General features: G+C 72.4%; 60 protein-coding genes and 2 pseudogenes (2 of these 62 running past the window's edge). 27 read left to right on the top strand and 35 right to left on the bottom strand.

All coding sequences use genetic code 11. From position 1 onward, the window contains the following. Both ACLF5H_RS12350 and ACLF5H_RS12355 read left to right on the top strand, forming a co-directional pair. On the top strand, positions 1-1,045 hold the 3' portion of the coding sequence (locus tag ACLF5H_RS12350) for an NlpC/P60 family protein (RefSeq protein ID WP_421676098.1). 41 nt of this gene lie to the left of the window's left edge; only the last 1,045 of its 1,086 coding nucleotides appear in the window; its start codon lies off the left edge, out of view; its stop codon occupies positions 1,043-1,045. Positions 1,046-1,381: 336 nt separating this feature from the next. After that, complete coding sequence (locus tag ACLF5H_RS12355) at positions 1,382-2,677, top strand: PP2C family protein-serine/threonine phosphatase (RefSeq protein WP_421676099.1); 1,296 nt, start codon at positions 1,382-1,384, stop codon at positions 2,675-2,677. A gap of 39 nt (positions 2,678-2,716) precedes the next feature. Here the strand turns inward: ACLF5H_RS12355 and ACLF5H_RS12360 are convergent, their stop codons facing one another. The 4 genes from ACLF5H_RS12360 to ACLF5H_RS12375 form a co-directional block, all read right to left on the bottom strand. After that, positions 2,717-3,061 (bottom strand): DUF2516 family protein, encoded by a 345-nt coding sequence (locus ACLF5H_RS12360; RefSeq protein WP_421676183.1) that lies wholly within the window; start codon positions 3,059-3,061, stop codon positions 2,717-2,719. Between the two features lie 119 nt (positions 3,062-3,180). Continuing rightward, positions 3,181-3,783: a hypothetical protein gene (locus ACLF5H_RS12365; protein ID WP_421676100.1), complete on the bottom strand. Its 603-nt coding sequence runs from the start codon at positions 3,781-3,783 to the stop codon at positions 3,181-3,183. A gap of 79 nt (positions 3,784-3,862) precedes the next feature. Further along, the gene (locus ACLF5H_RS12370) at positions 3,863-4,294 is read right to left on the bottom strand and encodes a helix-turn-helix domain-containing protein (RefSeq protein WP_421676101.1); all 432 of its coding nucleotides are present in this window, start codon (positions 4,292-4,294) and stop codon (positions 3,863-3,865) included. Positions 4,295-4,441: 147 nt separating this feature from the next. Beyond that, positions 4,442-5,065 (bottom strand): TetR/AcrR family transcriptional regulator, encoded by a 624-nt coding sequence (locus ACLF5H_RS12375; protein WP_421676102.1) that lies wholly within the window; start codon positions 5,063-5,065, stop codon positions 4,442-4,444. 70 nt (positions 5,066-5,135) lie between these two features. On the opposite strand from ACLF5H_RS12375, the gene ACLF5H_RS12380 reads away from it, so the two are divergent. Continuing rightward, a complete protein-coding gene (locus ACLF5H_RS12380; RefSeq protein WP_421676103.1) occupies positions 5,136-5,558 on the top strand; it encodes a hypothetical protein in 423 nt (140 codons plus the stop codon). Positions 5,559-5,593: 35 nt separating this feature from the next. Then, positions 5,594-6,100, top strand: coding sequence for an NUDIX hydrolase (locus tag ACLF5H_RS12385; protein ID WP_421676184.1), 507 nt, complete (start codon positions 5,594-5,596; stop codon positions 6,098-6,100). A 10-nt stretch (positions 6,101-6,110) separates the two neighbouring features. Here the strand turns inward: ACLF5H_RS12385 and ACLF5H_RS12390 are convergent, their stop codons facing one another. Continuing rightward, the gene (locus tag ACLF5H_RS12390; protein ID WP_421676104.1) at positions 6,111-7,007 is read right to left on the bottom strand and encodes an alpha/beta fold hydrolase; all 897 of its coding nucleotides are present in this window, start codon (positions 7,005-7,007) and stop codon (positions 6,111-6,113) included. Between the two features lie 96 nt (positions 7,008-7,103). Here ACLF5H_RS12390 and ACLF5H_RS12395 point away from each other — a divergent pair, with 96 nt between their 5' ends. Continuing rightward, positions 7,104-7,706, top strand: coding sequence for a CGNR zinc finger domain-containing protein (locus ACLF5H_RS12395; protein WP_421676105.1), 603 nt, complete (start codon positions 7,104-7,106; stop codon positions 7,704-7,706). A 6-nt stretch (positions 7,707-7,712) separates the two neighbouring features. Here ACLF5H_RS12395 and ACLF5H_RS12400 read toward each other — a convergent pair whose 3' ends face one another. After that, positions 7,713-8,957, bottom strand: coding sequence for an MFS transporter (locus ACLF5H_RS12400; RefSeq protein WP_421676106.1), 1,245 nt, complete (start codon positions 8,955-8,957; stop codon positions 7,713-7,715). A 95-nt stretch (positions 8,958-9,052) separates the two neighbouring features. On the opposite strand from ACLF5H_RS12400, the gene ACLF5H_RS12405 reads away from it, so the two are divergent. Then, positions 9,053-11,422, top strand: coding sequence for an ATP-binding cassette domain-containing protein (locus tag ACLF5H_RS12405; protein ID WP_421676107.1), 2,370 nt, complete (start codon positions 9,053-9,055; stop codon positions 11,420-11,422). A 3-nt stretch (positions 11,423-11,425) separates the two neighbouring features. Here ACLF5H_RS12405 and ACLF5H_RS12410 read toward each other — a convergent pair. The 7 genes and pseudogenes from ACLF5H_RS12410 to ACLF5H_RS12440 form a co-directional block, all read right to left on the bottom strand. Continuing rightward, positions 11,426-11,794, bottom strand: a pseudogene (locus tag ACLF5H_RS12410) (hypothetical protein); the annotation flags it as partial. Between the two features lie 20 nt (positions 11,795-11,814). Continuing rightward, entirely contained in the window at positions 11,815-12,459 is a 645-nt protein-coding gene (locus tag ACLF5H_RS12415; RefSeq protein ID WP_421676108.1) for an RraA family protein, read from the bottom strand. A 27-nt stretch (positions 12,460-12,486) separates the two neighbouring features. After that, positions 12,487-14,574: a HelD family protein gene (locus tag ACLF5H_RS12420; RefSeq protein WP_421676109.1), complete on the bottom strand. Its 2,088-nt coding sequence runs from the start codon at positions 14,572-14,574 to the stop codon at positions 12,487-12,489. Between the two features lie 68 nt (positions 14,575-14,642). After that, the gene (locus ACLF5H_RS12425) at positions 14,643-15,287 is read right to left on the bottom strand and encodes a TetR family transcriptional regulator (protein ID WP_421676110.1); all 645 of its coding nucleotides are present in this window, start codon (positions 15,285-15,287) and stop codon (positions 14,643-14,645) included. Between the two features lie 20 nt (positions 15,288-15,307). After that, a complete protein-coding gene (locus tag ACLF5H_RS12430) occupies positions 15,308-17,419 on the bottom strand; it encodes a phosphotransferase family protein (RefSeq protein ID WP_421676111.1) in 2,112 nt (703 codons plus the stop codon). A 277-nt stretch (positions 17,420-17,696) separates the two neighbouring features. Continuing rightward, the gene (locus tag ACLF5H_RS12435) at positions 17,697-18,434 is read right to left on the bottom strand and encodes an HAD family hydrolase (RefSeq protein ID WP_421676112.1); all 738 of its coding nucleotides are present in this window, start codon (positions 18,432-18,434) and stop codon (positions 17,697-17,699) included. Beyond that, entirely contained in the window at positions 18,434-19,315 is an 882-nt protein-coding gene (locus ACLF5H_RS12440; RefSeq protein WP_421676113.1) for a winged helix-turn-helix domain-containing protein, read from the bottom strand. Before ACLF5H_RS12440 ends, ACLF5H_RS12435 begins: the two co-directional genes overlap by 1 nt. Positions 19,316-19,504: 189 nt before the next feature. Here ACLF5H_RS12440 and ACLF5H_RS12445 point away from each other — a divergent pair, with 189 nt between their 5' ends. Next, positions 19,505-19,693, top strand: coding sequence for a hypothetical protein (locus ACLF5H_RS12445; protein WP_421676114.1), 189 nt, complete (start codon positions 19,505-19,507; stop codon positions 19,691-19,693). A gap of 15 nt (positions 19,694-19,708) precedes the next feature. Here ACLF5H_RS12445 and ACLF5H_RS12450 read toward each other — a convergent pair whose 3' ends face one another. From ACLF5H_RS12450 to ACLF5H_RS12460, 3 genes are all read right to left on the bottom strand, one after another. Then, positions 19,709-20,635 (bottom strand): winged helix-turn-helix domain-containing protein, encoded by a 927-nt coding sequence (locus ACLF5H_RS12450; RefSeq protein WP_421676115.1) that lies wholly within the window; start codon positions 20,633-20,635, stop codon positions 19,709-19,711. 317 nt (positions 20,636-20,952) lie between these two features. Further along, on the bottom strand, positions 20,953-22,188 hold the full coding sequence (locus ACLF5H_RS12455; RefSeq protein ID WP_421676116.1) for a GNAT family N-acetyltransferase: 1,236 nt from the start codon (positions 22,186-22,188) through the stop codon (positions 20,953-20,955). A gap of 75 nt (positions 22,189-22,263) precedes the next feature. Next, positions 22,264-22,866 carry an aerial mycelium formation protein gene (locus tag ACLF5H_RS12460; protein ID WP_421676117.1) on the bottom strand — a complete coding sequence of 201 codons (603 nt, stop codon included), beginning with the start codon at positions 22,864-22,866 and terminating at the stop codon, positions 22,264-22,266. 184 nt (positions 22,867-23,050) lie between these two features. On the opposite strand from ACLF5H_RS12460, the gene dtd reads away from it, so the two are divergent. After that, positions 23,051-23,476, top strand: a complete 426-nt coding sequence (gene dtd, locus ACLF5H_RS12465; protein ID WP_037653536.1) for a D-aminoacyl-tRNA deacylase — start codon at positions 23,051-23,053, stop codon at positions 23,474-23,476. A 23-nt stretch (positions 23,477-23,499) separates the two neighbouring features. Here dtd and ACLF5H_RS12470 read toward each other — a convergent pair whose 3' ends face one another. The 10 genes from ACLF5H_RS12470 to ACLF5H_RS12515 form a co-directional block, all read right to left on the bottom strand. Further along, positions 23,500-24,465, bottom strand: coding sequence for a YgfZ/GcvT domain-containing protein (locus ACLF5H_RS12470; RefSeq protein ID WP_421676118.1), 966 nt, complete (start codon positions 24,463-24,465; stop codon positions 23,500-23,502). A gap of 10 nt (positions 24,466-24,475) precedes the next feature. Next, positions 24,476-24,913: a Fur family transcriptional regulator gene (locus ACLF5H_RS12475; protein WP_159702722.1), complete on the bottom strand. Its 438-nt coding sequence runs from the start codon at positions 24,911-24,913 to the stop codon at positions 24,476-24,478. Between the two features lie 77 nt (positions 24,914-24,990). Then, complete coding sequence (locus ACLF5H_RS12480; RefSeq protein WP_421676119.1) at positions 24,991-25,566, bottom strand: FABP family protein; 576 nt, start codon at positions 25,564-25,566, stop codon at positions 24,991-24,993. Positions 25,567-25,776: 210 nt separating this feature from the next. Further along, positions 25,777-26,646 (bottom strand): hypothetical protein, encoded by an 870-nt coding sequence (locus ACLF5H_RS12485; protein ID WP_421676120.1) that lies wholly within the window; start codon positions 26,644-26,646, stop codon positions 25,777-25,779. Then, entirely contained in the window at positions 26,643-27,386 is a 744-nt protein-coding gene (locus ACLF5H_RS12490) for a hypothetical protein (RefSeq protein ID WP_421676121.1), read from the bottom strand. Before ACLF5H_RS12490 ends, ACLF5H_RS12485 begins: the two co-directional genes overlap by 4 nt. Further along, the gene (locus tag ACLF5H_RS12495; protein WP_421676122.1) at positions 27,383-28,156 is read right to left on the bottom strand and encodes a hypothetical protein; all 774 of its coding nucleotides are present in this window, start codon (positions 28,154-28,156) and stop codon (positions 27,383-27,385) included. The genes ACLF5H_RS12490 and ACLF5H_RS12495 overlap by 4 nt, the downstream gene beginning before the upstream one ends. Before the next feature lie 186 nt (positions 28,157-28,342). Then, entirely contained in the window at positions 28,343-28,630 is a 288-nt protein-coding gene (locus tag ACLF5H_RS12500; RefSeq protein WP_006348354.1) for a DUF1416 domain-containing protein, read from the bottom strand. A 30-nt stretch (positions 28,631-28,660) separates the two neighbouring features. Next, positions 28,661-29,506, bottom strand: coding sequence for a sulfurtransferase (locus tag ACLF5H_RS12505; RefSeq protein ID WP_421676123.1), 846 nt, complete (start codon positions 29,504-29,506; stop codon positions 28,661-28,663). A 125-nt stretch (positions 29,507-29,631) separates the two neighbouring features. Then, positions 29,632-29,712 (bottom strand): Ms5788A family Cys-rich leader peptide, encoded by an 81-nt coding sequence (locus ACLF5H_RS12510; protein WP_350751515.1) that lies wholly within the window; start codon positions 29,710-29,712, stop codon positions 29,632-29,634. Between the two features lie 206 nt (positions 29,713-29,918). Next, the gene (locus ACLF5H_RS12515) at positions 29,919-30,665 is read right to left on the bottom strand and encodes a DUF2993 domain-containing protein (RefSeq protein WP_421676124.1); all 747 of its coding nucleotides are present in this window, start codon (positions 30,663-30,665) and stop codon (positions 29,919-29,921) included. A 429-nt stretch (positions 30,666-31,094) separates the two neighbouring features. On the opposite strand from ACLF5H_RS12515, the gene ACLF5H_RS12520 reads away from it, so the two are divergent. Continuing rightward, entirely contained in the window at positions 31,095-31,358 is a 264-nt protein-coding gene (locus tag ACLF5H_RS12520; RefSeq protein WP_046422628.1) for a DUF3099 domain-containing protein, read from the top strand. On the opposite strand, the gene ACLF5H_RS12525 is transcribed toward ACLF5H_RS12520, so the two are convergent. The 5 genes and pseudogenes from ACLF5H_RS12525 to ACLF5H_RS12545 form a co-directional block, all read right to left on the bottom strand. Further along, a complete protein-coding gene (locus ACLF5H_RS12525) occupies positions 31,355-31,717 on the bottom strand; it encodes a DsrE family protein (protein ID WP_093682201.1) in 363 nt (120 codons plus the stop codon). The two genes, ACLF5H_RS12520 and ACLF5H_RS12525, sit on opposite strands and share 4 nt — an antisense overlap. 24 nt (positions 31,718-31,741) lie before the next feature. After that, positions 31,742-32,005 (bottom strand): annotated as a pseudogene (locus ACLF5H_RS12530) (hypothetical protein); the annotation flags it as partial. A 33-nt stretch (positions 32,006-32,038) separates the two neighbouring features. Next, positions 32,039-33,118 (bottom strand): hypothetical protein, encoded by a 1,080-nt coding sequence (locus ACLF5H_RS12535; RefSeq protein ID WP_421676125.1) that lies wholly within the window; start codon positions 33,116-33,118, stop codon positions 32,039-32,041. Between the two features lie 4 nt (positions 33,119-33,122). Continuing rightward, entirely contained in the window at positions 33,123-33,377 is a 255-nt protein-coding gene (locus ACLF5H_RS12540) for a MoaD/ThiS family protein (protein WP_037653452.1), read from the bottom strand. 51 nt (positions 33,378-33,428) lie between these two features. Then, on the bottom strand, positions 33,429-34,253 hold the full coding sequence (locus ACLF5H_RS12545) for an alpha/beta hydrolase family protein (protein ID WP_421676126.1): 825 nt from the start codon (positions 34,251-34,253) through the stop codon (positions 33,429-33,431). A gap of 179 nt (positions 34,254-34,432) precedes the next feature. Here ACLF5H_RS12545 and ACLF5H_RS12550 point away from each other — a divergent pair, with 179 nt between their 5' ends. The 14 genes from ACLF5H_RS12550 to ACLF5H_RS12615 all read left to right on the top strand — a co-directional run bounded on the left by ACLF5H_RS12550 (position 34,433) and on the right by ACLF5H_RS12615 (position 48,609). Then, on the top strand, positions 34,433-35,221 hold the full coding sequence (locus tag ACLF5H_RS12550) for a response regulator transcription factor (RefSeq protein WP_421676127.1): 789 nt from the start codon (positions 34,433-34,435) through the stop codon (positions 35,219-35,221). An 87-nt stretch (positions 35,222-35,308) separates the two neighbouring features. Continuing rightward, positions 35,309-36,334, top strand: a complete 1,026-nt coding sequence (locus tag ACLF5H_RS12555) for a LacI family DNA-binding transcriptional regulator (protein WP_421676128.1) — start codon at positions 35,309-35,311, stop codon at positions 36,332-36,334. A gap of 140 nt (positions 36,335-36,474) precedes the next feature. Continuing rightward, a complete protein-coding gene (locus ACLF5H_RS12560) occupies positions 36,475-37,563 on the top strand; it encodes a S1C family serine protease (protein ID WP_421676129.1) in 1,089 nt (362 codons plus the stop codon). Positions 37,564-37,634: 71 nt separating this feature from the next. Continuing rightward, a complete protein-coding gene (locus tag ACLF5H_RS12565) occupies positions 37,635-37,883 on the top strand; it encodes a hypothetical protein (protein WP_421676130.1) in 249 nt (82 codons plus the stop codon). 152 nt (positions 37,884-38,035) lie between these two features. Continuing rightward, positions 38,036-38,770, top strand: a complete 735-nt coding sequence (locus ACLF5H_RS12570) for a response regulator transcription factor (RefSeq protein ID WP_421676131.1) — start codon at positions 38,036-38,038, stop codon at positions 38,768-38,770. After that, the gene (locus tag ACLF5H_RS12575) at positions 38,767-40,248 is read left to right on the top strand and encodes a sensor histidine kinase (RefSeq protein ID WP_421676132.1); all 1,482 of its coding nucleotides are present in this window, start codon (positions 38,767-38,769) and stop codon (positions 40,246-40,248) included. Before ACLF5H_RS12570 ends, ACLF5H_RS12575 begins: the two co-directional genes overlap by 4 nt. Before the next feature lie 39 nt (positions 40,249-40,287). Further along, positions 40,288-41,118 carry a serine hydrolase domain-containing protein gene (locus ACLF5H_RS12580; RefSeq protein ID WP_421676133.1) on the top strand — a complete coding sequence of 277 codons (831 nt, stop codon included), beginning with the start codon at positions 40,288-40,290 and terminating at the stop codon, positions 41,116-41,118. 93 nt (positions 41,119-41,211) lie between these two features. Next, the gene (gene mshD / locus ACLF5H_RS12585; protein ID WP_421676134.1) at positions 41,212-42,138 is read left to right on the top strand and encodes a mycothiol synthase; all 927 of its coding nucleotides are present in this window, start codon (positions 41,212-41,214) and stop codon (positions 42,136-42,138) included. A 117-nt stretch (positions 42,139-42,255) separates the two neighbouring features. After that, complete coding sequence (locus ACLF5H_RS12590; protein WP_421676135.1) at positions 42,256-42,642, top strand: GntR family transcriptional regulator; 387 nt, start codon at positions 42,256-42,258, stop codon at positions 42,640-42,642. After that, positions 42,639-43,511, top strand: coding sequence for an ABC transporter ATP-binding protein (locus ACLF5H_RS12595; protein ID WP_421676136.1), 873 nt, complete (start codon positions 42,639-42,641; stop codon positions 43,509-43,511). Before ACLF5H_RS12590 ends, ACLF5H_RS12595 begins: the two co-directional genes overlap by 4 nt. Then, entirely contained in the window at positions 43,508-44,497 is a 990-nt protein-coding gene (locus ACLF5H_RS12600; RefSeq protein ID WP_421676137.1) for an ABC transporter permease, read from the top strand. The genes ACLF5H_RS12595 and ACLF5H_RS12600 overlap by 4 nt, the downstream gene beginning before the upstream one ends. A gap of 326 nt (positions 44,498-44,823) precedes the next feature. Further along, the gene (locus ACLF5H_RS12605) at positions 44,824-47,178 is read left to right on the top strand and encodes an RNA degradosome polyphosphate kinase (RefSeq protein WP_421676138.1); all 2,355 of its coding nucleotides are present in this window, start codon (positions 44,824-44,826) and stop codon (positions 47,176-47,178) included. Beyond that, positions 47,159-48,196, top strand: coding sequence for a CHAD domain-containing protein (locus ACLF5H_RS12610; protein WP_421676139.1), 1,038 nt, complete (start codon positions 47,159-47,161; stop codon positions 48,194-48,196). Before ACLF5H_RS12605 ends, ACLF5H_RS12610 begins: the two co-directional genes overlap by 20 nt. Beyond that, complete coding sequence (locus ACLF5H_RS12615; RefSeq protein ID WP_421676140.1) at positions 48,193-48,609, top strand: NUDIX hydrolase; 417 nt, start codon at positions 48,193-48,195, stop codon at positions 48,607-48,609. Before ACLF5H_RS12610 ends, ACLF5H_RS12615 begins: the two co-directional genes overlap by 4 nt. Here the strand turns inward: ACLF5H_RS12615 and ACLF5H_RS12620 are convergent. Further along, on the bottom strand, positions 48,606-48,764 hold the full coding sequence (locus ACLF5H_RS12620; protein ID WP_421676141.1) for a hypothetical protein: 159 nt from the start codon (positions 48,762-48,764) through the stop codon (positions 48,606-48,608). The genes ACLF5H_RS12615 and ACLF5H_RS12620 overlap by 4 nt on opposite strands. A 114-nt stretch (positions 48,765-48,878) precedes the next feature. Here ACLF5H_RS12620 and ACLF5H_RS12625 point away from each other — a divergent pair, with 114 nt between their 5' ends. Together ACLF5H_RS12625 and ACLF5H_RS12630 are read left to right on the top strand one after the other, a co-directional pair. After that, a complete protein-coding gene (locus ACLF5H_RS12625; RefSeq protein WP_421676142.1) occupies positions 48,879-49,745 on the top strand; it encodes a hypothetical protein in 867 nt (288 codons plus the stop codon). A 152-nt stretch (positions 49,746-49,897) separates the two neighbouring features. Then, a complete protein-coding gene (locus ACLF5H_RS12630; protein ID WP_164932561.1) occupies positions 49,898-50,059 on the top strand; it encodes a hypothetical protein in 162 nt (53 codons plus the stop codon). Between the two features lie 16 nt (positions 50,060-50,075). Here the strand turns inward: ACLF5H_RS12630 and ACLF5H_RS12635 are convergent, their stop codons facing one another. Then, complete coding sequence (locus ACLF5H_RS12635; protein ID WP_085565448.1) at positions 50,076-50,420, bottom strand: metal-sensitive transcriptional regulator; 345 nt, start codon at positions 50,418-50,420, stop codon at positions 50,076-50,078. Positions 50,421-50,653: 233 nt separating this feature from the next. On the opposite strand from ACLF5H_RS12635, the gene ACLF5H_RS12640 reads away from it, so the two are divergent. After that, the gene (locus ACLF5H_RS12640; protein WP_037653474.1) at positions 50,654-51,274 is read left to right on the top strand and encodes a DUF47 domain-containing protein; all 621 of its coding nucleotides are present in this window, start codon (positions 50,654-50,656) and stop codon (positions 51,272-51,274) included. A gap of 7 nt (positions 51,275-51,281) precedes the next feature. Beyond that, entirely contained in the window at positions 51,282-52,280 is a 999-nt protein-coding gene (locus ACLF5H_RS12645; protein ID WP_421676143.1) for an inorganic phosphate transporter, read from the top strand. Between the two features lie 100 nt (positions 52,281-52,380). On the opposite strand, the gene ACLF5H_RS12650 is transcribed toward ACLF5H_RS12645, so the two are convergent. Both ACLF5H_RS12650 and ACLF5H_RS12655 read right to left on the bottom strand, forming a co-directional pair. Continuing rightward, the gene (locus ACLF5H_RS12650; RefSeq protein WP_421676144.1) at positions 52,381-52,773 is read right to left on the bottom strand and encodes a hypothetical protein; all 393 of its coding nucleotides are present in this window, start codon (positions 52,771-52,773) and stop codon (positions 52,381-52,383) included. 40 nt (positions 52,774-52,813) lie between these two features. Beyond that, positions 52,814-53,221, bottom strand: the 3' portion of a protein-coding gene (locus ACLF5H_RS12655; protein WP_421676145.1) for a glycine-rich domain-containing protein. 33 nt of this gene lie beyond the right edge of the window; 408 of the gene's 441 nt are visible here — the last part of the coding sequence; the start codon falls outside the window, past its right edge; the stop codon is at positions 52,814-52,816.

Genomic DNA, 53,221 nt, shown 5'->3' on the forward strand with positions numbered 1-53,221 from the left:
CGTGGTCTGCGCGGTGGCCGTGCTCGCGGCGCCCGGGACGGCGCTCGCCGCGCCGGCACCCCCGCAGGACACCGGACCGGCGGCAGGCACGAGCCCGAAACCCGTGCCGGACAAGGACCTTGAGCAGGTCCGCGAGAAGCTGGACAAGCTCTACCACGACGCGGCCGTGGCCACCGACGCGTACAACGCGGCGGAGGAGAAGACGAAGAAGCAGTCCGCCGAGATCGTCTCGCTGGCCAAGAAGATCGTGGCCGGGCAGCAGAAGCTCGCGCAGCTCAAGGACCAGGCGGGCGCGGCGGCCCGGGAGCAGTACCGCACCGGAGGGGTGCCGCCCACCGCCCAGTTCCTGCTCAGCGACGACCCGGACCAGTTCCTGGACGGCGCCGGTCTGGTCCTGCAGAGCCAGCAGGCGGCCAACCACCTCATCGGCGAACGGACCGACACCCAGCAGCAGTTGCAGGACTACGCCTCCGACGCGGCCGCCCAGTGGAAGAAGCTGGACATCGACCGCAAGGCCAAGGCGAGCGCCAAGAAGAAGATCCAGCAGCAGATCGACGCCGCGAAGAAGCTGGAGTCGTCGCTGGAGGAGAAGCAGCGGGAGCGGCTCGCGCAGCTGGAGCAGAAGGCCGCGCTGAAGGCGCAGACCGCCTGGCTGGACACCGGCATCCTCGACCGGATCCACGGCAAGGCGTCCGCGGCGGGCGAGAAGGCCGTGGCGTTCGCCACCGCCCAGCTCGGCAAGCCGTATGTATGGGGCGCGGCGGGCCCGGACTCCTTCGACTGCTCGGGGCTGACCTCCCAGGCGTGGGCCGCGGCCGGCCGGCCCATCCCGCGCACCTCCCAGGAGCAGTGGAAGCAGCTCAAGCACATCGACGTCAAGGACATGCGGCCCGGCGACCTCGTCATCTACTTCGACGACGCCAGCCATGTCGCCCTGTACATAGGGGACGGCGCGATCATCCAGGCGCCGCGTCCGGGGCGCTCGGTGACGGTCGCGGGCGCGGGTTCGATGCCGATCCTGGGGGTCGTACGACCCGACGCGTGACCCTGCCGGGCCGCTCGGAGCGGGACCCCGCCCGGGGATGTGAGGCGCGTCGCGTGAGCCGCGTTATACGGCTTTTGCCCCGGTGACGCGGGTCATGTGACCCACTCCACCGCCAACCCCCGTGCAAACCGGGGCAGGACGTGAGCTTCGTCATCCCCCGGGGCCCGGCGCGCTGTCCAACTGCGGTACGGAAAGCGGCATATGACAGTGGCCTGCGCCAGAGCGACGCGGCTCACACCATTCCATCGGGGTGGCCCCACCCGCTAGGGTCACCCGTCGGTGGGTCGAGACCCTCGACACCGCCGTGCCCTCGGGGGGAGGGAAGGAACCCAGACGATGCCCGTACCCGTACCGCGGCAGAGAGCGATCCCGGCCGTGGAGAGTGGTCAGGCGCAGGCCGCCGGCGCCGTCGGCGGCCCCCTCAAGGAAGAGGCCCACCGCGACGCCGCGCCCATGAGCGGCGCCACTCTCACCCTGCTGCTGATCGAGGACGACCCGGTCGGCTCGCCGATCGTGCCCGAACTGCTGGACTCGGCCGGCAAGCCGGTCCGGGTGCGCACCGCCCGCAACCTCACCGAGGCCGAGCGGCTGCTCACCGACGACGTCCACTGCATCCTGCTGGACCTGGCGCTGCCCGCGCCGGGCGGCAGCGACACCGACGACGAGCTGGCCGTGCTGCACCACGTCCTCCAGCTCGCGCCCCGGCACGCCGTGCTGGCCCTGACCGGCTCCGGCGACGCCGAGCGCGGCGCGGAGGCGGTGCGCGTCGGCGCGCAGGACTACCTCGTCCGGGACGAGCTGGACAGCCGACTGCTCAGCCGCGCCGTCCGGTACGCGGTGGAGCGGAAGCGATCCGACACCGCGGAGCGCCGGCTCACCGAGAGCCGGCTGCGGGCGCAGGAGAACCGGCGCCTGGAGCGGGGGCTGCTGCCCACGCCGCTGCTCGACGGCTCCTCGCTGCGGTTCGCGGCCCGGTACCGTCCGGGCCGCTCGCGCGCGCTGCTCGGCGGCGACTTCTACGACGCCGTGCGCACTCCCGACGGCACCGTGCACGCCATGATCGGCGATGTCTGCGGGCACGGCCCGGACGAGGCGGCGCTCGGCGTGGAGCTGCGGATCGCCTGGCGGGCGCTCACCCTCGCGGGGCTGTGCGGCGACGAGCTGCTGGGCACCCTCCAGGAGGTGCTGGAGCACGAGCGCCCGGACGAGGAGATCTTCGCGACGCTGTGCACGGTGGACATCGCGCCCGACGGCCGCCACGCGGGCCTGTGCCTGGCCGGTCATCCGGCCCCGCTGCTGGTGCGCCCCGGCGTACCGGCGCGGCTGCTGCCGTACGACAACAACGGTCCCGCCCTCGGGATGCTGCCCGGGGCGCGCTGGTCGCGGATGCAGGTGGAGCTGGGCGCCGAGTGGAGCCTGATGCTCTACACCGACGGGCTGATCGAGGGGCGCGTCGGGGCCGGTGGGGAGCGGCTCGGTCAGGACGGCATGGTGGAGATGATCCGCCGCCAGCTCGCCGAGGGTCTGCGGGGCGAGGAGCTGCTGCGGGCCGCGGTGCAGGAGGTGCGCCGGCTCAACGAGGGCGAGCTGGCGGACGACGTGGCGGTCGTACTGCTGGACCGGACGGCGTAGGCCGGTACCGGGGGGACCGGCCCGACGGCGGCGGCGGTGCTAGCGGCCGCCGTTGTACGGCCCGTACGGACCGTCGCTGCTGCTGCCGCGGCGGCGGCCGGGGCCTCCGCCGCCCGTGACCTGCCTGAGCGCGGGGCGTACGTCCACGAGGTAGACGATGCTGGCCACGGCACCGGCGATCGGCAGGATGGCCAGGACCGAGAAGATCACGCTGGCGACCAGGGCGAGGCCCAGGATGATCAGCCAGAAGACCTTGTTCTGCTTGTCGGCCGCGCGGAAGGCGTCTTCGCGCCGCACCGCGGCGTCGACGAGCGCGAACGCGGCCAGGGCCATGAGGACGATCTTCAGGATCCCCATGAATCCCGCGAAGCCCAACATCAGCATGCTCGCCACCGCCCCTGTTCCGTCGCTCGGTCCCTACGCCTACGGCGCAACCGTACCCATAGAACGGGCGGAACGGGCCGGACACCCCAAAGATGCCCGGCCCGCCGCCGCCCGCGCGGTCACTTGGCCGGCGGGGTGGGCTTCTTCGTGGTGGCCGTCCTACGGGCGGTCGGCGACTTCCGGGCGGCGGCGGCCTTCTTCTCCGCGGCGGCCTCGGGCGTGGCGACCTTGGGCCGGGCCGCCTCGTCCTTGACCTCGACGGGCTCCGGCTTGCCCTCGACGGCGATGGCCAGGTCCTCGATGTCCTCGGCGGCCTCGCCGCGCCAGGTCTTCACGGCCGCCTCGCCGTGCTCGGCGACCTTCTCGTAGGTCTCGCGGGCCTTGACGGCGTACTCGGCGGCGACGCCCACGCCGCGCAGGGCGAGGTCCTGGGCCTGCTCGCCGAGCTTCTTCAGGTCGACGTCGAAGCCGCCGATCAGCTCGGTGACCTTGGTCTGGAAGGTCTCCTGGGCCTCCTTGGCCCGGGCGGTGGCCTTCTCCTGGACGGCCTTCGGGTCGGTGCCGCGCACCTTCTCGATCCGGGCCGGGGCCTCGGCGCGCAGCTGCTCGACCAGTGCGGGCACCTTCTTGGCCTGCTGGAGGGCGAGGTCGGCGGTACCGGCGGCGAAGTAGAGCGGAGTCGGGTCGCTGAGGGTCTTGCGCAGGTCGTCGGTGATGGCCATGGTGATCAGGTCCTCCCGGATCTCGCGTTCGGCTGAGGTGGTGTGGTTCGCGGTGGGCGTCCGGTGCCCTGGTCCGGCGTCAGCCGGCCGTCCGCCGCGAGCCGGCATCGTCGTCGTCTGTTCCCTGCTCCATGCCGTCCTCACCCGCGGGTTCGCCGACCCCGAATCCGTTCTCCTTGCGGAAGGACTCGTAGATCTGGAGCAGCACCTGCTTCTGCCGCTCGTTGAGCGAGGGATCGGCGAGGATGACGGCGCGCGTCTCCACCTCGTCCCGGTCCCGCTCGGCGTCGAGGATCCCGGCGCGGACGTACAGCGTCTCGGCGGAGATCCGCAGGGCCTTGGCGACCTGCTGCAACACCTCCGCGCTCGGCTTGCGCAGCCCGCGCTCGATCTGGCTCAGATACGGATTGGACACCCCGGCCGCCTCGGCGAGCTGCCGCAGCGACAGCTGGGCGTTCCGCCGCTGCTCGCGCAGGTACTCACCGAGATTGCCGACGTTCAGCGATGCCATGCCTCCACCATGCCCCACCCCCGCTAACAATTGCAAGCAGGCGCTTGCAATAGTGCGCCGGGAGTGGCCGGGACCGCCGGCCATCCCCAAGCCGCCGGGTTCACGAACGCGGCATCGCGCCCCTGAAGACCTCATCCTGACCGCCCGTCACGAGGCATCCCCGTCGTGACCGATGAGGGACATCCCCGACGCCAGCGCGCGGGCAGCGTCGGCGAAGTACTGCTCGTCGGCACCAGGGGCGAGACCGAGCGGGACGCCCTGGCCGAGGCCGACGAACAGTGCCCTGAGCGCAGTGGTCAGGCGTTGTGCCTGTCGCGACGTCACGACGCTTCCGTTGTGCGGCCTTCCGGTGAACAGCGCGATCAGATGGTTCTCCTGCGCCCGGACGGACGTGGCGAGCCGGGACCCCAGCTCCGGGTCATGCAGGGCCATGTCCAGCAAGGTGATCTGGAGGGACAGGCCGGACAGCGCGTCCGGGGCGTCACAGCTGCGCCGGTAGTACCGGGCGAAGGCGTCGACCGCGTCCAGCAGATCGAGTCCGGCGGGAACCGTCTGCTCGATCTCCTCGTAGTGCGGCCGCATGTAGTCGGCGACCAGGGCGACCACCAGGCCGTTCTTGCTCCCGAACAGTGAGTAGATGGCGCCGGTGGTCAGGTCGGCGCGTTCGGCGATCTCATCAAGCCTGGCCCGGTGTCCGTCCCGGGAGACGACCTGCAACGCGGCGTCCAGCAAGGCGCGGCGGTTGCGTTCCTTGGCCTCCGCTCTCGTCATTCTCATAATTTGATTATTACCGTAATCTCGTTACGGAACCAGCTCGGGACGAGCTTCGAGGAGGACGCTCATGGCCCAGGTCGTGGCATCGCGGGTGACCCGCCAGACGGTGGGGGCCATCGCAGACGGCGCCTTCAAGGTGCTGCTCGCCGCTGTCTGTATCGCCGGTGCCGCCCCGCTCGGTCGGTTACTCGGCACGCCGGCCTGGCTGATGGTCGCCTCAGGCGTGGCCCTGCTGATCGGCGGCGGGATCGAGATCAGATACACGCGCAGTCGGTCGATGCGCACCTACACGCAGCTCATGATTGCCTACGACAGCGGCTGGGTGCTGACAGCTCTGACGGGCTTCCTGATGGCGCGGCAGGGCAGCACCGTCGGGGGTGAAGTCTGGATGGGGTATCAGACAGCCGCCCCCATCGCGTTCGCCGCACTGCTGATCGCCGCCGCCCCCATGCGGAGGACCTCCGGTGCTCAGCCCGACACCTCACCGTGAGCGAGACCGGACGGTTGTCGGTGCGCTCTGTCAGGGTGTGCGTCGTGGATGAGCTGGTGGAGAGGGTCGACGGGCGGGATCGTGTGTTGGGGGTGGTCGGTCGTCGGGAGGCCGTGCGGGAGGGTTGGCTGCATCGGGTCGCCGTGACGGTGTGCCGTGATGAGCGGGGGCGGATCCTCGTCCACCGGCGGTCGGAACAGGTGTCGCGCTTCCCCGGGCTCCATGAGGTCCAGGTCGGTGGCGCCGCGAATGTCGGCGAGTCCTATGAACAGGCCGCCGCGCGGGAGTTGGCCGAGGAGCTGGGCATCCGCGCGCTGCCGCGCCTGCTGTTCACGTTCGTCAACCGCAGCGGCCTGAGCCCGCACTGGCTCGGCGTGCACGAAGCCGTGGTGCCGGACGCCGTGGTCCCCGATTCCGGCGAGGTCGCCTGGCACGGCTGGCTGACCGGACCGGAGCTGCGATCGGCCCTGCTGAAGTGGCCTTTCACCCCCGACAGCCACGAAGTCCTCAGCCGGTATGCCAAAACGCCCTGGCCGGAGTGAGCGGCGGAGCTCACCGCGCTTCCGTGGAGCGGGTGAGGAAGGTGGCGATCAGGGGGGCGATCAGGGGGAGGTGGTCCTCCAGGGCGAAGTGGCCCGTGTCGAAGAGGTGGAGGTCGGCGGCGGGCAGGTCGCGCAGGTAGGCGTGGGCGCCGGGGGTGAGGAAGAAGGGGTCGCCGGTTCCCCAGGTGATCAGGGTCGGGGGCCGGTGTGCGCGCAGCCATGCCTGCCACGCGGGGTAGGCGGCGACGTTGTTCTTGTAGTCGTAGAACAGCGCGCGCTGCGCCTCGCGGCGGCCCGGCAGGTCCAGGAAGTGCTGGTCGAGCAGCCGGCCCTCGGGGGCGATCAGCTCGGGAGCGGCGGTGCCGGTCTCGTACTGGGCGCGGACGGAATCGAGGGTGAGCAGGTCGTGCACGGCCCGTTCGGCGCCCGGGGTGTCGGGGCTGAGCGCGGTGAACGCCCGGGCCGCGTCCGACAGGCCCTCCTCGTACGCGTTGCCGTTCTGCACGACCAGCCCCGCGATCCGCTCCGGATGCCGTAGCGCCAGGCGGAAGCCGACCGGGGCGCCGAAGTCGAACAGGTACATCGCGAAGCGCGTCAGCCCCAGGCGCTCGGTGAAGCCCTCGACGATGTCGGCGAGCCGGTCGAAGGAGTAGGTGAACCCGTCCGGGACCACGGTGTGCCCGGAGCCCGGGTAGTCCGGGGCGAACAGCCGGAAGTCGCCGCCGAGGACGTCGATCAGGCGGCGGAACTGGTGCGAGGCGGAGGGGAAGCCGTGCAGGAGCAGCAGCACCGGGGCGTCGGCGCGCTCGGGCAGGGATTCCCGGTAGAAGACGTCCACCCCGTCGACCTCGACGAAGCGGTGGGCGGTCCGGGACGGGAGGGGGAGGGTACGCACGGCGTCAGTCATTTCACACGCCTCTTTCGGGGAGGGATGCATTAGGTACGTGCAGCCAGTGAAACCCCGTCGGGCTAATGTGTCAAACCGCCGAGTTAGCATTAGCCCATGTCTGAGAGCGAACCGCTGACCGGCGAGGCCCTGGCCCTGGATCTGGTCAACACCCGTCCGGGGAGCGGCGACGGCCGGGTGGATCTGCTCGGCACACCCCGGCAGCTGTCCCGGTGGCTGGAGCTGGAGGCGGACCGGCTGGCGGAGGGCCGCCCGGAGGACGGCGACGCGGGCGAGGAGCCGGGGGCCGGTGATCTGGTTCCCGTGCACGCCGTACGGGGGCACACCGAGGCCGTCGTACGGGCGCTGCTGGACGCGGCCGAGCCCCCCGCGGCCGCCCTGCGCGGGCTCACCGAGGCCCAGCGTGCCGCACCGGCCGTGCGGGAACTCGGCTGGGACGGTACGGCCGTCACGGCCGTCCCCCGCCGCACCGGCCCGCTCGGTGTCCGTGTGGCCGCGGCCCTGGCCGAGGCCGCCGTCGGGCTGCTCACCGACCCGGTGATCGGCAGGCTCAAGGAGTGCGAGGCGGACGGCTGTGTGATGGTCTTCCTGCCCTCGCACCCCCGCCGCCGCTGGTGCTCCCCCGCCCGCTGCGGCAACCGGGCCCGTGTCGCCCGCTACTACCAGCGGCACAGCGCGGCGCGCGAGCCCCGGCCGTGAGGCGGGTCAACTCCCCTGCGGGCTGCGCAGGTTCCGCACCTGGGGGGAGAGCAGCGCCGCCGCCGTCGCCAGCGTGATCAGCGCCGCGCAGCCCGCCAGCGCCCGTCCGGGGCCCACCGCCGTCGCCGCGGGGCCCGCCACCAGGAGGCCCAGCGGGGCGAAGGAGAGGGAGCCGAACCAGTCGTAGGAGCTGACCCGGGACAGGGCGTGTTCGGGGACCTCGCGGTGGATGGTCGTGGCCCACAGGACGCCGAAGACGTCGCTCGCGAGGCCCGAGGCGAACATCGCGAGGGCGATCGTCCAGAGCGGGGCCGCCAGCGCGAGCAGGGTGACCGGGACGGCGGCGGGGAAGGTGCACAGGACGGCCACGAGGAGGGGGCGGGAGACCCGGACCCGGGCGGCCAGGCCCGCGCCCGCGACGGTGCCGATCGCCTGGGCGGCCACGATGACCGACCACGAGCGCGCGCCGCCCAGGTGCCGCACGGCCATCAGCGGGCCCAGGACCCCCGCGTTGGCGTTGAGCGCGGCGACCACGAGGGCGTACTGCGCGACCACCACCCACAGCCACTGCCGGGAGGCGAACTCCCGCCAGCCCTCCCTCAGTTCGGTCCAGCCGGAGGAGCTGCCGCGCGGGCGCCGGGGCACCCGCAGCCGGGCCGTCAGGGCCGCGCTGACCACGAAGGAGACGGCGTTCAGCGCGAGCGCCCAGCCCGCGCCCACCGCCGCCACCGTCACCCCGGACAGGGACAGGCCGAGCAGCAGGGAGGTGTTGGTGCCCATCCGCAGCAGCCCGTTGGCGCGCTGGAGGCGGTCCTTGGGGACGAGGAGCGGGACCAGGCCCTCGGAGGCGGGCGCGAACAGCGCCGTCGCCGTACCGGCCAGGGCGGCGAGGACGCACATCGCGGGCAGCGGGGCCGTGCCCGTCAGCACCATCGCGGCCAGCGCGCCGTACGCCCCCGCGCCGAGCACATCCGCCAGGGCCATCAGCGCCGAACGGGACATCCGGTCCGCGATCACCCCGCCGACCAGCACGAACAGCAGCTGCGGCAGCGCTTGGCAGGCCAGTACCAGCGACAGCCGGCCGGGGCTCGCGCCGGGCAGCGCGAGCACGGCGAAGGCGAGGGCCACGCGGGCGAAGCCGTTGCCCAGCACGGAGACGACCCGTGCGCCGAGGAGGAGGGTGAAGCGGGTGTCCCGCCAGGGCGGGGCGGCGGTTTCGTCCGGGCGGGGTTTGCTCGAAGACAGCGTCACGGGCGCGCAGCCTAGGGTCGGCGGGGAGGGCGGGCACCGGAACCGGTCAGAACCGGAGAAGCGATTCTGCCGTGCCCCCGGCTACCGTGGCCCGCATGGACGCCGCCAAAGCCGCCCCCGCCGCCGACAACCATGACCTGATCCGGGTGCACGGAGCCCGCGAGAACAACCTCAAGGACGTCAGCGTCGAGATCCCCAAGCGCCGCCTGACGGTGTTCACCGGGGTGTCCGGCTCCGGCAAGAGCTCGCTGGTGTTCGACACCATCGCCGCGGAGTCGCAGCGGCTGATCAACGAGACCTACAGCGCGTTCGTGCAGGGCTTCATGCCCTCGCTCGCGCGGCCCGAGGTGGACGTCCTGGACGGGCTGACCACCGCGATCATCGTGGACCAGCAGCGGATGGGCGCCGATCCGCGCTCCACCGTGGGCACCGCCACCGACGCGGGCGCCATGCTGCGCATCCTCTTCAGCAGGCTCGGCACCCCGCACCTCGGCTCGCCCAAGGCGTTCTCCTTCAATGTGGCCTCGATCAGCGGCGCCGGCGCGGTCACCGTGGAGCGGGCCGGGCGGCAGGTCAAGGAGCGGCGCAGCTTCAGCATCACGGGCGGCATGTGCCCGCGCTGCGAGGGCCGGGGCAGCGTCACCGACCTCGACCTCACCCAGCTGTACGACGACGGCAAGTCGCTGAACGAGGGCGCGCTGACCGTGCCCGGGTACAAGGCGGGCGGCTGGAACCACCGGCTGTACGCCGAGTCCGGCCTGATGGACCCGGACAAGCCGATCCGCTCGTACACCAAGCGGGAGCTGGCCGACTTCCTGCACCGCGAGCCGACCCGGATGAAGATCGCCGGGATCAACATGACCTACGAGGGGCTGATCCCGCGCATCCAGCGGTCGATGCTGGCCAAGGACCGGGAGGGGATGCAGCCGCACATCCGGGAGTTCGTGGACCGGGCGGTCACCTTCACGGTCTGCCCGGACTGCGCCGGCACCCGGCTGACCGAGGCGGCCCGCTCCTCGAAGATCGGGGGGATCAGCATCGCGGACGCGTGCGCGATGCAGATCAGCGATCTGGCCGATTGGGTACGGGAGTTGGCCGAGCCGTCCGTCGCACCGCTGCTGGACTCGCTGCGGGGCACCCTCGACTCGTTCGTGGAGATCGGCCTCGGCTACCTCTCGCTGGACCGGCCCTCGGGCACGCTGTCGGGCGGCGAGGCGCAGCGCGTGAAGATGATCCGGCACCTCGGCTCCTCGCTCACCGATGTGACGTACGTCTTCGACGAGCCCTCCACCGGCCTGCACCCGCACGACGTGCGGCGGATGAACGGGCTGCTGCGGCGGCTGCGCGACAAGGGCAACACGGTGCTCGTGGTGGAGCACAAGCCCGAGGTGATCGCGATCGCCGACCATGTGGTGGACCTCGGGCCCGGGGCGGGCACCGCGGGCGGCACGGTCTGTTACGAGGGTGACCTCGCGGGGCTGCGGGCCGCGGGCACCCTCACCGGACGCCATCTGGACGACCGGGCCGCGCTGAAGAAGACGGTGCGCGAGCCGACCGGAGCGCTGGAGATCCGGGGTGCCACGGCGCACAATCTGCGCGGGGTCGACGTGGACATCCCGCTCGGGGTGCTGACCGTGATCACCGGGGTGGCCGGGTCGGGGAAGAGTTCGCTGGTGCACGGGTCGATCCCGGCCGGGGAGCACGTCGTGTCGGTCGACCAGGCGCCGATCCGCGGCTCGCGGCGCAGCAATCCGGCGACGTACACCGGGCTGCTGGACCCGATCCGCAAGGCGTTCGCCAAGGCCAACGGGGTCAAGCCCGCCTTGTTCAGCGCCAATTCGGAGGGCGCCTGCCCCAACTGCAACGGCGCGGGCGTCGTCTACACCGACCTGGCGATGATGGCCGGGGTGGCCACGACGTGCGAGGAGTGCGAGGGCCGGCGGTTCGAGGCGTCGGTGTTGCGGTACCGGCTCGGCGGGCGGGACATCAGCGAGGTGCTGGCGATGCCGGTGGCCGAGGCGGCGGAGTTCTTCGCCGCGGGCGAGGCGCACACCCCGGCGGCCCACCGGATCCTCGGCCGCCTCGCCGACGTCGGCCTCGGCTACCTCACCCTCGGGCAGCCGCTCACCACGCTGTCCGGCGGCGAACGGCAGCGCCTGAAGCTGGCCACGCACATGGCCGACAAGGGCGGTGTCTACGTCCTGGACGAGCCGACCACCGGCCTCCACCTGGCCGACGTCGATCAACTCCTGGCGCTGCTCGACCGGTTGGTGGACTCCGGCAAGTCGGTCATCGTGGTGGAGCACCACCAGGCGGTCATGGCCCACGCCGACTGGATCATCGACCTCGGCCCGGGCGCCGGGCACGACGGCGGCCGGATCGTCTTCGAGGGCACCCCGGCCGACCTGGTCGCGGCCCGCTCGACGCTCACCGGGGAGCATCTGGCGGAGTACGTGGGGGCGTGAGCCTCAGCGCGCCGCGAGCCACTCCCCGAGGACCCGGAAGTCGGCCTCCGTCAGGCCGTACCGGTGGTCCACCCGATGCGGGAGCGCGGGCCCGGGGTGGTGTACGGCGACCCAGGCGCGGCCGGCCTCACCGATCTCGTCGTCCACCCGGACGAAGGCCCGCCCCGCGGCCCAGTCGACCAGCGGGCGGGTCTTCCAGTGCGGCGGGCCGGGCGGTCCGTCCTCGTCCGGCCACCGCACGACGGGCAGCGCGGGCAGGACCGGCCAGGGCGCGAGCACGGCATTGGCCTCGTCCATCCAGGTGGTGGCCCACACCAGCTCGCAGCCCAGGGCGGTGAGACGGTGGCCGAGCGCCGGATCGACGCGAGTGAGCCGAAGGGCGCCCCCTCACCTCACCCCGCGAACCCCCGCGCCTTCAGGATCTCCTCGATCCGCGTCCGGTGCGCCCGCTCCCAGTCGTCCAGGGTCTGTGCCGCCTCCTTGGCGAGCTTGGCGCGGGCGGCGGTGAGGATGTCGTCGGCGCGGGCGGCCGGTACGGCGATCACGCCCTCCTCGTCGCCCACGACCACGTCCCCGGCCTCGACCCGCACACCCCCGCAGCGCACGGGAAGGCCGAAGGGGGTCACGGCCTCCTTCACGCCGGGGATGGGCACGATCCCCCGGGCGAAGACGGGGAAGCCCAGGTCACGCACCTCGGCGAGATCGCGGATCACTCCGTCGGCGACGAACCCGGCGATGCCGTGCCGCTGGGCCACGGCGCAGACGTTGCCGCCGGCCAGGGCGTAGCTCAGGTCCCCGGACTCGACCACGATCACCGAGCCGGGGGCGGCGCGGTGGACGGCGGCGTGCAGCATGAGGTTGTCGCCGGGCGGGCAGCTCACGGTGAACGCCGGCCCGGCGAGGCGGGGCCCCGGCCCCCACAGCGGCCGTATCCCGAGGTCCATGACCTGCTCCACGCCGAGCAGATCGGCGAGGGTGGTGGTGGGAATGTCCTGGAAGGCGGCGAAGTCCGGTACTTCGGCGTTGAGTTCGGTCATGTACGGCACGCTACCCACCGCGCCCGCTCAGAACGGCAGCGGCCGCCCGTGCACCACGTCCAGGCGGGACACCGCCCGGGTCAGCACCACGTACAGCCGGTGCGCGCCCCGCTCCTCCGCCTCGGTCACGGCGGCCGGTTCCACCGCGATGACATGGTCGTACTCCAGGCCCTTGGCCACGCTCGCGGGGACGAGGGTCAGCCGGGCGCCGAGGGCGTCGGGGGCGGCCGGAGCGAGACCCGCGCCGGTGAGGGCGCGGGCCACCGCGGGCACGTCCGCGTCGGCCGCGATCACCCCGACCGAGCCCTCCCGGGTCAGGGCGCGGCGGGCGGCGGTGACCGTGGTGGCGAGGACGTCCTCGGCCGGGTGCAGGGTCAGCTCCCCGTCGGCGCGCAGGGACCGGGCGGGCGGCACCGCCACCTCCAGACGAGGCAGCAGCCGGTTGGCCAGGGCCACGATCGCCGAAGGCACCCGGAACCCGGTGGTCAGCGAGATCACCGCGGTGTCCGGCCGGCCGAGGTGGCGCAGCTGCGCGGACCAGTCGCGGGCGGCCCACGGCGCGGTGCCCTGGGCGAGGTCGCCGAGGACGGTCAGCGAGCCGAAGGCGGCCCGGCGGGCGATGGCCCGGCACTCCATCGGCGAGAGGTCCTGCGCCTCGTCCACCACGATGTGCCCGTAGCTCTCGGGGTGTTCGATCAGCCCGGACAGCTCGTCCAGCAGGACCAGATCGGCGGCCGACCAGCGGGCGGACTTGAACGAGCGCGGCGGGCGCGCCCACAACAGTGCCTCCTGCTCGCCGGGTTCCAGGATCCCGCGCGCCGACCTCGCCAACGCCTCCTTGTCGGTGAGGAGTTGGGCCAGCACCTCCTCCGGGCGGACCTTCGGCCACACCAGGTCGAGCTGGGCGGTGAGCGGCCGGGCGTGCTCCATGCGCCGCACCCAGGCGGCGGGCAGCACCCCGGAGCGCCGTTCGGCGAGCGCGCGCAGCCGTCGTACCACCCGGGTGCGCACCCGCTCGCGGCCGACGGCGTACGGCGGCTCCTCCGCGCGCACCTCCCGTACGATCGCGGCGAGTTCGGCGGCGCGCACCCGCCAGCGATAGGAGCCGTCGGGCACCGCGAGGTCGCTCACGCCGTCCGTGCTGACATGCGCGTACAGCGCCCGGCGCAGCACCTCGGCCATGCGGGGGTCGTGCTTGAGGGCGGCCGCGGGCACGGGGTCGGTGCCGGTGACCGGGTGGCGGGCGATCTCGTCCAGCAGGGTGGACTGGCGCACTCCGCTCTCGCCGAGCGCGGGCAGCACCTCGGAGATATAGGCGAGGAAGGTGCGGTTGGGGCCGAGGATCAGCAGCCCGGAGCGCCGCAGCCGCTTGGGGTGGGTGTAGAGCAGATACGCGGCGCGGTGCAGCCCGACGGCGGTCTTGCCGGTGCCGGGGGCGCCCTGCACACACACCGAGTCGGCGAGGGCGGCGCGCACCAGATCGTCCTGCTCGGGCTGGATGGTGGCGGCGATGTCCCGCATGGGGCCGACGCGGGGGCGCTCCAGCTCGCGGGCGACGATGCCGCCCGGCCGGAGCACCCCGGTCCCGGCCTCGGGCCCGTCCCCGGACCCGTCCCCCGAAAGGCCGGCTTCCGGAAGACCGGCTCCCAGGCGCTCGTCCTCGAAGCCCGTGAGGTCCGCCGTCTCCCCGGTGCTGCCCGGCGCCCAGCCGAACCGCCGCCGCACCGCCACGCCCTGCGGATCACGGGCGCTCGCCTGGTAGAAGGCGCGGCAGACGGGGGCCCGCCAGTCGACCACCAGGGGCGGGGCGGCGGGACTCTCGGTGATGCGCAGCCGCCCGAGGTGGAAGGGGAGCCCGCCGTGCTCGGGGTGGTCGCGGGCGAAGTCCAGGCGGCCGAAGAAGAGGGGGCCCGGCGGGAGTTCGCGCAGCGCCTTGGCCTGGCTGCGCAAGCGGTAGCCGAGCACCTCGGCGTCGGCGCCGGAGGCGGAGACGTCCTCGCCGATGACGACCTGCTCCGCGGCGCCCTCGACCATCGCGGCGAGAGCGGTCCGGCAGTCGTCGTGATGGGCGCGCTCGGCGCGCAGGGCGTCGGTGAGGGCGGGGCGTGACGTCATGCCGTCCAGCGTACGACAACTCGTTACCGAGTTAAATTTTTAACCCCGTCTCATTAAGGGGGCATCGCTCAGCCCCTGGTCAGCGCCGCCCCCAGCCGCCCGAACGCCCGCTCCGCCGCCCGCACGGCATCCGGCGCGACGTCCGCCACCTCCTCGCCCGCCGCGATCCGCCGCCAGTTGTCCAGGGCGAGGATCCGCTGGACGGCGATGATCTGCCCGGCCGCGAGCCGCGCGTCCAGGTCGCCGCCGAGCGCCTCGGCAAGCGCCGCCTCCGAGCGTTCCTGGTGCCGGTAGGCGCGCGCGACCAGGGACGGGGTGCCGTAGAGCAGGGTGTGGAAGGCGAGCACCTGGGGGTGGTCGTTGAGCCCGGTGACCGGGTCGCGCCGCTCCAGGCCCGCGAGGAAGTGCCGGCGCAGCGCGGCCACCGGGTCCGGTTCGCCCGCGACCACCCGCGCGGCCTCGTCCTCGTGGTCCGCGATCCGGTGCAGGACCAGGTCCTCCTTGGCCGGGAAGTACCGGAAGAGGGTCGGCTTGGAGATCCCGGCGGCCGCGGCCACCTCCGCCACCGGCACCGCGTCGAAGCCCCGCTCCAGGAACAGCCGGACCGCGGTGTCCGACACCTCCTGGTACATCCGCCGCCGCTTGCGCTCCCGCAGCCCCGGCTCCGGCTCCCGCGATCCCGTCTCCCGCTCACGCGGCTCCGACTCACCCATGGGGCGAGCCTACGCAGTGCTCAGCCGAGCCCCAGCCTGGGCAGCCCCAGCCGGGGCAGTCCCCAGGGGCGTCCGGACAGCCCCAGTGAGGCCGTCGCCGCCGCGAGCGTCATGCCGTACGACGCCACGGCCCGCCGTACGTTGGGCGCGTCCAGGCTGGATCCGGTGACCAGCCGGTCGAGGTCGACGTAGGCCGAGCGGACCAGCTCGATCCAGCGGTAGACCCGCCAGTCCCGCTGCCAGTCATGGGTGTACCGCGCGTCAAGGCGGGCCGCCCAGCGGCGCAACATGCGGTCGCGGATCTCCGGCCGGGTCGGGGTGAGGTGCATGTGCCGGACCAGTTCGTACAGCGGGTCCCCGACCAGGGCCAGCTCCCAGTCGATGAGGGTGAGGGCGGGGCCGTCGTCGCGGCGCACCAGGTTCCAGGGGTTGAGGTCGCCGTGCAGCAGGGCGGGGGCGCGGTCGGCGACCCGGTGGCGGGCGAGGATCTCGCGCAGCCGGGGCGCGTCCGGCAGGCCGAGGAAGCGGGCCGTCCGCTGGGACTGCCGCGGCAGCGCCTCGACCAGCGCGACGAGCTGCTCACTGAGCCAGCCGTAGAAGCCGGGGCGGCCGCCGAGCGGGTCGATACCGGCCGGGTCCACACCGGTCAGCGCGGCCAGCTGGTCGACCAGGTGGTCCGCCTCGTGCGGGCGCAGCCCGTCGACGGGGTGCTCGGGGCGGCGGCCGAGGTCGCGGCCGCCCTCATAGGTGTGGACGGCGAAGCGGTCGCCGCGGTAGCGGTGGGCGGGGTCGGCGGCGTGGCTGGTGCCCAGGGCGAGGACGCGGGGGGCGGCGACCGGCACCCCGGACCGTTCGATGGCGGCGAGGACGGCGTGCTCGCTGAGGAAGCTGCGCTCGCGGCGCAGGACGACGGTCACCTCGCGGCGTACGACGACGGGGAAGCCGGTGCCGGGCACCCGGAGCACGGTGGTGAGGTGCGCGGCGCCCTTGAACACCCGCTCGGCCGGGGCGGCGCCCTCCAGGAACAGGGCGTCGGCGACCGCGTGGTGCGGGAAGTCGGGGTGTTCGGGGACCCGCCGGTCCGGGGTCCAGGCGAGGGCCCGGGGGCGCGGGGCGGGCCGGGCGGCGCCGCGCCGGAAGAGGATCCGCTCGATCTCGTCGTCGCCGGGCACCCGGCCGAGCCGCAGCGGCTCCGCGGCCGCGCGCAGGGCGTCGCCCACGACGGCGGTGGCCCGTTCCAGGGACTCCGGGTCGAAGGAGCGGCCCAGGGCGCGGACGGCCCGGATCACGTCGGTGTAGAGGGACTGGGCCTGTTCGAGGGCGAGGTAGTGGGGCAGGTCCTTGCCGAGTCCGGCGACGGCGGCGGGCCGGGCGCGGGACACCGCGTCGGCCCAGGCGCGCACGAGCGCCGCCCGCTCGGGCTCCGGGCGGCGCGTGCGGATGAGATGGACGGCGAGGTCGTACAACGGGTCGCCGTAGCTCGCCAGTTCCCAGCCGGTGCAGTGCAACCCCTCTTTGGTGGCGACCAGTTGGGTGCGGCGCAGATCGCCGTGGAGCAGGGCGTACGGGCGGCGGGTCAGCGCGGGCACCCGGTCGGCGAGGCGGGCGAGCGCGTCCTCGGGTACGCCGAGCGCGGTGAACAGGCCGCCGTACCTGCGCCAGTTCGCGCCCCGGACCTGCCGGTCGGCGAGCTGGGCGAGGGTGCGCAGAAAGCCCTGGGAGTCGGTGTGGTTGCGCGGCCAGTGCGGGGGCAGCGGGGGCAGTGCGGTGCCGCGCACCTGGGCGAGGGCGGCGAGCAGTCGCGCGACGCCCTCGGGGGACGGCGCCTGTCCGTCCACATGGCTGTGGATGACGTAACCGCTCCCGGCGGCCAGGCACTCCGGTGCGGTCTCCGGCAGCACCCGGTGGACCGCGCGCAGGATCTCCGCCTCGCCCTCCCAGGTGCGCACGGCCGGTGCCGCGTCCGGGCGGGGCAGCCGTACGGTCACGAGCGCGCCCGGGGCCCGGCCGAGCAGACCGGCGAGCGGTTCGGTCAGCGGCAGCACATGATCGCGATGGCGCGGGCCCTCACGGGTCGGCCGCACGGCCGCGGCGCGGGCCACGAGGGCACGGCAGGCGGCATCCGTCCGCATGGCTTCGGCGCGCTCCCCCACGACGGTAGGAGGAAGTGACGGTGCGCCCACTGGCCGCTCCGGGATCGTTCGCACAGGGGGGAGGACCTGCCGGGCGGCAGGTCCGGGGAAACGCTATTCCCCCGTGGTGGCCGGTACGGCCTCCGGACGCGGTGGAGTAGCCCAACGGGTGATCCGCCGCCCGGCTGTGCCGATCCGGCGCCCGGGGCCCGGCACTCGCCGCGCCCCGCACCCGCGTATCCGCGCCCGGACGGTGACCCGGCCGCGTGTCCGCATGCTAACCGACCCCCCGGCCTCCCCTGAGCAGGCGCAACAACGGTTCGAGCGACCGTACGACATGCTCGGCGCCGGCCGCGCGCAAAGGTTTCTCCTTCGCCTCGTTGCGGGCGTAGCCCAGGAAGGGGACCCCGGCGTCACGGGCGGCGGCGAGGTCGGAGGGGGCGTCGCCGATCATCAGGGCGGCGGCGGGGGCGGCCCCCATGGCACCGAGGGCGCGCAGCAGGCAGTGCGGGTCCGGCTTGAGGTGGTGCAGATGCTCGGTACGGCCGTACAGATGCGGGGCGAAGCAGCCGGTCAGGCCCCGGGAATCCAGGTAACTGCGGGCCACACGGGGCGAGTTGTTGGTGGTGACGGCGTGCCGGGCGCCGACGGCGGTCCAGGTGCGGATCAGCGGGTCGGCCCAGGCGGTGGGCAGCGCGGAGGCGGCGGCCCGCAGCTCCTCCTGGGTGAGGCGTTCCTCCAGGCCGGTGACCAGGTCGCTGCCGGGCCTGCGGCGGCCGACCGCGCGCAGCACCACCTGGGGATCCAGGGTGCCGCGTTCGGCGGGGGTGAGCAGGCCGTGCAGGCCCTGCCGCTCCAGCCAGGCCACCAGGTCCGCGGCGATCCGCTCGGCCTTGTGCGTGGCGAACAGCCGGCAGATGGGTCCGTCGAAGTCCCACAGCACGACCCGGGCGGAAGTGATCAGTACACGAAGCTTCTCGATCTCGCTCGCATCAGAAGTCGTATCAGAAGTCACTAGGAGAGTGTCAGGTCCGTGGAGATGGTTTCCCAGAGGGCGTCGAACCACTTCTGCGATTCCTGCACGAACGCCGCGTCCCGCTGCCCGGCGCCCCGCTCGAAGGAGAAGAGCAGGGACTCGGAGCCGACCGCGTCGTACATCTCCAGCGTCCCGCTGTCGGTGGGCTCGGCGCGGCGCGTGATCATGTAGTGCGCGAAGAGCGCCTCGGCCCCGTTGAGCAGGTACAGCTTCACCGGCGGGGTGAACGGCAGGGCCCGGAAGGTGACCTGGACGTCGATGTCATGGGTGCCGCGCAGGGCCTGGAGGTTGTACTGGAGCACCTGACCCTGGGCGTTGCGCATGGCCAGCCAGCGCTCGTGCACCGCGGTGTCCTCCGCGCTCCCGGCGTCGACCGAGACCGGGAAGGCGAGGCTGATCTCCCGCGACGGCAGCAGGACGCGGACGTCGATCCGCTCCGGGCGCAGCTTGCCCTCGTGGATCAGGCGCAACGGTTCGCCGAGGGCCGGGATCAGGCTCTGCGCGGTCAGGCAGACGGCGTCGATCCGCACCCGCGGCGCCGCGAACGCGTCGGTCAGCCGGGGCGCGAGGGCCACCATGGTCGGCTGGGGCTCCCCGGCTCCGGACCGCTGCTCGGCGACCCGCGGCGGACTGCCCTTGGTGACACCGCTGAGCAGTCCGTCCTGCTGGAGCACCCGCAGCGCCTGGCGCACGGCGCCCCGCTCGACACCGAACTCCTCGGCCAACTCGGCCTGGGTGGGCAGCCGTTCGCCCGGCCGCAGGATTCCGGCGCGCATCCGCTCGCGCAGGACGCCCGCGATCTCCTGGGGGCTGCGTCTGCCGCTGCCGTTGACTGCCATGTGCTCCTGGGTCACCACCAAACGTTACAACTTCCGTCCATCTAAGGGGAGTTGCCAAGAAGTTGTTTATGTAGTGCCACCAAGTGGGGACAACTTAAACAGAGTTGGTTGCCAACTTCTCCAAGTTGGCGGAAGTTTTGCCTCCCGTCTCCCGCCTCCCGCCTCGCACCTCCCACCGCTGCTCCACCGGCACCCGAAGGGGGATCCACCGTGCCCGCTCCCGCCCTCCTGTCCGCCACCCTCGCCCTCGGCTTCGAACAGCTCGTGCAGTGGAAGTACGGCACCGCCGGCGCGCTCGGCCTGCTCCTGTTCACCGTCGGCCACCGGGCCAAGAGCCCGGCGGTCAGCTCCGTCGGCGCGATTCTGCTCGCGGTGCTCCTGACCGGCCCCGCGATCTGAGCGCCAAGGGCTCCGCTACGTCAGCTCCAGATCGGAGCTGATCGTCTCCCACAGCGCGTCGAACCACCGCCGGGACTCCGCCACGAAGGCGGCGTCCCGCGACCCGGCGCCGCGCGTCTCGGCACCCCGCGTCCCGGCGCCCGGCCCGAAGGCGAACAGCATCGAGCGCGTGCCGTCCGCGTCGTACAGCTGGAGCGGTGCCCCGCCGGACTCCCGCTGCTCGTGGCGCCCCAGGGTGTAGTACGCGAACAGCGCCTCGGCCTCGTTGAGCAGATAGAGCTTGACCGGGGGCGTGAACGGCAGCGCGCGGAAGGTCAGCCGCACATCGATGCCGTGCGTGGTGCGCAGGGCCAGCAGGTTCTGCCGCAGCACCAGGCCCTGGGCGTTGCGCACCGCCAGCCAGCGCTCGTGCAGCAGCCCGCCGTCGCCCGCGTTCACCGGGTCCACCGGGGTCGGGAAGGCCAGCTCGATCCGGCGGCTGGGCAGCAGCACCCGGACATCGATCTTGGCCGGTTTCAGCTCCCCCGCATGGATCAGCCGCAGCTGCTCGCCGACGGCCAGCGTGAGCGAGACCGAGGTCAGGCAGAGCGCGTCGATCCGCACATGGGGGGCGGCGAAGGCGGCCGCGACGCGCGGGCCGAGCCCCACCACGGTGGGCTGCGGCGGCGCGGCGGACCACCCCGGCCACGCGCCCTCCGCCACCCTGGCCGGGCTGCCCTTGGACACCCCGGTGAGCAGTCGCTCCGCGTGCAGGATGTCCAGGGCCTGGCGGACGGCGCCGCGCTCCACGCCGAACTCCTCGGCCAGCTCGGCCTGGGTGGGCATGCGCTGCCCGGGGCGCAGTGCGCCGGAACCGATCCGGCCGCGCAGCTCGTCGGCGATCTCCAGATGGGACGCGCGGGACGCGCGGGGTTCCCTGACGGAGGCGTGCTCCGGGTCCACGGGAAAACCCTACAACTTCTCGCCAACTTGGGGCAGTTCAGCGACAGGTGGTTATGAGACGCCTTCCAACGGAGATAACTGGAGATAAGTTGGCAGCCAACTCGGCTGACATGGTCAAGCTTTCCCGTGGTTGGCCGTACCGGGGACGGCCCGCGAAGCGCACAGTCACAACTGAAGACGCGAACAACTGAAGACGACGACAACTGAAGACGACGCGCACAGCCACAACTGAACACACGCACCACCGAAGAACGCACAGCCACAACTGAACAGCTCGCTACGGATGAACAGTTCAGCGCCGCCGACGAGGGGAGCGGTCAGAAGTCGTCCGGGCACCACGGGCGCCCGGGCGAGCGGAACAGGGCGTCGGCCTGCCGGGCGGCGCCCTCTCGCGCTGCCCGCACCCGGCCCAGCGCGGCCAGCCGCAGCAGCGACTCCCCGCCGAGCCATACGGACGCCAGCTCCCCGACGCCCAGGGTCAGATCGGCGCTCGCGGTGGTGGCCGTACAGGACGCGCCCTGCGGCGAGGTCTCCAGCCGGTAGCGCCCGCCCGCGTATCCGGCGTCGTCCACGACCTCCAGGACCAGCGCGCCCTCCTGGTCGTAGGTGCGCGCCTCCAGGGCCCGTACGACGTCCAGGATCCGCACCCACAGCATGTCCGACTGGTCGGCGATCCGGGCGGCGCGCGGGTCGGGCAGGAAGTACGGGAGCAGGTCGTCGGGGCCGCGGCCGCCGCTGTCGACCTTGGTGATCCAGTCGATGGAGCACATGTAGTGCCACAGCGCCCGCTCGGCCGCCGGGGTGGTCCCGAAGAGGCGCTTGACGCGCGCGGTCTGATCGGGCTGCTGACCGGTCCAGGTGTGGTCACTGCGGTACGTCACCAGGCCCTCGGGCTCGCCGGACGCCGAGCGGTACAGGGCGTGCACCGGCTCCACATAGTCGGCGTGGGTGCGCAGGGTGCCGGTGAACTCCTCCCACCACAGCTCGCTCCGGCTGACCGCGCCGGGCTGGCCGCGGCGGAACCGGTCGAACAGCTCGGGGCCCAGCTTGCGCACCTCCGCGCCGTCCAGCAGCTCGATCCGGCCGCCGTCGTCCGGACCCGACCAGCGGGGGTCGAGGCCGGCCCGCGGGACGTCGACGGTCCACCGGGACATCCAGGTGGCCGGGCCGAAGCCGAACCGGCCGTAGATCGGGTACTCGGCGGCGAGCAGGGTGGCGACGACGTCCCCGCGCTCCCGGGCCGCCGCGAGGTCCTTCGCCATCATGCGGCTCAGCAGACCGCGGCGGCGGTGCGTCGGGCTGACGGTCACGCCGCTGATGGCGTCGGCGGGGACCACGCCGCCGCCCACCGCGGTCAGCTCCTGCTCGAAGGAGCGGAACGTGGCCACCCAGCGGCCGCCGTCCACCGCACCCAGATAGCGGCCGGGCGTGAACCTCCGCCGTCGGGCGTCGAGTTGCTCACGGGCCAGGGCCGGGGGCTGGGTGAATCCCACGGCCAGGGCGCGCTGCCAGTCGTCGAAGTCGGCCTCGGTGGCGGTACGGACGTCGTTCATGGGGCCCACGGTAGGCATCCGTCCCGCCGGATGTCCTCCCGATTTCGGCCCCCTGGCCCCTCCCCCGGCAGGGCGTCACACCAGCAGGTCGTCCACCTGAGCCTCGCCCACCCGGTAGCGGCGGGCGATCTCCCCGCCGCATCCGTCGGCGGTGTGCTGGAGGCGCTGACGGCGCCGTGACACCTCCTGCTCGTACCGCTCCAACCGGCCCATGGCCGCGGTCAGTTCGAGGTCGGTGCGGGCGGTGAGATCGCTCAGCTCCACCTCGCCGAGCATCTCGGCGGCGAGCCGTCGCACCTCCTCGCCCCGGGGGGTGCCCACGGTGACATGGCGGGCCGAGGAGCGGTGACGGGCCGGGGCGTCGCGCAGGATCTCCGGGAGCCGCTCGACCACGGAGGCGTCCTTCGGCGCGGGCACGGCCGCCCGGCCGCGGCGGGCCAGTTCCGCGTGCAGGATGTCGATCCGGCCCTGCAACAGCCGCCGCACATAGCTGAGATCGGCCTCGTCGCGCCGGGCGTCGCGGCGCAGCGCGCGCAGTGCGGACAGGCTCAGCCGGGACAGCTCGGGCGCCGTAGGCCGCACGGGGACCGGTGTGATCATGGGCTCGTCGGCCCGCTGCACGGGCGGCCGGTACGCCCCCTGGGGAACCGGCAGCTCACTGGTGCTGGATGTGCTCATGTTGGTTCTGACCGTCCCCTCGACCGGCGTGTGGAAGCATCGTGCCACCCCCGGCGCACCGTATGTGACCGAGTGCCCCCGAACAGCCCCGGATGGGCGGTAAGGGTTCCATAAGGTCTCCCTGTGACCGCGTCCCGAAGGTCCGCCGGTGACCGCTTCCCGGGGACCCGGCATCATGGTCCGCATGCGAGCGGTGGTGCAGAGAGTGGACGGCGCGAGCGTCGTCGTGGACGGCGAGACGGTGGGCGCGATCGAGGGCGAGGGCCTGTGCGTCCTCGTCGGCGTGACCCATGAGGACACCAAGGAGAAGGCGGCGCAACTGGCCCGCAAGCTCTGGTCGGTGCGGATGCTGTCCGAGGAGCGTTCGTGCAGCGACCTCGACGCCCCGCTGCTCGTCATCAGCCAGTTCACCCTCTACGGCGACGCCCGCAAGGGCCGCCGCCCCACCTGGAACGCGGCGGCCCCCGGCGATGTCGCCGAGCCGCTGGTGGACGAGGTCGTGGCCCAGCTGCGGGCGCTGGGCGCGACGGTGGCGACCGGGCGGTTCGGGGCGAAGATGCGGGTGTCGCTGACCAATGACGGGCCGTTCACGGTGCTGCTGGAGATGTAGCCGCCCCGGTCCGCCCGGGGGCGCTACGGCTCGACCACGACCTCCTGCGCCGCCGCCGTGTCTCCGGCCAGGAGCGCCGCGTCGAGCGGGACGTTCCGCTTGACCAGGGCGAGCGCCACCGGGCCCAGCTCGTGATGGCGGACCGAGGACGTCACGAAGCCGATCTTCCGGCCGTCGGGCCCCTCGTCCGCCAGCCGGATCTCCGTGCCCGGCACCGGCAGGTGCACATCGCTGCCGTCCAGGTGCAGGAAGACGAGCCGGCGCGGCGGCTTGCCGAGGTTCTGCACCCGGGCGACGGTCTCCTGCCCCCGGTAGCAGCCCTTCTGGAGATGCACGGCCGTGCCGATCCAGCCCAGTTCGTGCGGGATCGTACGGTGGTCGGTCTCGAACCCGAGCCGCGGCCGGTGGTGCTCGACCCGCAGCGCCTCGTGCGCGAGCAGCCCCGCGGCCGGCCCGTGCGCCGCCGCGAAGGACTCCAGGTCCGCGCGCGGCAGGAAGAGGTCACGGCCGTACGGGGTCTCGCGTACGACGACGCCCTCGGGCACCTCGGCGATGGACCCGGCGGGCAGGTGGACCACCGCGAACTCGTCGGTGCGGTCGGCGACTTCCACCCGGTAGAAGAACTTCATCGACTCCAGGTAGGCGACCAGCGCCTCGCGGGTGCCGGGCTCGATGTGCGCCCAGACCGTCGTACCGTCGTCCACCAGGTACAGGGCGTGCTCGATGTGCCCGTTCGCCGAGAGGATCAGCGCCTCGGTCGCCTCGCCGGCGGGCAGATCGCTGACGTGCTGGGTGAGCAGCAGATGCAGCCAGCTCAGCCGGTCCGCGCCGGTGACGGTGAGCACACCGCGGTGCGAGAGGTCGACGAAACCGGTGCCGTCGGCGAGTGCGCGCTGCTCGCGGAACAGATCGCCGTAGTGGGCGGCGACGCCTTCGTCCACGCCCTCGGCGGGAACGGCGCCGGGCAGGGACAGCAGGGGGCTCTTCATACGCCCAAGCCTACGACGTGGTAGTTGAACTCTTCAGGGAGCAGTCCTTGCAGCGGCCGAAGATCGCGAAGTGCTTCATGTCGGTGTCGAACCCGAACTGCCGCCGCAGCTTGTCGGTGAACTCCGCGGCCACGCTCACATCCGCCTCGATCACGCTCTCGCAGTCCCGGCACACCAGATGCAGATGGTGGTGCCGGTCGGCGAGGTGGTACGTCGGCGCGCCGTGCCCCAGATGGGCATGGCTGACCAGGCCCAGCTCCTCCAGGAGCTCCAGGGTGCGGTAGACGGTGGAAATGTTGACCCCCGACGCCGTCTTCCTCACTTCCACGAGGATGTCGTCGGGGGTCGCGTGTTCCAGGGTGTCCACGGCTTCGAGGACAAGTTGCCGCTGCGGAGTCAGCCGGTAGCCGCGCTGCCTGAGGTCGCTCTTCCAGTCGGTGCTCACCACACCGACGAGTCTAGAACCACGGCCGTCGCACGGAGAGCCGCCGAGGACCCCGGGGCCTACGTGAAGAAGGCGCGGGCCTACTTGAAGAAGGCGATGCCGTCGTCCGGCATGTCGTCCGGGAGGGCCTTGGCCCAGCGTTCGACGTCCTCGGGGGTGACGACCTTCTTCAGGTGGGCGGACATGTAGGGGCGCAGCTCGACCTCGGGGGTCTGCTTCTCGCCGACCCACATGAGGTCGCTCTTCACATAGCCGTACAGCCGCTTGCCGCCGGTGTACGGGCGGGCGGCGGCGGTCCGGGCGACGGCGTCCGTGACCAGGTCGATCTGGGGCTTCTTGTCGGCCATCTCGCCGTACCAGATCTCGATGGTGCCGTCGTCGCGGGTCATCGTGACCTCGACCTTGCGGGCGGCGTCGATCCGCCAGAAGCCGGACTCGGTCTCCAGCGGGCGGACCTTGTTGCCGTCGTTGTCCAGCACCCAGGTCCGGGAGTGGTACTCCAGGAAGTCCCGGCCGTCGTGGGTGAAGGTGACTTCCTGGCCGAAGTTGCACTTCTCGGAGCCGGGGAAGTCATGCACGCCGGCGCCGGCCCAGTCGCCGAGGAGGAAGGCGAGCGGGACGAGGTCCTTGTGCAGGTCGGACGGGATCTCGATCATGAGCGGTGCTTCCTGGTGGGAGGGTCAGCGCTGGCCCTGGTACAGCTTCTTCACGGTCAGGTAGGCGAAGGCGAGCACGCCGACGCAGACCAGGACCAGCAGGGTTTCGAAGAAGATCTCCACGGGTGCTCCTTGAGCGAGGGTGGGCATACGACAGAGCCGGAGCCCAGCTTACGCGGCCGGGCCCCGGCTCTCTTTCCGAGGTGGGCCTCAGCCGAGCAGCTCCTCCTGGAGCGCCACCGTCTGCTGGAACGGCACGGCGTGCGCGCCGCCCCCGCGGGACTGCACGACGAGTCCGATCACGTCTCCGGCGAGGACGTACGCGTGCCGGACCTGCTCGGCGCCGTACGGCTCGGGTTCGCCGTACGCGTAGTGCGTGACGCTCGGCAGCCGCCAGGTGTCCGGGAACCGCACGTCCAGCGTGGAGTGGGGCGCCCCGCGCAGCGTGCGCGGGGCCAGGTCGTACCCGGCGAACTCCTCCTGCTGCACCTCCCCGGCGACCAGCCCGGTGTCGAACTGGAGCAGGTAGATCCGGGTGCGGGTGCCGTCCGGCGTGGTCCAGCCGCGGGCGGCGATGTGGCGCAGCCCCCGGTCCCTGAACACGCCGGACAGCAGCTCCTGGTCGTCCTTGAGGGGGTACTCCTTGAGGAAGGTCCCGGTCCGCACCCAGCCGTGCGACACCGCGAGCGCCTTGTCGGCGGTGGCGCCCCGCGGCGCCGGCAGCACGAGTGCGCGCAGGTCGGCGTAGTGGGCGGTGGCCTTGTTCGAGGAGGCGAAGGGGGCCGGGCGGCCCTCGGGCAGCGGTGGCCGGACCAGCTCCGGGTAGTCCCAGCGGCCGTCCGAGGCGGTGGCGAGCCCGGGCACGTCGGTGCGCTCCAGGCGGGTGACGCCGTATGCCGTCGACGCCCCGAACACCGCGAAGACCGCGAGGACGGCCGCCCAGCGAAGCGCTCCGCGCAGCGGACGGGAGCCGCGAGCGACCGGGGCGTCCGCGGGCACCGGCTCCTGTTCGACCGTGGCACCCCCGCCCGGCTCCTCGATGACTCCCCCGGCTTCCGCCATGGCCTGCTGCTCGCTCATACGGCCTTCCCCGGGTCCTTGATGCGGTCGAGCTGGCGCCCGATGAACAGGGCGAGGGCGTTGGTCTCCAGCGGCCGGGGCCCCTCGGCGGTGACGCTGACCAGCACGCCGCCCTGGTAGGCGTCGCAGAACATGAGGTCGAACTTCTCGTCGTCGTCCTTGGGCGTCAGGAAGCACGCCGCGGCCTTGTGGCCCTTGATCGCGGGGCCCTTGCGGAAGTGCAGGGCGGAGGCCAGCGCCCGGGCGAACTCGACGTCGCGGTCGTGCGCGGAACCGCCGCCGTCCATCCGTACCAGCTGGACGCTGACGGTGAAGGAGTGCTTCCCGTCGCTGTCCCCGGCGATGTTCGCGTAGCTGCGCATGGCCATGCCGCTGATGTGCTGCTTGTCGATCAGCTCGTCCATCCTGCGCCGGGTGTCCGGCGGCATGCCCTGGACCGACTGCTTGCGCAGGGCGGTGGCCTGGCGTCCGGTGAGTTCGACGTCGGAGCCGTACCCGGCGATGTCCGGCCCCCGCTTGTACGCGGTCGGCCCCTCCTCGTACGGCAGTAGCGACGCGCCGAGCCCGGTGGTCCGCGGTCCGCCCGCGTCCTTGGCGGCGGCCGCCGGGGGAAACTTCCAGACGGGCCTGCCGGGATCCCGGTCCGCGCCGGACACGGCGACGGCCGTGCAGCCGACCCCGGCGACGACCGCGGCGGCCAGCAGCCCCGCCCCGACGAACTTGCCCTTCACCCTGCTCACAGCCGGCCCACCTGCCGCTTCGCCAAGTCCACGATCTTCTTCTCGGACACCGGCTCGGTGTCGGTGATCCACATCTCCATGACGAGGTCGCCGCGCGAGGCATAGGCCTCGGCCTGGTACATCGGCACATATCCGGGCTCGGACCGCGGCCTGCGGCCCACATACGCCATGCCGTCCCCGGCTCCGGGCACGGGCCGGCTGTCGGTGCCCGGCCTGTTCCCGACCCAGTTCTCCTGGTCCCGCACGTGGTCGCGGGCGCCCGTGGTCTGCTCCTGGCGGTACTGCACGAGCCGTATCTCGACGCTGTACGTGGCGCCGATCCGCCAGCCGGTGGCGGCGACCCGCCGCAGCTGGCTCTGCAGGGCGTAGTGGAAGACGGAGCCCGGGTGCTCGCTCCAGGTCGCGTACTCCTCCAGATCCATCCAGCCGTCGTCGCCGATGTTCTCGTCGTGGGCGCCACGCGGCTTCGGCAGCAGCAGTTCGCGCAGGTCACCGTCGGTCTTGACCTGCCGGTCCTCGGCCGCGGACAGCAGCGGGACCGCCCCATTGCCCTGCCGCAGCACCGGCTGCGACAGCGGCGGCAGCTTCGTGGGCGCCCGGCCGGCCTGTACGACGTACCCGACGCAGCCCCCCGCGACGATCCCGAGGGCGGCGGCCGAGGCGATCAGCGCGGCGGTACGGCCACGCCGCCGCACCGGGGCCGCGGGTCTCTCCCCCTCCCCCTCCTCCCTCGGCCCGGCTTCCGGTTCCGGCTTCTCCAGTGCTTCCAAGACATCCCCTCGCGGTGCGGAACGCGGATCCGTCGGGCCCGCGCATGCACAGCAGACTCATGGCATGCACATGAAGTTGTGATCGGGAGGATCACGATTCGGAGAAGCCCACGCCGAAGGGCCGCACCCCACCTGGCGTCCAACCCAGGGGTACGGCCCTTTGTACGGCCCTTGCGCGCTTGCCGGTCAGACGGCGATCGCGACCTCCGCGAGCCCGCCCTGCTGCGCGACGACCGTGCGGTCGGCGGTGCCGCCCGGCACCAGTGCGCGCAGGGTCCACGTGCCCTCGGCCGCGTAGAAGCGGAACTGGCCGGTCGCCGAGGTGGGCACCTCCGCGGTGAACTCGCCGGTCGAGTCGAGCAGACGGACGTAGCCCGTCACCGGCTCGCCGTCGCGGGTCACCTGACCCTGGATCGTGGTCTCACCGGGCTTGATCGTCGAGGCGTCGGGGCCACCGGCCTTCGCTCCGCACATGCTGTTTCTCCAGAGGTCGCTTGGGATCGCTTACTTGTTGGCGCCGAGCTCGATCGGCACGCCGACGAGCGAGCCGTACTCGGTCCAGGAGCCGTCGTAGTTCTTGACGTTCTCCACACCGAGCAGCTCGTGCAGCACGAACCAGGTCAGGGCCGAGCGCTCACCGATGCGGCAGTAGGCGATCGTGTCCTTGGCGAGGTCCACGTTCTCCGCGGTGTAGAGCTCCTTGAGCTCGTCGTCCGACTTGAACGTGCCGTCGTCGTTGGCGTTCTTCGACCACGGGATGTTGCGCGCGCTCGGGACATGACCCGGACGCTGCGACTGCTCCTGCGGCAGGTGGGCCGGGGCGAGCAGCTTGCCGGAGAACTCGTCGGGGGAACGGACGTCGACCAGGTTCTCGGCGCCGATCGCCTTGACGACGTCGTCGCGGAAGGCGCGGATCGCGGTGTTCTGCGGCTTGGCCGTGTACGAGGTCTTCGCGCGCTGCGGCACCTCGTCACCGGCGACCAGCTCGCGGGCGTCCAGCTCCCACTTCTTGCGGCCGCCGTCGAGGAGCTTGACGCCCTCGTGGCCGTACAGCTTGAAGTACCAGTAGGCGTACGAGGCGAACCAGTTGTTGTTGCCGCCGTAGAGGATCACCGTGTGGTCGTTGGCGATGCCCTTCTCCGACAGGAGCTTCTCGAAGCCCTCCTGGTCGATGAAGTCACGGCGCACCGGGTCCTGGAGGTCCTTGGTCCAGTCGATGCGGATCGCGTTCCTGATGTGGTTCTTCTCGTAGGCGGACGTGTCCTCGTCCACCTCGACGATCGCGATGGTCGGGTCGTCCAGGTGCTCCTGCAGCCAGTCGGCGTCGACCAGGACGTCGCTGCGACTCATGCTCTTTCTCCTCCGGGGCAGTTACGGCGGGGCGTGCGAGTGCGAAGGGGCGCGCGCCCGGGGTGCGAGCGGCGCACGGGTGCCCAGCAGGGCAAGGGTGAAAGGCGCGGAAGCGGAACTTCCGCTCAGAAGGGGCGACAGAGCATGGCGGCAACGCGGCACAGGTCGACTGCCCGCCGCTTCGTGAGATCCGCCTGACGCTTCATGGCCTCGATCGTAGGTACGCGGAGGCGCGTGTGTCACCGGTGTGTCGCATGGCGAGACACGATCGTCCGAATGGCGGGATGAAAGAGCGCCCGGCGGCCTGCGGAAGACCCTCCGGGCGCTCGGGTGCGCCATTCACATCTACGGTACGGACGTCACCGTCTCGCCTGTCGGACGAACGGCGCCCGTCCGGGCCGTTTCGCGGCTTCTACCCCGCCAGCCTGACGTCCGAACCCTTCACGCTGATCCGCACGCCGCTCTGGGCGGCCTCCACCTTGTCCAGCTTGATGCCGCCCGGCAACTGGTCGATGACCTGCTGGAAGTCGGTGATCGTACGGACCCGGTCCTCCGCGAGTCCGAGTCCCGCGACCGAGGGGAGGGAGTCGGCGTGCACCTCGACCTTGTTGTTCACGACGCTGACGGTGCTCAGGACGGAGACCGTGCGGTCGATGGGGATGGTGCCGGCGACGGTGCCGCTCACCTTGACCGCGACCTTGATCTTGCCGTTGCCGCCGTCGGAGAGGCCGACGACCTTGGCCCGCACGCCGAGGCCGATGTCGGTGGGCTGCGACTTGGCGGTCTTCATCAGCTCGTCGTACGCGATGGTCGCGGTGCCGGTGGCGCTGGAGGCGGTGGCCGAGCTGTAGTCGCCGGAGAAGGAGACGCCCTTCATGTCGGCTTCCAGGTCGTCGATGCGGATCGTCTTCCCCGCCTCCCCGGTGGCCGCGTCATAGCTCTTGATCCCGACCTCGACATCGTCCAGCGAGCCACCGGCGACCTGGGTGAGGAACGGGAAGCCCTTGATGTCCACGCTCGGTGTCGCCGACAGGTTCTCCGACGACTTCAGCTTGTCCGCGGCCTCCCCCTGGGCGAAGTGCACCGCCACCCGGTCCACGATCACGAACAGCCCGCCCAGGATCACGACGATGATCAGCAGTATTCGCAGGGCGCGCATGTGGTGTTTCCCCCCGGGTCGGTGTAGATCACGGCTACGCCACGGTAACGCCGCGCGGCTTCGCGGAGGGTAAATGTCGATCAGCTGTGACAGGACAGGCAGCGCGAGACGCCGAGGGCAGGCCAAAACGGCGCCGGACGCCCCCAACCATGGCGCCGAACCGGGCACCCGGACCTCCCCCCCTGGGGGCATGTACACACGGCGACGTCACGCGCCCCCTCCCTGACGCGGCCCTCGCACTGCTTCGCAGGCTTCGGGACCGCCGCGCCGGACTCCGTCCGCCGTCTCCCCACGGCCGCTGCCGCACGGCCCTCGCGCGATCGCACGCGGCCTTCGCACCGGACGCCTTCCCACCGAACCCGCCCCGACTCAGGCGCCGGACACCCCCACTATGGCGCCGAACCCGGCACCCGGACCTACCCTGGAAGCATGTACGCACGGCGACGTCACGTGTACTTCGCCATGATGGGGATCTGTATCGGCCTTTTCGTCCTGGCGTGGGGGGTCGTGCGGATCTGGTCCGTCCCGGCGGCCGTCGGCATGTGTGTCGTCGCCATGGTGATCCCGCCGGTCGCCGCGATGATCGCGAACCGGCGGGGCCCGGAGGACCGCTGGTGGGACGACCCCTCCGGCGATCCCCAGTCCGACGAGTGGTGGGACGAGCTGGACGGCAAGAAGCGCCCGCGCTCCTAGTAGACGAGCGCCTGCGTGTCGTCGGCCAGCGCCTCCTGGACGAAGACCTGCGCGCCCGCGATGCGTACGCCCTCGATGACGTCCTTCTCCGTGATCTCCCGCCGGGCCGCGCACTGGGTGCACAGCGTGACGCGGCCGGCCGCGAGGATCGAGTCGATCAGATCGGGCAGCGGAGCCGCGTGCGGCAGCTCGAACTCGGCGGCCCGGCCCGGCAGCGCGAACCAGGACGACTCCCCGGTCAGCCACAGCGACACATCGACCCCGCTGGCCACGGCCACCGCCGCCACCGTGAACGCCTGCGAGCAGCGCTCCGGGGCGTCCGCCCCGGCCGTCACCTTGATCACGAGCTTCTTCGCCATGCGGGAAGGGTAGCCCGCCGGTGATCAGCCCAGCACCCGTCCCAGCGCCCACACCACCGGCGCCGCCGCCGACAGCGGCAGGGCGACGCCCGCGGTGAAGTGGACGAAGCGGGAGGGGTAGTCGTAGCCGGCGACCCGGTGGCCGACCAGGGCGCAGGCACCGGCCAGGGCACCGAGCAGGGCACCCTGGGCACCGAGGCCGGTCATGCCGCCCACCGCGATGCCCGCGCCCGCCGCGGCGAGCAGCGCGACCACGACCGACGCCGGGGTCGGCAGCGGCAGCGCGCGGGGGTGTCCAGGAGCAGGTCAGGTCCGCCGAACTCATAGAGCAGCTGACGGCAGCGCCCGCACGGCACGAGCAGCGAGCCCGCGCCGTCCACACAGGTGAAGTGCGTCAGACGGCCGCCCCCTACACGACGCTCTTCCGATCTCCGGGGTCGGCAGCGGCAGCGCGCGGGCCAGCGCGGCGACCGCCACCGCGGCCGCGCCCACCGAGGTGGCGTGCGGGTCGGCGCCCAGGTAGCCGGTGGCCAGGATCGCCAGGGCCGCGGAGGCGACCGTCGCCATCAGGCCGTACATCCGCTCGTCCGCCGAGGCGTGCGAGCGGAGCTGGAGGACGAGGGAGAGCAGGACCCAGACGCCGAGGGTGCCCAGGATCGCGGCGGGCGCGTTGTCGCGGCCCGCGGCCAGTACCGCCGCGTCGGCCGCGAGTCCGCCCAGGAACGCCAGCGCGATGCCCTGCCGGGCCGGCCACATGCCGTTCAGCCGGAACCAGCCCGCCGCCGTCACGGCCTGGAGCAGCACCAGCGGGACGGCCAGGGCGTACGAGCCGAGGCCCGCCGCCGCGGCCAGCAGCAGGCCGAGCAGCGCGGTGAGCAGCGCCGGCTGCATCCCGGGCTCGATGATCGGCGAACGGCCCTCCAGGCGGGCCCGCTGCGCGTCGGTGATCCGGGAGTTTCCGGCGAGCGTCGCGGGGCCGTAGGAGGGTTCGTCACCGGACGGTTCCTCGGTGCCGGGGGCCCCGGCCGAGGGCGCGGCGGCCGAGGGCGCGGCCGACACGGCTCCCGCCATCGGCTGCGGCTGCGGCTGCGGCTGCGCCATCGGCTGGGGGCCGGGGTGTGCCATCTGCTGGTACTGGTACTGCGGCTGAGCCCCCGCCCCCGCGAACCCCTCGCCCTGCTGCGGATACCCCGTCACCGGCGGCAGGTACGCCGTCGCCTCCGCCGCCTGTACCGGTGCGTGGGTCTGGGTCTCCCAGGTCCGGCCCTGCCAGGTCTGGGTGGACTGCGGGTCGTAAGCCCCCTGGGCGCCCTGCCAGTCCCCCGGCGGCGCGGGCTGCTGCTGGTACGGGTCGTGGTCGTAGCCCTCGTAGGGGCCGCCCTGATACGGCTGGTCGGTCATCGACTCACCCTCCTGCGAACGGCGGGAGCACCTCGACCGTGCCGCCCTCGGCCAGCCGTACCGTCTCATGCGCGCGCGTGCCGACGGGGTCGCCGTCGATCAGATAGGAGCAGCGCTGGAGCACGCGGGTGAGTTCACCGGGGTGCCGGGCGCGCACGGCGGTGAGCGCGTCGGCGAGGGTGGCCGCGTCGTACGGCTCCTCGGCGACCCCGGCCGCGGCCTTGGCGGCGGCCCAGTAGCGCACCGTGACCTTGGGCATCTGGTTCCTCAATCGACGGCTGGTAAAAGTCAGTAAGTAACGGGAGCCAGGCTAGCCGGACCGGCGGGCGGCCCAGTCCCCGATGCGGTCCACCAGGCCGTCGGCCGCGGCGTGCTCGGCATGGCCCATGCCCGGCTCCAGCCACAGTTCGGCGTGGCCGCCGGAGGCGTCGGCGAGCATCCGCGGATGGTCGAGCGGGAAGTAGCCGTCGCGGTCGCCGTGCACGATCAGCAGCGGCGTGGGGGCGATCAGGGGGACCGCCTCGACGGGAGAGAGCGGTATGGGGTCCCAGTCGCGGTGGTGGATGCGGGTGCGCAGGCCGTAGCGGCCGACCAGGCGGCCCTCGGGGCGGGTGACCAGCCAGTGCAGCCGGCGCATGGGGGCGGTGCCCCGGTAGTACCAGCGGGCGGGCGAGCTGACCGCGACCACCGCGTCCACCGTGCCCGGGCGCAGGGCCGCGTGCCGCAGCACCACCGAGGCGCCCATGGAGAAGCCGACGGTCGCCACCCGCGCATGCCCGAAGCCGCGCGCCCACGCGAGGGCGGCGGCGAGGTCGAGGACCTCCTTGTCGCCGACCGTGGAGCGCCCGCCCGAGCGCCCGTGGCCCCGGAAGGAGAAGGTCACGACGGCGCCGTAACGCGCCAGCCCGGCCGCCACCCTTCGCACATGCGGGCGATCCACGTCCCCCGTGAAACCGTGCGCGATCACCAGCACCGGGGCGTCCGGGTCGTATACGGCCGCCCCCGGGTCGTATACGACCTCGACCGGGACGCCGTCCGTCGTGCGCAGGTATGTCCGGACAGAGCCTGGTCTGCCTGTCTCGGCATCCGGACGTACGGTGGAACGTGCCACATGTCCTGCCGGGCGATTGCTCATGTGGGCTATTCTGCTGGGCAGAGGACTCGGGCAGCGTTGCCACCGGGTCCTTTTGTGCTTTCGGAAGCGTTGTATACGGAGCGGGACTCCCCCGGCGTCCCCCGGTGTACGGGCCTTCGGGAACGCAGAGCAGTGCCCGTCCGCACAGTTCTCGCAGGGACCGAGGAGGAACCAGACGTATGAGTTCTCTGCTGCTCCTGACCAACGCCCTCCAGCCGTCGACGGAGGTCCTGCCGGCCCTCGGCCTGCTCCTGCACCATGTGCGGGTCGCGCCCGCCGAGGGCCCCGCCCTGGTCGACACGCCCGGCGCCGACGTCATCCTGATCGACGGCCGCCGCGACCTGCCGCAGGTGCGCAGCCTGTGCCAGCTGCTGCGCTCCACCGGTCCCGGCTGTCCCCTGCTGCTCGTGGTCACCGAGGGCGGTCTCGCCGCCGTCACCGCGGACTGGGGCGTGGACGACGTGCTCCTCGACACCGCGGGTCCCGCCGAGGTGGAGGCGCGGCTGCGGCTCGCCATGGGGCGCCAGCAGCTCACGCACGACGACTCACCGATGGAGATCCGCAACGGCGATCTCTCGGTGGACGAGGCGACGTACTCCGCCAAGCTCAAGGGCCGGGTCCTCGACCTGACCTTCAAGGAGTTCGAGCTGCTGAAGTACCTCGCCCAGCACCCGGGCCGGGTCTTCACCCGCGCCCAGCTGCTCCAGGAGGTCTGGGGCTACGACTACTTCGGCGGCACCCGGACCGTCGATGTGCACGTACGGCGGCTGCGGGCCAAGCTCGGCCCGGAGCACGAGTCGCTGATCGGCACCGTACGGAACGTCGGTTATCGATTCGTCACCCCGGAGAAGGGCGACCGGGGCAAGGAGGAGAGCCGGGCCGAGGCGAACCGGGCCAAGGCGGCCAAGGCGGACGAGACGGACGCGTCCGGCGCCCCGATCGAGGACGAGGTCCACGCGGACGTCTGATCCTCCACACCTTCCGACGATTTCCCGCGCACAGGGAGAGCGCCGAACACCCTGCCCGAACTGGGTCAATCCGCGTAGACTCCGCGCGTGGCCAAGGTGACTCGGGATGATGTGGCGCGGCTGGCGGGGACGTCCACCGCCGTCGTGAGCTATGTCATCAACAACGGACCCCGGCCGGTCGCCCCGGCCACGCGCGAGCGTGTCCTCGCCGCGATCAAGGAGCTGGGGTACCGCCCGGACCGGGTCGCCCAGGCGATGGCGTCCCGGCGCACCGACCTCATAGGGCTGATCATCCCGGACGCCCGCCAGCCCTTCTTCGGGGAGATGGCGCACGCCGTGGAACAGGCGGCCTCCGAGCGCGGCAAGATGGTGCTCGTCGGCAACACCGACTACATCGCCGAGCGCGAGGTCCACTATCTGCGGGCCTTCCTCGGGATGCGGGTCTCCGGTCTGATCCTGGTCAGCCACGCGCTCAACGACCAGGCCGCCGCCGAGATCGACGCCTGGGACGCCCGCGTGGTGCTGCTGCACGAGCGGCCCGAGGCCATCGACGACGTCGCCGTGGTGACGGACGACCTCGGCGGCGCCCAGCTCGCCGTGCGCCATCTGCTGGAGCACGGCCATCCCTATGTCGCCTGCATGGGCGGCACCGCGGACACCCCGGCCGTCGGCGACCCGGTCTCCGACCATGTCGAGGGCTGGAAGCGGGCCATGGCCGAGGCGGGCCTGAGCACCGAGGGCCGGCTGTTCGAGGCGCCGTACAACCGGTACGACGCCTATCGCGCGGCCCTGGAGATCCTGTCCGGGCCCCGTCGGCCCCCGGCGATGTTCTGCTCCACCGACGACCAGGCGATCGGCGTGCTGCGGGCCGCCCGCGAGCTGCGCCTGGACGTGCCAGGGGAGCTGGCCGTGGCGGGCTTCGACGACATCAAGGAGGCCGCGTTCGCCGATCCGCCGCTGACCACGGTCGCCTCCGACCGCTCGGCGATGGCGCGGGCCGCGGTCGACCTGGTGCTGGACGACGGGCTGCGGGTGGCCGGGTCCCGGCGCGAGCGGCTGAAGACGTTCCCCTCCCGCCTGGTGGTGCGCCCCTCCTGCGGCTGCGCGCACTGACAACGTCGTCGGCTCCTCAACGGCAGGTGAGAGCCGTCGCCGAGCGCCGAGCGGCGTCTTTATATCGGGCAAACAAGGTTCTGCCGGGCTTCTCAGCGAGCACTCAGGAAGCTCTCATGGTCGCCGGGGACGCTTCTTCCATGACCGAGAGCTTCCGCCGCAGCGGCGAGTACGACTACGACGCCCCGCAGGGTCCTTACAGTCAGAGTCACGGCTACTCCGCTCCCGTGAACCCGGAGTGGCCGCCCCCGCCGGCGTACGAGCCGACGGCCGCCTCGCCGCTGCCGCCCGCCGGGCCGGAGCCGGAGCCCCGGCGCAGGCGCGCCCCCGCCGGGCCGGAGCCGGAGCCCCGGCGCAGGCGCGCCCGGGGTTCGGTCGCCCTCCTCGCGGCGGTCGCGATCGTCGCGGCGGCGGTCGGCGGCGCCACCGCGTACGGCTTCCAGGAGCTGGCCGGCAAGAACGACGTGACCGCCACCGGGACCAGCACCGCCGTGGTGCCGGCCGGCAAGAAGGGCGATGTCGCCGCGATCGCGGCCGCGGTCAGTCCGAGCGTGGTGGAGATCAACGCCACCCTCGACAACGGCTCCTCCACCGGCTCCGGCGTGGTCATCTCGTCGAACGGCGAGATCGTCACCAACAACCACGTCATCGCGGGCGCCCAGTCGGTCAAGGTGCGCACCAGCGACGGGCACAGCTACACCGCCGACGTGGTGGGCACCGACAGCTCCAAGGACCTCGCGCTGATCAAGCTGCAGGGCGCCTCGGGGCTGCGGGCGGCGGCCCTCGGCAACTCCAGCGGGGTGCAGGTCGGCGACTCGGTCGTGGCGATCGGCTCGCCCGAGGGCCTGACCGGCACCGTCACCAGCGGCATCGTCTCGGCGCTCGACCGGGACGTCACCGTGCCCACGGACGAGAGCCAGGCGCAGGGCCAGGGCGGCGACGGAAGCTGGCCGTTCCAGTTCGGCGGCCGCAACTTCAACGGCGACACCGGCTCGTCCACCACGACGTACAAGGCGATCCAGACGGACGCCTCGCTCAATCCCGGCAACTCCGGCGGCGCGCTGATCGACGCGGCCGGCAACATCATCGGCATCAACTCCGCGATGTACTCGTCGAGCCAGCAGGCGTCCTCGTCCTCGGACGCGGGCAGCATCGGCCTCGGCTTCGCGATCCCCGTCAACACGGTCAAGTCCGACCTGGCCAAGCTGCGCTCGGGCGGGCGGAACTAGGGCCCCACCGGGGCCTCAGCAGGGCTCCATCAGGGCCTTTCAGCGTCACTCGGGGTGTCTGGAGGAACATCATGATCCAGCTGACTTTCCACCGGGAAGCGGGCCGCGGCCCGGCCGACCTCACCGTCGCCCTCGCGGTGGCGCGCCGACTGCACACGCCGGCCGCCCCCGAACCCCGCGCCGCGGAGATCGTCCCGGCGCACGTCCCCCAGCTGATGGGGCTGCGCCGCAGCGCCGCGGACCGGCATCACCGCCGGGGCCACAAGGTGCCGCTGCACCGGCTGACCGCGATGCGCAATCTCGCGGCCCTGACGGCCTGACCCTCGGCGTCCGTGCCTCCCGGCCCGGCACCATGGCAGGCTGGAGGCACGTCACCGAGACGCCCGAACGACCCGAGCGACCTGAACGACCCGAACGACCCGAACACGGACAACCCCCGCCCCACGACCCGTCTCCACAAGGAATCGCGAGCATGAGCCCCGCCGAAGGCGACCGTGACACCCAGCGCATCCTGATCGTCGACGACGAACCGGCCGTACGCGAGGCGCTCCAGCGCTCCCTCGCCTTCGAGGGGTACGGCACGGAGGTCGCCGTCGACGGCGCGGACGCGCTGGAGAAGGCCGCGGCGTACCAGCCGGACCTGATCGTCCTGGACATCCAGATGCCCCGGATGGACGGTCTGACGGCGGCCCGCCGTATCCGTGGCGGCGGGGACACCCTCCCGATCCTCATGCTCACCGCCCGCGACACGGTCGGCGACCGGGTGACCGGCCTGGACGCGGGCGCCGACGACTACCTCGTCAAGCCGTTCGAGCTGGACGAACTGTTCGCCCGGATCCGCGCCCTGCTGCGGCGCAGCTCCTACGCGGCCGCCGTCTCCCCGGCGGCCCAGGCGGACGAGGCCCTCACCTTCGGCGATCTGCGCATGGACCTCGCGACCCGGGAGGTCACCCGGGGCGGCCGGCAGGTCGAGCTGACCCGCACCGAGTTCACGCTCCTGGAGATGTTCATGGCGCACCCGCGCCAGGTCCTCACCCGGGAGCAGATCCTCAAGGCGGTCTGGGGCTTCGACTTCGAGCCGTCCTCCAACTCCCTGGACGTGTACGTGATGTACCTGCGCCGCAAGACCGAGGCGGGCGGGGAGCCCCGGCTGGTGCACACCGTGCGGGGCGTCGGCTATGTCCTGCGACAGGGCGGCGCCGAGTGAACAAGGTCGTACGGCGCTACCGCTCCCTCCCGATCCGGGCCAGGCTGGCCGTGCTGGTCGCGGCGGCGGTGGCGTTCGCGGTGGCGGCGGTCTCGGTGACCTGCTGGTTCATCGTGGAGCGGAAGCTGTACGAGCAGATCGACAAAGACCTGGAGAGATCGGCGCCGCGCCCGGCGGCGGAGGCGGTGTACAAGCTGCTCGCCTCCTGCCCGCCGAAGCCGGTCGACCCCTCGCCCTACGGGGGCCTGCGCACCCACGAGACCGTCTACTCGCAGCTGGTCAAGCCGGACGGCACGCCCTGTGTCCCCTCGGACTCCCCGGGCACGGTGAAGACCACGGGTGCCGACCGGGCCGTGATCCGGGACGGCGGCATCCGCAGCAGCGGCATCCTGCGCAACGGCACGGACACCCAGGGCAACGACGTCCGGGTGCTCACCATGCCGCTCGTGATCGACACCAACGTGGGTCCCCAGCTGTATCCGGGCGCGGCCATGATGATCGCGGTACCGCTGAAGAACACCCAGAAGACCCTCAACGACCTGGCGCTCATCCTGCTGCTGGTCTCCGGTGTCGGCGTCCTCGGCGCGGGCGCCGCGGGCCTCGCGGTGGCGCGGGCCGGGCTGCGGCCGGTGGACAAGCTCACGGAGGCCGTGGAGCACGTCTCGCGCACCGAGGACCTGACCATCCGGATCCCGGTGGCGGACGACAGCGAGGACGAGGTGGCCCGGCTGTCCCGGTCCTTCAACTCCATGACGGCCTCGCTGGCCGGCTCCCGGGAGCTCCAGCAGCGGCTGATCGCGGACGCCGGGCACGAGCTGCGCACCCCGCTGACCTCGCTGCGCACCAACATCGAACTGCTCACCCGCAGCGAGGAGACCGGCCGCCCGCTGCCGCCCGAGGACCGCAAGGCGCTGCTGAACTCGGTGAAGGCGCAGATGACGGAACTGGCCTCGTTGATCGGCGACTTGCAGGAGCTGTCGCGTTCGGAGGGGCAGCGCGGCGAGCGGGTGCAGGTGGTGCCGTTCCAGGACACCGTGGAGGCGGCGCTGCGCCGGGCCCGGCTGCGCGGTCCGGAGCTGACGATCACGGCGGACCTGGAGCCCTGGTTCGTGGTCGGGGAGCCGTCCGCGCTGGAGCGCGCGGTGGTCAACATCCTGGACAACGCGGTGAAGTTCAGCCCCGAGGGCGGCACCGTGGAGGTCCGGCTGGCCGACGGTGTCCTCACCGTCCGCGACCACGGCCCCGGCGTCCCCGAGGACGAACTCCCGCATGTCTTCGACCGCTTCTGGCGCTCCCCCGGCGCCCGCGCCCTCCCCGGCTCCGGCCTCGGCCTGTCCATCGTCGCCCGTACGATCCAACAGTCCGGCGGCGAGGTCACGTTGACCCCGGCCTCCGGTGGCGGCTCGGTGGCGACCGTACGCCTGCCCGGCGCCCCGGTCCCCCCGCCGGAACCGGCGGCGGCCGAGGTGGCAGGGTAAGCGGCAGCCGTATCCGGTCCGGCACGCCGAAGGGTCACCATGTCCCGAGTACCCACCTGCATACTCAGCGGCTTCCAGGCGCCCCGGATCCTGCACGGCCACGATCCCGATCGGTTCGTGCAGATCGGCTCCCTGACCAAGACGCTCACGGCGACCGTGCTGACCGCCCTGGCCGACGGCGGAGTCCTGACGCTCGACGATCCGCTGGAACGGTTCCTCCCGGCGCCCCGGGGCACGGGGATCACCCTGCGCCATCTCGCCGAGCACACCTCGGGCCTGCCCCGGCTGCCCGAGGGGATCCGCGGGCGCGACCCGTACGCCGGCTTCGACGACCGGGCCCTGGACTCGGTCGTACGACGCCTCGACACGCTGGCCACGGCGCCCGCGGGCGGCACCGAGGAGTACTCCAACCTCGGCTACGCCCTGCTCGGCGCCGCCCTGGTCGCGGCCACCCGCACCCCGTACGGGGAACTCCTGCGCCACCATGTCCTCGACCCCCTCGGCGTCACCGACGTCAGCGCCGACCCGCCCGCCGACGTACGGCTGTGCCGCCGGGGGCTGTTCGGGCGGCCGCGGCGCCCCTGGACCATGACCGGCGCGATCCTGCCCGCCGGCGGGCTGTGGGCGACCCCCCGGGCCACCGCCCGCCTCGTCACCGGTCTGCTCGTGGAGCGCAGGCTCGGCGCGCCCGCCCCGGCGTGGCAGAAGACGGGGCAGCTGCTGTGGCACAACGGCGCGACACGCGGCGCGTCCGTCTTCGCCGGTGTCGTACCGCGGGGCTGGATCCTCGTGCACCGCCTGTCCGGTGCGAGCGCCGCGACGGACAAGCTGGCCCTGGACACCCTGCGGGCCTTCGTCCGGACCGCGTGACGGACACCGCGACGACGTCCCGGTGCACCCGCGCCGGTCGAATCCGGCCGGTGTTCTCGGCGGTGTCCGGGGCCGCCCCGTACCCTCGTACGCATGAGCAGCGACGACACCGTACGGGCCTTCACCGCCCGCTCCATCGACACCCATTCCGCGCTCACCCCGGACCAGGCCGAGGCCGTGCTCACCCTGCTCGGCGAGGCCGCGCGGGCCGACGGGCAGCAGCCGGTGTCCGAGCAGGGCCGTCTGCAGCTGCGCGGAGGAGCCCGGGAGGGCGTCTCGCATCTGCTGCTGACCGTCGACGGCCAACTCGTCGGCTACGCCCAGCTGGAGGACACCGACCCGGTGGAGGCGCCGGCCGCCGAACTCGTCATCGGCCCCGAGTTCCGCGGGCACGGACACGGGCGGGCGCTCGGCGCGGCCCTGCTCGCCGCCTCCGGCAAGCGGCTGCGGGTGTGGGCGCACGGCGGACACCCGGCCGCCCGCCATCTCGCCCAGGCGCTCGGCCTCACCCTGTTCCGCGAACTGCGCCAGATGCGGCGGGAGTTGACCGGTCTCGAACTGGCGGACCCGCAGCTGCCCGAGGGGGTGCGCGTGCGCGCCTTCGAGCCCGGCAAGGACGACACCGCGTGGCTCGCGGTCAACGCGGGCGCGTTCGCCCACCACCCCGAGCAGGGCTCGCTGACCCAGCGCGACCTGGACGACCGCAAGGCCCAGCCGTGGTTCGACCCGGCCGGGTTCTTCCTCGCCGAGCGGCGCGGGGAGCTGATCGGCTTCCACTGGACCAAGGTGCACGCCGAGGAGGGCCTCGGCGAGGTCTATGTGCTCGGTGTCCGCCCCGGCGAGCAGGGCGGCGGCCTCGGCAAGGCGCTCACCACCATCGGCCTGCGCCACCTCGCCGCCCAGGGCCTGCCGACCGCGATGCTCTACGTCGACGCCGACAACAAGGCCGCGGTCTCGGTGTACGAGCGGCTGGGCTTCCGTACGTACGAGACGGACCTGATGTACCGGACGGAGACGTGACCTCCAGAGACGTGACATAAGGACCATCAAGGCCCTTAAGGGGCGGTCGCCTTGACGGCCGCCCCTTCTTTGCACCACCCTTTCACTACTCAATTAGTGAAAGGGTGGTGCCCTCGCGTGGTCGAATATCGCATCGACCGGCACAGCGGTGTCGCCACATACGTCCAGATCGTCCAGCAGACCAAGCAGGCCCTGCGCCTGGGGCTGCTGCGCCCCGGCGACCGGCTGCCGACGGCCCGCGAAGTCGTCGAGGCCACCGCCATCAACCCCAACACCGTCCTCAAGGCCTACCGCGAACTGGAGCGGGAGGGCCTGGTCGAGGCACGGCGCGGACTCGGCACCTTCGTGCGCCGGGCGCTGGGCGCCGCCCCCGCCGACTCCCCGCTCCGCACCGAGCTGGAGGACTGGGCCCGCCGCGCCGAAGCGGCCGGCCTGGAGCGGGACGACGTGGCCGCGCTCTTCACCGCCGTACTCGACAAGCACTTCCAGGGAGATCCGTCATGAGCAGCGACACGGCCCTGCGGGCCGACGCTCTGGGCAAACGATTCGGCCGCCGGGGCCGCTGGGCCCTGCGGGACTGCGCCTTCGAGCTGCCGACGGGGCGCGTGTGCGCCGTCGTGGGCCCCAACGGGGCGGGCAAGTCCACCCTCCTGACCCTCACCGCCGGACTGACGGGCCCCACCGAGGGCACCCTCACCGTCCTCGGCACCACCCCCGCGCAAGCTCGCCCCCGGGTCGGCTACGTCGCCCAGGACAAGCCGCTGTACCCGCAGCTCACCATCGCGGAGACGCTGCGCATGGGCGCCGACCTCAACCCGGGGCGCTGGGACGCGGAGCTGGCCGGGCACATCGTCAAGGAGCTGGACGCGTCCGCCCGGATCCGCACCCTCTCCGGCGGCCAGCGCACCCGCGTCGCGCTCGCCCTCGCCCTCGGCAAGCGGCCCGAGCTGCTGCTCCTGGACGAGCCGATGGCCGACCTGGACCCGCTGGCCCGGCACGAGCTGATGGGCACGCTGATGGGCCAGGCCGCGATGCACGGCACCACGATCGTGCTGTCCTCGCACGTCATCGCGGAGCTGGAGGACTCCTGTGACCATCTGCTGCTGGTCGCGGGCGGCCGGGTCCGGCTGGCCGGCGAGATCGACGAGCTGCTCGGCTCCCATCTGCGGGTCAGCGGCGCCGCGGGCGCCGACCTCGCCCCGCACACCGTGGTCGAGTCCCGCGTCACCGGCCGCCAGCTCACCGCGCTGATCCGCCCGGCCGGACCGCTCGCCGACGACTGGCGCACCACCGCGCCCTCCCTGGAAGAGCTGGTCCTCGCCCATCTGCGCGACGCCGGCGCACCGAACCCCACCGAGGAGCGTGCCGCGTGAGCGCCCTGACCCTGACCGCCGCGCCCGTCGACCGGCCCCGGCAGACCCGCTGGCTGCTGCGCCTGCACCGGCCCGCGCTGTACACCTGGGCCGTGCTCTGGATCGCCCTGATCGCCCTGCTGCTCGCCCTCGACGGCCCGGTCCTGACCGCCGCGGCGGACGCCTGGCGGCAGTACCGGAGCTGCACCATGAGCGAGCGGTGCAGCTACGACCAGAACGCGATCCTGCGCTACAAGGACTACTACAACTACGCCACCATCGCCCTGAACGTACTGCCCTTCGTGCTGGCCGCCTGGGCGGGCGCCGCGCTGACCGGCCGGGAGCTGGAGTCCGGCACCGCCCGGCTCGCCTGGACCCAGGCCACCTCCCCGGCCCGCTGGCTGGCCGTGCGCCTCGCCGTCCCGGCGCTCGGCGTCACCGTCAGCACCGCACTGCTGGCCTTTCTGCACCACCGCGCCTGGACCGCGAGCCAGGGCCGGATCGACACCGCCAAGGACTGGTACGACCCGGCCACCTTCCACGCGGGCGGGCCCACCCTCGTGGCCATGGCCCTCCTCGGACTCGCGGCCGGCGCCCTGGCCGGACTGCTGCTGCGCCGGACCCTGCCCGCGCTGGCGGTCGGCCTGGTGACGGCGGGCGTCGTGCGCTGGCTGACCGAGCTGGCGATACCGCACCTGTGGCCCCCGGTGACCCGGCTGAGCACCGTCGACCAGGGCTTCCTCGGCAAGGGCATGGTCGTCGACCAGGGCATGGTGACCGCCTCCGGCGCCCATGTGCCGCCCCCGACGTGCGACTCCGTCCGGTCCTGCGCGACGGCGTTCGACCGCTTCACCGGCCGCTACAACACCTACCAGCCCCACTCCCACCTCTGGGGCCTCCAGCTCACCACCACCGCGCTGACCCTGGCCGTCGCCGCGCTGCTGGTCACCGGCTGCTTCCTGGTCCTGCGCCGGCAGACCGGGACGCTGCGCGCCGCGCGGGCCTGAGCCCCCCGGCAAGGGCCGTCCGGCCTTTCTCCGCCCGGGTGGGGGGGGGTTTTTTTTTTTTTTTTTTTCTCCCCCCCCCCCCCCCCCCCCCCCCCCCCCCCCCCCCCCTTTCCCCCCCCCCCCCCCCCCCCCCCCCCCCCCCCACCCGGGCTTTCGCACCGTACAAACACCCCGGCTTTCGTACCTGTACGACCTTGTACAACCGCGTCCGGGCCGCCGCGGAATCCGTCGCTTTCGCGTCCCGGACCCCCGGGAGCCGCCCCGCGCTATCCCGCACGTCATGTCTCCGTAACCATCGGTTCAGGCGGACTTGCGACGCTCGGCCAATGAAACCCGTCGTGCCAGAACCTTCGCCGCCCCCCGAGGGGCCCGCGGGGAACGGGACCGTGACGCTCCCGCCCGCACGTTCCGACGCGCCTGTCGCACCGGTCGCGCGGAAGAATGGGTTCATGAGCCAGCAAGACACCCAGGCAGAGGCACAGCACCCGCAGCCCCCCGTGGGCTCCATCGCGGCGCACCGGCCGCACACCGTGACCGCCGCCGTCTCCGACCTGGAACCCGACATCGACGCGGATCTCGACGCGTACGAGGAGTCCCAGGCCGACGGCAGCCCGCTGCCCCAGGGCCGCTTCCTCGACCGGGAGCGCAGCTGGCTCGCCTTCAACGAACGCGTCCTGGAACTGGCCGAGGACCCGAACACCCCCCTGCTGGAGCGGGCCAACTTCCTCGCGATCTTCGCCAGCAACCTGGACGAGTTCTTCATGGTCCGGGTCGCCGGACTCAAGCGCCGCATCGCCACCGGCGTGGCCACCCGGTCGGCCTCCGGGCTCCAGCCGCGCGAGGTGCTGGAGATGATCTGGGCCCGCTCGCGCGAGCTGATGGCCCGGCACGCCGCCTGCTACCACGAGGACGTCGCCCCCGCGCTCGCGGAGGAGGGCATCCACCTGGTGCGCTGGAGCGAACTGGCGGACAAGGAGCAGGCCCGCCTGTTCACGCTGTTCCGGCACCAGATCTTCCCGGTCCTCACCCCGCTCGCCGTCGACCCCGCGCACCCCTTCCCGTACATCTCCGGCCTGTCCCTGAACCTGGCCGTCGTCGTGCGCAACCCGGTCAGCGGCCACAAGCACTTCGCGCGGGTGAAGGTGCCGCCGCTGCTCTCCCGCTTCCTGGAGTCCAGCCCCGGCCGGTACGTCCCCGTCGAGGACGTCATCGCGGCCCACCTCGAAGAGCTGTTCCCGGGCATGGAGGTGCTGGAGCACCACGCCTTCCGGCTCACCCGCAACGAGGACCTGGAGGTCGAGGAGGACGACGCCGAGAACCTGCTCCAGGCCCTGGAGAAGGAACTCATGCGGCGCCGCTTCGGGCCGCCGGTGCGCCTGGAGGTCGAGGAGTCCATCGACCGCGAGGTGCTCGACCTGCTGGTGCGCGAGCTGAAGATCTCCGAGGCCGAGGTCTACCCGCTGCCCGGCCCGCTCGACCTCACCGGTCTGTTCCGCATCCACGGCCTGGACCGGCCCGAGCTGAAGTACCGCAAGTTCATCGCGGGCACCCACCGCGACCTCGCCGAGGTCGAGTCGGCCTCCGCGCCCGACATCTTCGCGGCGCTGCGCCAGCGGGACGTGCTGCTGCACCACCCGTACGACAGCTTCTCCACCTCCGTGCAGGCCTTCCTCCAGCAGGCCGCCGAGGACCCGGACGTCCTCGCGATCAAGCAGACCCTGTACCGCACCTCCGGCGACTCCCCGATCGTGGACGCGCTCATAGACGCCGCCGAGTCCGGCAAGCAGGTCCTGGTGCTGGTGGAGATCAAGGCCCGCTTCGACGAGCACGCCAACATCAAGTGGGCGAAGAAGCTGGAGGAGGCCGGCTGCCACGTCGTCTACGGGCTGGTCGGCCTGAAGACCCACTGCAAGCTGTCGCTGGTGGTCCGCCAGGAGGGCGAGACCCTGCGCCGCTACAGCCACGTCGGCACCGGCAACTACCACCCGAAGACCGCCCGGCTGTACGAGGACCTCGGCCTGCTCACCGCCGACCCGCAGGTCGGCGCGGACCTCTCCGACCTGTTCAACCGGCTGTCCGGCTACTCCCGCCGGGAGACCTACCGCCGGCTGCTGGTCGCCCCCAAGTCCCTGCGGGACGGCCTGATATCGCGGATCACCAAGGAGATCCAGCACCATCGCGCGGGCCGCCCGGCGTTCATCCGCATCAAGGTCAACTCGATGGTCGACGAGGCCGTCATCGACGCTCTCTACCGGGCCGCCCAGGCGGGCGTGCCGGTGGACGTCTGGGTCCGCGGCATCTGCGCGATCCGGCCCGGCGTCCCCGGGCTCTCGGAGAACATCCGGGTCCGCTCGATCCTCGGCCGCTTCCTGGAGCACTCCCGGGTGTTCGCCTTCGGCAACGGCGGCGAGCCCGAGGTGTGGATCGGCAGCGCCGACATGATGCACCGCAACCTCGACCGGCGGATCGAGGCCCTGGTGCGGGTCGTCGACCCCGGCCACCGCGCGGCCATCAACCGGCTGCTGGACACCGGCATGTCCGACACCACCGCGTCCTGGCACCTCGGCCCGGACGGCGAGTGGACCCGGCACGCGCTGGACGCGGACGGCCAACCCCTGCGCAACATCCAGGAGATGCTCATAGACGCCCGGAGGCGCCGGCGTGGCACAGCAACACCTTGACCCGACGGACCCCACGGCCGAGGTGGTGACGGGGGACGCCCTCGCGGGCTATCTGCGCACCCACGCCACGGAGTTCCTGCGCGCCCTGCGCCTGCACCGGGAGACCGGGGGCGCCACGGGCTCCGGCGAGGAATCCGTCGACGCGGCCCGCGCCCTGCGCCGCTCGGCCCGGCGCATCAGCGGCAGCCTGCACACCTACCGCCCGCTGCTCGACCCCGCCTGGTCGGAGTCGATGCGGCCCGAACTGGCCTGGCTCTCGGGCACCTTGGCCCTGGAGCACGCGTACGAGGCCCGGCTGGAGCGGCTGCTCCAGGCGCTGCACCGGCTGTCGGGGGCGGCGGCCTTCCCCGAGCAGGTGACGGTGTCCGGCGGCCCCGCGACCGCCCCGCCGGAGCGCGGCAATCTGACGGTGGGCGCGGCGAAGGCGGGCGCCCTGCTCGACCGCCAGCTCACCCTCGCCCGGACCCGTGCCCACTCCACCGCCCTCCAGGCGCTCGGCTCCAGCCGCTTCCACGCCGTCGCCGACAAGGTCGCCGTGCTCGCCAGCGAGGTGCCCCTCACCCCCGCCGCCCCCACCACCGACCTGCGCCCGCTGGCCGGCGCCGCCCGGGAGCGGCTCACCGACGCCGTCACCGCGCTGCCGCTGCTCACCGCGGGCCACCCGTACAACGCGGAGGCCCTGGTCCACGGCCTGTCCCCGGACCCGTCCCCGCACCCCCAGGACGGCCCCTGGCACCAGGTACGGCTGCTGCTGCGCCTGCACCGCTACGCGCGCGAGGTGCTGGACCCCGGGACCCCCGTGGACGTACGGCTGCTGACGGCGGGCCAGGCCCTGAACCGGCACCGCGACGCCTCCGAGGCGGCCGCCGCCGCTGCCCAGGCGGCCCGCACCCCCCGGATCGCCCCCGCCACGGCCTACGCCCTCGGCGTCCTGCACGCGGACCAGCGCCATGAGGTGGAGGCGGCCCGGTTCGCCTTCCAGCGCGCGTGGCAGCGGGAGGCGGTGGAGACGGTATGACCGGGACCCCCGTACGGGCCGCGGGCTGCGTCCTGTGGCGCCGCTCGCCCGCCGGTGTCGAACTGGCCCTGGTCTGGCGCCCCAAGTGGTCCGACTGGTCCTGGCCCAAGGGGAAGCTGAAGCGGGGCGAGAGCGCCGAGGCGGCCGCGCTGCGCGAGGTCGAGGAGGAGACGGGCCACACCTGCCGGCTCGGCACCCCCCTGCCGACCGCCCGCTACCTCGACCACGCGGGCCGCCCCAAGGAGGTCACGTACTGGGCGGCCGAGTCGACGGGCGGCTCCTTCACCCCCAACGACGAGGTCACCACCCTCCTCTGGCTCCCGCCGCCCGAGGCCCGGGACCGCCTGACGTACCCCCACGACCGGGACCTGATCCCACCGGCGCTGGAGGCGATCGCGAGGGTTCCGCGCTAGCAGCCGCTCTCGTGCCGGGTCGCGTCCGTTCTCGCCTGGCTGCGCGCCCTGCGGGCCGGGCCGCGCCAGCCGCAGGTGCAGCGGGCCACGCAGAAGCGGCCCTGTTCGGTCGTCGTCGTCAGATGGTCCGGGTCCCGCGTGTCCTGCTCCGCCACGCCGTCCACCGTACCGAGAAGCCAAGGGCAGAGCGTGACGGCAGTCCCCTACTCGTCGTTAACCGGACGACAGGGGGGCCGTAACGGACGTACCGGCTGGGGGAAGGCAGGGCGATGGAACGGCGGCAGTACAGACGGCGCACGGTCAGGACGGCCGGCGCGCTGGGCCTCACGCTCGCGCTGGGCACCGGTGTGGGCGGCTGCTCGGACCTCGGGCTCCCCGCCGAGGACGTCAGCAGCGGCGCGGGCGATCCGATCACCCTGCTGACCGGCGCCGCCGCGGCGCTGACCGGCGCGGGCAGCTCCAAGGCCGGCACCGCCATGGAGATGGCCACGGGCGGCACCCGGGTCACCATCCGCGGCAAGGGGGTCTACGACTACGTCCACCGGCTCGGCCGACTGACCGTCGTGCTCCCCGAGGACCCGGCGGGCACCGCCGAGCACCGCCCGCTCACCGAACTCCTCACGCCCGGCGCCCTGTTCATGAAGAACCGGGGAGCCGGGGTGCCCGCCGACAAATGGGTGCGGGTGGAGACGGCCACGCTCTCGGACGGCAATCTGGTCACCGGCGGCGTCACCGACCCGTACACCGCCGCCGAGGTGCTGCGCGGCACCCGGCGGGCGAGCTACGTCGGCCGTACCGAGCTCGCCGGTGTCCCGGTACGGCACTACCGGGGCACCGCCGACCTCGCCCACGCGGCCCGGTACGCACCCGCGGACGTACGGAAATCCCTGGCAGCCGCGGCGAAAGGGTTCGCCACGGCGCAGGTGCCCTTCGACGCCTATCTGGACGACCAGGGCCGGCTGCGCAAGCTGCGCCAGCGCTTCAGCTTCGTCAACGGCAAGCAGAAGACACCCGTCGCGGTCACCTCGACGACCCTGCTGTACGACTTCGGCGCCCCCGCCGTCGTCGCGCTGCCGCACCAGAGGGACATCTACGCCGGCCGGATCGCGGAGGACACGGGGACGGATGGGGCCTGACAGCGCCTGAGAGGGCCTGAATCCGGCCACCCGCCGAGCCTCCGTACTAGTCCCTTGACGCCACCCCGTAAGTAGCCCGTCCGTGCCATGCGCGGTAGGTAAACCGCCTCCTACCCTAGGAGTCCGGTGACGTCAGGGAAGAGGTGAGGCGGGTGGCGGCGGTCGGCGGTACGGCGGTTCAGGACCATGTGGCCCTCGCCGAGATCGAGCTCTGCGGCGAACTGATCATCGCGGCCTCCGCCGCCGAGGACCGGCTCAGCCTGGAGAGCATCGACGAGGTACTCCGGGTGGAACGGCAGGAACGAGACAGCTGAGGCGCCGCGGCGGGCCTCAGGTGCGCAGCAGGCGGCCGATCGCCTTCGTCGCCTCGTCCACCTTCGCCTCGATCTCGTCCCCGCCCTTGAGGGCCGCGTCCGCCACGCAGTGCCGCAGGTGCTCCTCCAGCAGCTGGAGCGCGAAGGACTGCAGCGCCTTGGTGGAGGCCGAGACCTGGGTGAGTATGTCGATGCAGTAGGTGTCCTCGTCGACCATCCGCTGAAGGCCGCGAATCTGGCCCTCGATCCGGCGCAGCCGCTTGAGGTGCTCGTCCTTCTGCTTGTGGTAACCGTGCGTGGCGTGCTCACCGCAGTCCGTCTGCTCGGAGGGTGCCGTGGCGCCGGCCTCGGTAGTCGTCATAGCGGGCCTCCATCTCGGGACGGGTGTTCTCGGTCACACACCGGGGGACATATCGCCCGGCATACCCCTACTGGGTATATGGTACCGAATTTTGCTGGGTATGGGGGCCTTGGTACGCCCCCGTGATGATCGCTCTGCTCGATGGGCGACACTGGAGGGCGGCCCGATAGCCGTGGCCGGATGATGCGCCTAGCATCAGCCTGACCGAAACCGAAGCACCCCGAGGACCCCACGTGCGCTTTCGTCTGACCCCCAGGGAGACGAGCTTCTATGACATGTTCGCCGCTTCCGCGGACAACATCGTCACCGGCTCGAAACTCCTGATGGAACTGCTCGGGGCGGACTCCTCCGCCCGGGCCGAGATCGCAGAGCGTATGCGGGCAGCGGAACACGCAGGTGACGATGCCACGCACGCGATCTTCCACCAGCTGAACTCCTCGTTCATCACGCCGTTCGACCGCGAGGACATCTACGCCCTCGCCGGTTCCCTGGACGACATCATGGACTTCATGGAGGAGGCCGTCGACCTCGTCGTCCTCTACCAGGTCGAGGAACTGCCCAAGGGCGTCGAGCAGCAGATCGAGGTGCTGGCCCGCGCGGCCGAGCTGACCGCGGAGGCGATGCCGAACCTCCGCACCATGGACAACCTCACCGAGTACTGGATCGAGGTCAACCGTCTGGAGAACCAGGCCGACCAGATCCACCGCAAGCTGCTGGCGCACCTCTTCAACGGCAAGTACGACGCGATCGAGGTGCTGAAGCTCAAGCAGATCGTGGACGTGCTGGAAGAGGCGGCGGACGCGTTCGAGCACGTGGCGAACACGGTGGAGACCATCGCCGTCAAGGAGTCCTGAGGCGTCGATGGACACCCTGGCTCTGGTCGTGACCGTAGCGGTCGCGCTTCTGTTCACCTACACCAACGGCTTCCACGACTCGGCGAACGCGATCGCCACATCGGTGTCCACGCGGGCGCTGACCCCGCGGGCGGCGCTGGCGATGGCCGCCGTGATGAACCTCGCCGGCGCGTTCCTCGGCTCCGGGGTCGCCAAGACGGTCAGCGAGGGGCTGATCGAGACGCCGTCGGGCGGCACGGGGATGGGGATCCTCTTCGCCGCGCTCCTCGGCGCGATCGCCTGGAACCTGGTCACCTGGTACTACGGCCTGCCCTCGTCCTCCTCGCACGCGCTGTTCGGCGGCCTGGTGGGGGCGGCGCTCGCGGGCGGTACGGCGGTCCACTGGGACGGCGTGGTCAACAAGATCATCGTGCCGATGTTTCTGTCCCCGGTCGTCGGTCTGGTCGTCGGCTATCTCGTGATGCTGCTGATCATGTGGCTCTTCCGCCGCGCCAACCCGCACAAGGCCAAGCGGGGCTTCCGCATCGCACAGACGGTCTCCGCGGCGGGCATGGCCCTCGGCCACGGTCTCCAGGACGCCCAGAAGACGATGGGTGTCGTGGTGATGGCCCTGGTCATCGCCGGACACGGAACGTTCGACGACCCGATCCCGGTGTGGGTGAAGCTGGTCTCGGCGATGATGCTGTCGCTCGGCACGTACGCCGGTGGCTGGCGCATCATGCGCACGCTCGGGCGGAAGATCATCGAACTGGACCCGCCGCAGGGGTTCGCCGCGGAGGCGACGGGCGCGTCGATCATGTTCGGTACGGCGTACCTCTTCAAGGCGCCGATCTCCACGACGCATGTCATCACCTCGGCCATCATGGGCGTCGGCGCCACCAAGCGGGTGAACGCGGTGCGCTGGGGCGTGGCCAAGAACATCGTCCTGGGCTGGTTCATCACGATGCCGGCGGCCGCGCTGGTCGCCGCGCTGGCCTTCGGCCTGGTGAAGCTGACGGTTCTCTGACCGTTCCCTCTTCTCCTCTGCCTTCCCCTCTGCCCACCCTCTCGTCGGCCTTGCGCCCGGGCGAGGGGGTGGGCTTTTTCCTGCCCTGCCGACCGGGGCGTCAGTCGGCGTACTGCGGGAAGTGGCCGCGCCTCACCGCGACCTGTCCGGCCGCAAGCACCGGCACCGTGAGATCGCCGGTGACCAGGACGTCCTGGTTGCACCAGGAACCGCCCAGCTCCACGGCCCAGCCACCCGGCTCCATCACCCAGTCGGCGTCGGAGAGCTTCACGACGACGCCGCTTCCGCAGATGAACGCCCGGGACGCCTGCGAGACGATCCACTCGGCCTTCCTGGCCTCCGTCGCCCCGTCGTTGTGGCACCTCTCGGCCATCCGCCACAGCAGGTGCCACCCGACGCCGGGGGTCAGCGGCCCCACGTAGGCGAACTGCCGGTCCTCCACGAGCGTGGTCGCGTAGCCGAAGACGGGCCCGAACAGGGAGAACACGGTCACCCGCCCCCGGCCTTTCGCTCCTCCGGTGGTCGCCACGGTCTCAGCAGCAGGGGCCGTCGCCGCAGCACGCCGGTTCGTTGCAGTCCGCCCTGGTGGCCCACAGGGACTCGTCCACGGAGAAGCCATGGGCACGGATCCGCGCCACGACATCCGCCATGGTCGCCCTGTCCCGGTACCGTGACTTGGGCGCGTGATGGACGAACCGGCCGTACCGGGTCCGGCAGAACTCGGCGTACTCCTCGGTGTGCAGCATGAACGTGTGCCACCCCGGGTCCACGGCCCTGGAGGGCGACATGCCCTCGCCGGTCCGGCCCATGACGTCCACGAACGCCAGGGCCTCGTCCATGATCCGCTCGGCGAGGGAACGCTCGTACCCGTACTCCTCGGCACAGAAGTCCGTCAGCCGTGCGAACAGCTCGGGGGCCACGAGGTCGCGTCCGCGCCGCAG

The organism is Streptomyces sp. LaBMicrA B280 (assembly GCF_049222185.1).
Classification (GTDB): Bacteria; Actinomycetota; Actinomycetes; order Streptomycetales; family Streptomycetaceae; genus Streptomyces; species Streptomyces murinus.

What these genes read in the sequence shown, in the direction of transcription:
- ACLF5H_RS12550 (WP_421676127.1), top strand. Translation starts at nt 34,433, where the DNA reads ATGAGTTCTCTGCTGCTCCTGACCAACGCCCTCCAGCCGTCGACGGAG.
- ACLF5H_RS12525 (WP_093682201.1), bottom strand. Translation starts at nt 31,717, where the DNA reads ATGGCGAAGAAGCTCGTGATCAAGGTGACGGCCGGGGCGGACGCCCCG.
- ACLF5H_RS12370 (WP_421676101.1), bottom strand. Translation starts at nt 4,294, where the DNA reads ATGGCATCGCTGAACGTCGGCAATCTCGGTGAGTACCTGCGCGAGCAG.
- ACLF5H_RS12420 (WP_421676109.1), bottom strand. Translation starts at nt 14,574, where the DNA reads ATGACGTCACGCCCCGCCCTCACCGACGCCCTGCGCGCCGAGCGCGCC.
- ACLF5H_RS12430 (WP_421676111.1), bottom strand. Translation starts at nt 17,419, where the DNA reads ATGCGGACGGATGCCGCCTGCCGTGCCCTCGTGGCCCGCGCCGCGGCC.
- ACLF5H_RS12520 (WP_046422628.1), top strand. Translation starts at nt 31,095, where the DNA reads ATGTACGCACGGCGACGTCACGTGTACTTCGCCATGATGGGGATCTGT.
- ACLF5H_RS12460 (WP_421676117.1), bottom strand. Translation starts at nt 22,866, where the DNA reads ATGAGCACATCCAGCACCAGTGAGCTGCCGGTTCCCCAGGGGGCGTAC.
- ACLF5H_RS12615 (WP_421676140.1), top strand. Translation starts at nt 48,193, where the DNA reads ATGACCGGGACCCCCGTACGGGCCGCGGGCTGCGTCCTGTGGCGCCGC.
- ACLF5H_RS12510 (WP_350751515.1), bottom strand. Translation starts at nt 29,712, where the DNA reads ATGAAGCGTCAGGCGGATCTCACGAAGCGGCGGGCAGTCGACCTGTGC.
- ACLF5H_RS12505 (WP_421676123.1), bottom strand. Translation starts at nt 29,506, where the DNA reads ATGAGTCGCAGCGACGTCCTGGTCGACGCCGACTGGCTGCAGGAGCAC.
- ACLF5H_RS12455 (WP_421676116.1), bottom strand. Translation starts at nt 22,188, where the DNA reads ATGAACGACGTCCGTACCGCCACCGAGGCCGACTTCGACGACTGGCAG.
- ACLF5H_RS12625 (WP_421676142.1), top strand. Translation starts at nt 48,879, where the DNA reads ATGGAACGGCGGCAGTACAGACGGCGCACGGTCAGGACGGCCGGCGCG.
- ACLF5H_RS12540 (WP_037653452.1), bottom strand. Translation starts at nt 33,377, where the DNA reads ATGCCCAAGGTCACGGTGCGCTACTGGGCCGCCGCCAAGGCCGCGGCC.
- ACLF5H_RS12595 (WP_421676136.1), top strand. Translation starts at nt 42,639, where the DNA reads ATGAGCAGCGACACGGCCCTGCGGGCCGACGCTCTGGGCAAACGATTC.
- ACLF5H_RS12355 (WP_421676099.1), top strand. Translation starts at nt 1,382, where the DNA reads ATGCCCGTACCCGTACCGCGGCAGAGAGCGATCCCGGCCGTGGAGAGT.
- ACLF5H_RS12570 (WP_421676131.1), top strand. Translation starts at nt 38,036, where the DNA reads ATGAGCCCCGCCGAAGGCGACCGTGACACCCAGCGCATCCTGATCGTC.
- ACLF5H_RS12485 (WP_421676120.1), bottom strand. Translation starts at nt 26,646, where the DNA reads ATGAGCGAGCAGCAGGCCATGGCGGAAGCCGGGGGAGTCATCGAGGAG.
- ACLF5H_RS12535 (WP_421676125.1), bottom strand. Translation starts at nt 33,118, where the DNA reads ATGACCGACCAGCCGTATCAGGGCGGCCCCTACGAGGGCTACGACCAC.
- ACLF5H_RS12415 (WP_421676108.1), bottom strand. Translation starts at nt 12,459, where the DNA reads ATGACCGAACTCAACGCCGAAGTACCGGACTTCGCCGCCTTCCAGGAC.
- ACLF5H_RS12380 (WP_421676103.1), top strand. Translation starts at nt 5,136, where the DNA reads ATGGCCCAGGTCGTGGCATCGCGGGTGACCCGCCAGACGGTGGGGGCC.
- ACLF5H_RS12645 (WP_421676143.1), top strand. Translation starts at nt 51,282, where the DNA reads ATGGACACCCTGGCTCTGGTCGTGACCGTAGCGGTCGCGCTTCTGTTC.
- ACLF5H_RS12360 (WP_421676183.1), bottom strand. Translation starts at nt 3,061, where the DNA reads ATGCTGATGTTGGGCTTCGCGGGATTCATGGGGATCCTGAAGATCGTC.
- ACLF5H_RS12545 (WP_421676126.1), bottom strand. Translation starts at nt 34,253, where the DNA reads ATGAGCAATCGCCCGGCAGGACATGTGGCACGTTCCACCGTACGTCCG.
- ACLF5H_RS12390 (WP_421676104.1), bottom strand. Translation starts at nt 7,007, where the DNA reads ATGACTGACGCCGTGCGTACCCTCCCCCTCCCGTCCCGGACCGCCCAC.
- ACLF5H_RS12375 (WP_421676102.1), bottom strand. Translation starts at nt 5,065, where the DNA reads ATGACGAGAGCGGAGGCCAAGGAACGCAACCGCCGCGCCTTGCTGGAC.
- ACLF5H_RS12605 (WP_421676138.1), top strand. Translation starts at nt 44,824, where the DNA reads ATGAAACCCGTCGTGCCAGAACCTTCGCCGCCCCCCGAGGGGCCCGCG.
- ACLF5H_RS12500 (WP_006348354.1), bottom strand. Translation starts at nt 28,630, where the DNA reads ATGTGCGGAGCGAAGGCCGGTGGCCCCGACGCCTCGACGATCAAGCCC.
- ACLF5H_RS12635 (WP_085565448.1), bottom strand. Translation starts at nt 50,420, where the DNA reads ATGACGACTACCGAGGCCGGCGCCACGGCACCCTCCGAGCAGACGGAC.
- ACLF5H_RS12405 (WP_421676107.1), top strand. Translation starts at nt 9,053, where the DNA reads ATGGACGCCGCCAAAGCCGCCCCCGCCGCCGACAACCATGACCTGATC.
- ACLF5H_RS12395 (WP_421676105.1), top strand. Translation starts at nt 7,104, where the DNA reads ATGTCTGAGAGCGAACCGCTGACCGGCGAGGCCCTGGCCCTGGATCTG.
- ACLF5H_RS12580 (WP_421676133.1), top strand. Translation starts at nt 40,288, where the DNA reads ATGTCCCGAGTACCCACCTGCATACTCAGCGGCTTCCAGGCGCCCCGG.
- ACLF5H_RS12365 (WP_421676100.1), bottom strand. Translation starts at nt 3,783, where the DNA reads ATGGCCATCACCGACGACCTGCGCAAGACCCTCAGCGACCCGACTCCG.
- ACLF5H_RS12565 (WP_421676130.1), top strand. Translation starts at nt 37,635, where the DNA reads ATGATCCAGCTGACTTTCCACCGGGAAGCGGGCCGCGGCCCGGCCGAC.
- ACLF5H_RS12425 (WP_421676110.1), bottom strand. Translation starts at nt 15,287, where the DNA reads ATGGGTGAGTCGGAGCCGCGTGAGCGGGAGACGGGATCGCGGGAGCCG.
- mshD (WP_421676134.1), top strand. Translation starts at nt 41,212, where the DNA reads ATGAGCAGCGACGACACCGTACGGGCCTTCACCGCCCGCTCCATCGAC.
- ACLF5H_RS12470 (WP_421676118.1), bottom strand. Translation starts at nt 24,465, where the DNA reads ATGAAGAGCCCCCTGCTGTCCCTGCCCGGCGCCGTTCCCGCCGAGGGC.
- ACLF5H_RS12560 (WP_421676129.1), top strand. Translation starts at nt 36,475, where the DNA reads ATGACCGAGAGCTTCCGCCGCAGCGGCGAGTACGACTACGACGCCCCG.
- ACLF5H_RS12515 (WP_421676124.1), bottom strand. Translation starts at nt 30,665, where the DNA reads ATGCGCGCCCTGCGAATACTGCTGATCATCGTCGTGATCCTGGGCGGG.
- dtd (WP_037653536.1), top strand. Translation starts at nt 23,051, where the DNA reads ATGCGAGCGGTGGTGCAGAGAGTGGACGGCGCGAGCGTCGTCGTGGAC.
- ACLF5H_RS12480 (WP_421676119.1), bottom strand. Translation starts at nt 25,566, where the DNA reads ATGATCGAGATCCCGTCCGACCTGCACAAGGACCTCGTCCCGCTCGCC.